Below are 57,671 nucleotides of genomic sequence, written 5' to 3'. Positions count from 1 at the left end.
GTCTTAAAACCGGCGACGCCATGCTGTTGCTCTTCGCTAAACTGGCCATGACGGTCTAAGGCTTCCTGTGTCCAGCCCAGATTAAAACCCCAAGATAAGGGCGTATTAAATGGATTAATCGGGTTATAGGAATTGACGGCCAGTAAATCCAGATGTTCCAGTTTGAGTTCACTATTACGATATTGTAATGCCCCATCCAGAAACAGCAGTTGTGTGCCGGTACGCAAACCACCCTGTGGATCGATTAAATCATGATAGGCATACCGATGCCCAAGCTGAACAAAGGATTCACCCTGAACCTGTCCGGCCTCAAAACTGATATTTCGTGCATGATGACTTTGTACTGGATCTGTTTTCGGACGCTCAGGTGCTTGACGCTGTTTCTCGATAGCCAGCTGACTTCTTAAGCCCAATAACTTGCGAAAACGTGGCTGGGCAAAGGACTCATCTACTTTCTGTCTGAGAAAATCCAGATATAGATGATCATAGGCCATTTCCAGCACTTTGGCCTGATCCTCTGCCGGATAAGTTTGCAACATTGAAGGCATGGTACCTGTTTCTGCATAAGCCAGCTGATGAGCCTTTTTTGCCAAAGCTTTGCCATGCTGTCTAGATTGAGCCAGCAACTGTGTTTCCAGGGCAGGACGATAAACTTTCTGTTTGATCAAGCCCTGCTGTTCTACCACTTTCAAGGTTTCGATCGGAATGGCAGTCGAATTAAACTGTTTTTGTAGATTCAACTCAGGACGCACCAGATCGAATAGCCCCAGCAGGCGATAAGCACAATTATCATTGATAAAATAATAAGGGAAACTCACCTTTTGCATTTCCCAAAGATGCTGCACCAGAAACCGGGTCTCTTGCGGCGTTAAATTTAATTCATATTCCCATAAATCCCGGCTTTCAAAGTCGCCATATTCTTTGACCTTGCGATAATACGGCATCAGGGAATATTCACCCGGATATTGTCCGGTCAGTCCTTTCCAGGCAAATGACCAGTTGTCATTGCCGTCGACGGTTGCGGCATAGTTGACGGCATAGGAAATCAGGTTGAGCTGCTGTTGATCTTTGGGATCTAGACGCAACAAGGTATGCCCGAACATCGAACTGGGATTGCCCATAAAATCTGTGGCATAAATCAGCGTGGCCTGATAGGGCTTGACCTCAGCAATCCATCGATCAAAATCCGGACAACTCACTTCAGGCAATTGCTGTTCGGAAATATCCAGCTGCTGCATTAACCAGCTGCTTCGGGCCGGAAACTTGCAACGGATGGACTGATTCGGTTCTGTACTGCCAAATAAGGCCTGAATATTATGCTGTATTTCTTTTTTGAGATCAGTCTTTCCCTGCTCTGCCAGAAAATAGCCTGAATAATCGACCTCGCTGTGGCCTTTAGAATTGGCATACATCAGACGCTGCCAGGTGGTGCTCTGATCTAGGCGTTTGCTTTTGGCCTGATCGAGATAATGCTGGATATCTGGATTAATTTCGTTTGCAAAACTTAAGGGACTGAAGGCCAGACCCAACATGAAGAACGCATATTTCATTCAGTTAACTTATTCTCGTCAATTTCTTTGAGTCATAAGAAAAACCCTGCCAGAGCAGCAGGGTTTTCAAAGTGCGGATCAGATGTAAGATTTCAATACTTCATCTTTGGCCATCACTGTTTGTAATGAACTCAGAACTTGAAGGGTATTCTGGTTTTGTTCGGAATAGATTTCAGAAAAATTCTGCTTGGAAATGTTAAAAAAATGGCCTTTGTCTTCAGATTTGATATTCAGAAGTTCAGCCAGAACATTCAGGCTTTCACCTTCACCCACTGCCATATCACGCGCCAGTGCTTCAGCATTTTCATTGGTAAAAGTCACCACTTGAGCGGTGACTGTTCCACCCTGGCTACAACCCAAAGTACCAAACGTGATCCCGAGCCATTGATTCGTGAAAAGAACGTTGGTGGTACCTGCTAAAAGTTTAGGAATAATACCAGTCTGACCGGCCCACACCTGACTTCCGATACCACAGCCGACATCTCGGTCAGCCATCGCCATACTTGAACCAGTCGCTAATACTGCCGCCAGCATAATTTTTTTCAACATACTTATTCTCCAGTTATTCTCATGCAATCTTTGTTATTACTCTCATTATGTAATTTGACTTACACACTCAGCAGAGTAGCGATAAGTCAGGTTTGGCGCAATCGAAAAAATGCATGCTTTACATAAACATAACCTGAATAATTCCATTACTCTTTCAGCGTCCAGTCGCCATGTAAATTGCGCTGCCCTAAAATCTTCAGTACCAAGACCAGACTCAGCAATAACAACAAATACCAGGACCCGAGTTTGCCCCAGCCCACCATATGCCATTGTTCAATCTGACTTGGATAGAGCCAGATCTGATAAAAGGTACTGATGTTCTCGGCAATCCAGATGATAAAGGCCAGCAGCAGCAAGATCGGTAACATTGGCAACTGAAAAGCGTGCTGATTCAACTGAAAACGAATTTTAGTTTTCCAGAACATCAGCACGCTCCAGACAAATAAAAGCATGCGATAGTCAGGAATAAAAAACTTGCTCATAAAGTTGATATAAGACAACACCGCCAGCAGCAACATATGGCGAAAGCCTGGCAACTTTTCAAATGAGACCTGATATAAACGCAAGGAACGCGCAAAAAAACTGCCGACCGCAGAATACATAAAACCGGCAAATAAAGGCACGGTCATAATTTTAAAGATTGCCGGTTGTGGATAATACCAGGAGGCAATCGCAGGATGGGTCAGAAAGATTTCCATCACCATGGCCATGAGATGAAACAGCGCAATCACTTTGGCTTCGGCCCAGGATTCCAGTTTGGTATAAAGCAGCAGCACCTGAATGAGCAGGGCAAAAAATAACAGATAGTCATAACGGTAAAAACCGTAAAACAGATCACTGCCCATGGCAGCAGTGAGTGCAAACGCCAGCAGGAGTAGAATCCCAAATAAGGCAGCCGAAGCTGCCTTATAGGTAAATTCAAACCCTGATTTGAATAGATCGATCAAGGTTTAAATCCTAAAGATATTTAGCACTATACTCATGTACGGTATCAATAAAGGCTTTTGGATTGGCTGGATCGACCCACTGGGTAATGCCGTGGCCGAGGTTTGCTACATAACCGGTTTTTTCACCATTGGCATAAGCATCATCCAGCATGGCTTTGGTCGCCTTAATAATAGTTTCCGATGAACCATATAAAGTCGCAGGATCCAGGTTACCCTGAAGCGCAGCACGACCCGCAACGGTTTGACGTGCTACATCCAGTGGTGTGGTCCAGTCCAGACCAAAGGCATCTGCGCCTGTAGCGATCATCGGTTCTAACCACTGACCGCCACCTTTGGTAAACAGAATTACTGGAATCTTGCGGCCATCTTTTTCACGGTGCAAGCCAGCAACAATCTTCTTCATATAGTTGAGCGAAAATTCGATATATTCACGATGCGCCAGTGCGCCGCCCCAACTATCAAAAATCTGTACCGCTTGTGCACCTGCATCAATCTGCGCATTCAAATAATCAATCACGGCATCGGCTAGACGCTCCAGCAAAGCATGCAGCACTTCAGGCTGTGCATACATCATATTTTTGGTGAAGCGGAAATCCTTGCTTGAACCGCCTTCTACCATATAAGTCGCCAAGGTCCACGGACTGCCAGAGAAACCGATCAGAGGAACCTGGCCACCCAAGGCCGAACGAATGGTCGACACTGCATTCATCACATAATCCAGATCCGATTTTGCATTAAAGGCCGGCAGATTTGCGACATCCTGCTCGGTACGGACGGTTTTATGAAATTTAGGCCCTTCACCCACTTCAAAATACAATCCTAAACCTAAAGCATCAGGCACTGTCAAAATGTCAGAGAACAAAATCGCGGCGTCCAGATCATAACGGCGTAAAGGCTGTAAGGTCACTTCACAGGCCAGTTCAGTATTTTTGCAAAGAGAAAGGAAATCTCCTGCCTGAGCACGCGTTGCGCGATATTCTGGTAAATAACGGCCCGCCTGACGCATCATCCATACCGGAGTGGCATCTACAGGTTCACGCAACAAGGCGCGCAGAAAACGATCATTTTTTAAGGTCGTCATTTACTTTCCTATCTATCTTTGATATTCGCCATATCATAACAAAAAGGTTGTATTTTTAATAACTTCTGCTGACTTTAAAAACCGATCAGCTTAAGCGACCAAATGTGATGTTTTACACAAAACAACTACTGCATCTCCACATTTTTTCTGTAATACTTATAGTGTTTTTTCACATTTTTAAAGAAATAATTTTAAGGTTGATTTACATGTTCGTTCGCACAATGCTCGCTGTGAGTTTAGGTTGCATTTTCGCAGGTACTGTTTTTGCTGCGTCTACTGCTGAACAACCATTGAACCCGCAAGTTGTTACCGATGTTTCAGTCCAGGATCCAATTGATCCACTCGCGACTGAAGCTTCAGCCGCCCAAGCACCGGCTGAAGCCAAAATTACGGCGCAAGAACAACAAGACTTAAATCAGGCCTCTGAAGCACTGAATGAGCTACAAGATACCGAAGACCAATCTGCTGATATTGGTGCAGCGCCAAATACCAAGGCCCCGACGAACTCTGCTGCGACCAAAGCTTCGTGGACTTTAGACGGCTTAAACAATGCCCAGTGGTATGAAAACATTGGTGCAGGTCAATTTCCGGTCTACGCACGTGCACATGTCATGCTCAACAATGCCCACGCTTCACCGGGTGCGATTGATGGTACCAGCGGCAAGAACACACTGAAAGCAATTGCCTCTTTCCAGCAAATGAATGGCATCAAGCCAAATGGCGTACTGACGCAGGAAACCTGGGACAAACTGGTGGCACGTCAGGGTTCCAAGCCGACCTTTGTAGAGTACACCATTACTGAAAAAGATCTGGCAGGACCATTTGCCAAATCGATTCCTTCAGATTATGCGCTACAGGCGAAAATGAAAGGTTTGTACTACACCAGCGCATCTGAAATGCTCAGTGAAAAGTTCCATATGGATGAAAACTTCCTGAAGAAGTTGAATCCAGGTGCTAATTTTAACAAAGTCGGCCAAAAGATTCTGGTGACCAATGTTCGTAATGAGCTACCAGAAGGTATTCACTTGATTGTTGCACATAAAGGTGCCAAACAACTGTACTTATTTAACAGTAAAAATCAAATGATCGGCTCATTCCCTGCCAGTATCGGCAATACCAGTACGCCTTCACCAACGGGCACTTATAAAATCACCGGCGTTGCACCAAATCCTTGGTATAGCTACTCGCCAAGTAACTTTGTTCAAGGTAAAAACACCAAACCACTGTCTCTACCACCAGGTCCAAACGGCCCGGTCGGTAATGTCTGGATTGGTCTCAACAAAAAATCATTTGGTATTCACGGCACACCGAATCCGTCCATGATTTCTAAATCCTATTCACACGGTTGTATCCGTCTGACCAACTGGGATGCCAATGATCTTGGCCGTAAAGTCAAATCTGGCGTAACTGTTCGTTTCTTAGAATAATGATCCGTAAAATGCTTTGAATAAAATGGCCCGCTTTTCAGTGGGCTTTTTTATGACTTGATTTTAAGCTGATATATCGTTGCAAAAATGCAATGATATGTCGCCTATTTGAGATTTTTTTGAGCTTAAAACAACAGTATGATGATCTCAAGTTGAAAATAAGATCGAGATGAAATCATGAAGGCTTTTCTACATCCTAGCGAAAATCGTGGTCATGTAAAAATGGGCTGGCTGGAGTCTAAGCACAGCTTCTCATTTGGTAACTGGTATGATCCCAAGTATATGGGGATCAGTGCCTTACGTGTTATTAATGATGATTTAATCGATGGGCATCAGGGTTTTGGAACCCATCCCCATGACAATATGGAAATCCTGACCTGCGTACTGAAAGGCACCATTACTCATCAGGACAGCATGGGCAATCATGGCGGTATTGCTGCGGGTGAATGGCAGCTCATGAGTGCCGGAACAGGTATTCGCCATAGTGAAATGAATCAGGGCGATGAGCGGGTACATTTACTGCAAATCTGGATTATTCCCAATGAACAGGATGCCAAACCGAATTATCAGCAAATTCGTCTGGATCCGCATGAGCAGCCTAACCATTGGCATTTAATTTGTGGACCGAATGGCAATGCGCCGATGCATATTCGTCAGAATGCTGAAGTCAAAACTGCGGTAATTCAGCAAGGTCAAAGTTTGCAAGTGCAGGCCACCCAGCAGATCAATTATATTCATGTAGTTTCTGGCACTGTGCAGATTGCAGAACATAGAGTTGAGGCGGGTGGTGCAATTGCTTTTCTGGATGACTCAGCGATTCAAGCCATCGATGATGCGCAAGTGATCTGGTTTGATTTACCAGAAGTGCCTCACTAAGTTTTAAGGCTCTCACCCATCATGGCTATTAATCACTTTGATGAATAGCCATTTTTTATGAATCGAGAATAAAAGCAGACAGAAGCTTTATCAGAAGATAATTTTTTAAAAACAGCTATAAAAATCACACCAATTCACATCAGTTTTTTACTTAAAATTCTGGCATTTCAGGCGAAGATGAAGCTGATTCATTTCTATTGAATGAACGCATCGCGAATGGCTGATCTGGTCATGGTCTTATATGGGATTCAACGTCTATCCAGCTTTGTATTGATTTTAAATAAACCAAAGAGCAACGCTTATGAACCAGATTTTAGAAATTCAGAATCACCAGCAACATGCTCTGCATTTTTTACTAGCGTTTTTAAAACAACAAAACTATCAGTTCACAGCCATTACCCCGTTGTCGCATCAACGGATTTTAGATCGTAAAAGAAACGAGAAAAATCAGGAAATAACCCTGCAGGATATATTTGGCTGGAATCTGGAATTTAGCAAAACCGATCTTGATCCGGTTCTTTTTTCCTTGCTGGCAAAACAGCAACTTCTACAGGTTCAGGATGAGCAATACACCAGTCTGGTCAGAGTCGCTTCACTGGAAGGTGAACTCTTTATTCACTCTTCCTTTCCGACCACACAACAGGATGCTGTTTTTTTTGGTCCCGATACTTATCGCTTTGTCTATCATCTCAAGCAATATCTAGCCACCGAACCTCGCCCTTTCAAACTGGCTGCTGAAATATGCTGTGGCACCTCTGCTGCTGCCATCAGTATCGCCAAATACTTTCCGGATCATGAGGAAATCTTTGTAGCAGATCTAAACCCCAAAGCCTTGCTCTATAGTCAGCTCAACATTGATTTTTCGGGTTTTGCTTCAATCTCTCCTGTACAGAGCAATTTATTTTCCAATCTTGAAGGTCAGTTTGACCTGATTTTTGCCAATCCACCTTATTTAATTGATCCTGAGCAACGGCAATATCGACACGGAGGTAATGAGCTCGATGGCAATGAATTATCTTTTAAAATTATAAAACAAGGCCTGCAAAGGCTAAATTCAGGCGGCCGTTTATTTTTATATACCGGCGCTACCATCACACGAAATGGCAATCGATTTTTACAGTATCTGCAAGACCTGATGCAGCAGCATCAAAATATTCACTGGTCTTATGAGGAAATTGATCCGGATATTTTTGGTGAAGAATTAGAGCAACCTGCTTATCAGCATGTGGAAAGAATTGCTCTGGCTCTGATTAAGATTGAAGTATGCGATTGAAGAATATCTGTTTATAAATTATCGACTTTTTAAATATCGAACCTCTTTAAGATCCGTTTATTTTAAATCATTCTGTAAAATTCATCAGCAATAAAAAACCCCAATCTTTCGATTGGGGTTTTTAAAATTTGGCGGAAGCGGTGAGATTCGAACTCACGGAGGACTCACACCCTCGTCGGTTTTCAAGACCGGTGCATTAAACCGCTCTGCCACGCTTCCATGGGCGCAATAATACGGCGCTTTTATGTAACTGACAAGTGAAAGTTACAGTGAATCTGATTAACTGCATATAGTTTCATCAAATCCCTACAATTTGGCGGCCAATTCGGCTCCTTCACGAATGGCACGCTTGGCATCCAGCTCGGCAGCCAGTTTAGCCCCACCAATAATATGATATTGTGCCAAGGTATTTTCCCCGGCAAGTGGCATCAAATCTTTTACCGACTCCTGTCCTGCACACACCACAATACTATCCACACGCAATAATTGAGCGTGGCCATCCACCTCAATCCATAAGCCTTCATCGGTAACAGATTTATATTGCACACCGCGCAACATGCGCACCGCGTGTTTTTTTAATTGGGCACGATGTACCCAGCCTGAAGTCTTGCCTAGGCCTGTGCCAAGCGGTGTCTTTTTACGTTGTAATAAATAAATTTCACGAATAGGTGCTTCAATTTCTGCACCTTGCATGCCGCCTTCACTGACATAATTTGGATTCGGGTCTACACCCCATTCACGTTTCCATTCATTCACTGGTTGCGGCTGTACCTGATGCGGCGGCTTTAACAAAAACTCGGACACATCAAAACCAATACCGCCTGCACCAATGACTGCAACACGATCTCCGACTGGCGCACCGCGTAGTACTTCTGCATAAGACAAGACTTGCGGTGCCTGACTGCCTTCGATCTTAAGCGCTCGCGGCACGACACCAGTCGCGACAATGACTTCATCAAAACCTTCACGTTCCAGCTGTTCACGGTTCACTTGGGTATTTAATCGCACATCAACGCCGGTTTTTTCCAATTGGACTTTAAAATAACGAATCGTTTCGTGAAACTCTTCTTTCCCCGGAATGACTTTAGCCAGATTAAACTGTCCACCCACTTCATGACTGGCCTCAAACAGCGTCACATCATGCCCGCGACTGGCTGCGACTGTGGCCGCAGACAGCCCTGCAACACCACCACCGACCACTGCAATACTTTTGGCTTTTTTGGTTTTGACATAGACCAGTTCGGTTTCATAGCCGGCACGTGGATTGACCAGACAGGTTGCGCGCTGGTTTTTAAAGGTATGATCCAGACAGGCCTGATTACAGGCAATACAGGTATTGATTTCATCAACACGATTGGTCGCGGTTTTATTGACCCAGAAGGCATCTGCCAAGAATGGACGTGCCATCTGCACCATGTCTGCCTGGCCGGAAGCCAGAATTTCTTCAGCAGTATCTGGCATATTGATCCGGTTCGATGCAATGACCGGCACCGCCACGTGCTTTTTCACTTCAGCGGTATAATCGACAAAAGCTGCACGCGGTACAGAAGTCACAATGGTGGGAATACGTGCTTCATGCCAGCCAATACCGGTATTGAGTAAAGTAATCCCCGCCTTTTCCAAAGCTTTAGCCACGGTAATCACATCTTGCATGGTATTGCCATCATGTACCAGATCCAGAAGCGACAAACGGAAACAGATAATAAATTTTTCGCCAATTTCCTCACGAATCGCTTTGACAATTTCTACGGCAAAACGCATCCGGTTTTCGATCGGGCCACCCCAACGGTCAGCACGCTGATTGACATGCCGGCTTAAAAACTGATTCAGCAAATAGCCTTCAGAACCCATGATTTCTACGCCATCATAGCCGGCTTTTTTTGCAATACTGGCCGTTCTGACATAATCCTGAATGGTATTCAGAATCTGTTTATCTGACATTTCACGTGGTTTAAAGGGAGAAATCGGCGACTTGATCGGGCTGGCCGAGACCACAAAAGGCTGATAGCCATAACGTCCGGCATGCAGAATCTGCAACAGAATTTTGGCACCATGCTTATGCACTGCATGCGTCACCAAACGATGCGGCGCAATGTCCCCCAAAGTATTCATGGTACCGCCCGCCGGTAACAACCAGCCTTGACGGTTGGGCGATATTCCACCCGTAATCAGCAGACCTGCGCCACCCTTTGCACGCTCACCAAAATACGCAGCCAGTTTGGGATAATTATAAAAACGATCTTCTAGGCCAGTATGCATCGACCCCATCACCACCCGGTTCTTAATGGTGGTAAAACCCAAATGCAGTGGCTTTAAAATGTTGGCATAGCGCGTCGTAGTCATAACAAATCCCTGATTATATTTGGCTGAGCAAGTCATTCCCTTACTTTAACTGATTTTCAGTGGCTTTTTATGACCCGGAGTTCAGCATTTTCAGGCACAAATATCAATCTTTAGAAGAGGATCACTTTCTATTTGGCGGATTAATCCTGCCATTGTCGCGCGCTAGATTTCCATAATGCAATCACGCCCAATACTGTACCAATCGGAAAACTCAGGAGCATCAGGATGGCCATAATTCTGGATAAAGTCCGTCCTGAACCATTGCCCTGTTTGACTTTGATGCTGGCCTGTATATTAAAAAATACCAGGCCGCCTAAAAGCAGCAGCACCATACCTAAACTCAGCGTAGAAATACTGGCTTGCTGATATTCCAGATATAAAAATACCAGTGTACTAAAACCAATCAGACCGGCATAAATCCCATGCAACAGTGCCAGCGTTTCATTCTTGGTTTTAGGATTTAAATTAGGTAAAGGTGGGATGCGAGTCGCCATGCTTTTATTCCTGTTTTATCTGATTTTTAACTTTATTCGGCTGAATATAGCGAATTTTTACTTTTTTAGCAGGATTCTGCTCAAAATCGTGCGATTTATGATTATTTAAGCCTATTGAATATAGATTTTAAAACGAGTTTTTCTTTTCTAAAGCAAACCTAAATAAATTAATGATACAATTGAGACAATATGTATTTTTTCAGGCCACCAATTCTGGCGTGCCTATTTCATATCATTAGGATGAACAATGTCTGATAATGCAACTATCTTGCAGAATGTCCCAGTAGGTAAAAAAGTTGGTATTGCCTTCTCTGGTGGTCTAGATACTTCTGCTGCTCTTTTGTGGATGAAACAAAAAGGCGCTGAACCTTATGCTTACACAGCGAACTTGGGTCAGCCAGACGAAGACGATTACGATGCGATTCCAAAAAAAGCTGAAGCTTATGGCGCAGTAAAAGCACGCTTAATCGACTGCCGTTTACAGCTTGCATTAGAAGGCATTGCTGCAATTCAATGTGGCGCGTTCCACATTTCAACTGGCGGTGTTCCTTACTTTAATACGACTCCTCTTGGTCGTGCTGTTACAGGTACCATGCTTGTCACTGCCATGAAAGAAGATGACGTCAATATTTGGGGTGACGGTTCTACTTACAAAGGTAACGACATTGAACGTTTTTACCGTTATGGTTTGTTGACCAACCCTGCGCTTAAAATTTACAAGCCTTGGCTAGACCAAACCTTTATCGATGAGCTTGGCGGCCGTGCAGAAATGTCGCAGTTCCTGATCGACAACGGTTTTGACTATAAAATGTCAAAAGAAAAAGCCTACTCAACAGATTCAAACATGTTGGGTGCGACCCATGAAGCCAAAGATCTTGAATACCTGAATGCGGGCATCAAAATCGTGGATCCAATCATGGGCGTTGCCTTCTGGAAAGATGACGTAGAAGTTAAAGCTGAAGAAGTATCGATTACTTTTGAAGAAGGTTTCCCTGTTGCGATCAACGGTCAACGTATCGAAGATCCAGTTGAATTCATTCTTGAAGCAAACCGTATCGGTGGCCGTCATGGTCTAGGTATGTCGGATCAAATCGAAAACCGTATTATCGAAGCAAAATCTCGCGGTATTTATGAAGCTCCGGGTATGGCGCTGCTTCATATTGCTTACGAGCGTCTTGTGACCGGTATTCATAACGAAGATACCATCGAACAATACCGCATCAACGGTTTACGTTTAGGCCGTTTGTTGTACCAAGGCCGTTGGTTCGATTCTCAAGCGCTGATGTTGCGTGAAACTTCACAGCGTTGGGTGGCTAAAGCCGTGACCGGTACTGTGACTTTAGAACTGCGTCGTGGTAATGATTACACCATCATGAACACTGAGTCGCCTAACCTGACCTATGAAGCTGAGCGCTTGACCATGGAGAAAGGTGATTCTATGTTCTCTCCAATGGATCGTATTGGTCAGTTGACCATGCGTAATCTGGACATTACCGATACCCGCGCAAAACTTGGCATCTATACAGAAACTGGTTTGCTTGCAGTGGGTACAGCATCTGCAGTGCCACAACTGAAAGACAAAAACTAAGTTTTGTTTTTGTTAAAAAACCGCTCTTGATGAGCGGTTTTTTTATGGATAGTTGTTCTTGATGTTTAAAGCATCGAGCCATTGGCGGTATCTGAGTTGACGGAACGAAGTGATTGATAATAAATCTGATTGCGCCCAAGCTGCTTGGCACGATACAATGCCTGATCTGCAATTCCCAATAATATATCTTTATCAGTATCTGTTTCACCACGATAGACGGTAATGCCTAAACTGATAGTGATATGTTTCGCAACCGAGGATTTTTCATGTGGAATTTCCAGACGGTCAATCGCCTTAAAAATATTTGAAGCCACCGCATAAGCACCATGTGCATCCGTTTCTGGCAAAAGTACAACAAATTCTTCCCCGCCATAACGCGCGACAAAGTCCATATGACGGATCGCATTCTTGATGGTTTTGGCAATAGTCGAAATGACATCATCACCTTTCTGATGCCCATAAAAATCATTGTAATTCTTAAAGAAATCTACATCGATAAACAGAATCGCCAATGCCGTTTCTTCACGGCGTGCACGTTCGAAATGGACCTCCAGCGTCTCATCAAAGGTACGTCGATTGGAAATCTTGGTCAGCTCATCATACTGACTCAAATGTAATAATTCGTTGGTATGAATACGCTGAATTTGCTCACTGATTCTGGCGCGAATGCTATAGAGAAAAATCACACGCTCACGGGCAAAAATCATATGGCTAATCACATAACCCAGCAAGCAACTCCCAATTAAAATCCGGCCAAAAACCATAGGACTAAATTCAACTGACAGACTAAACAATACAAGAATAGTAGTTGCCGCGGCGACCAGTCCGGTGACCAGCATCTGTACAGGCTTAATACCGGTCAGGATATAACCCAGAATATAAATAATGGTGACGATTGCCATCGACTGATGTTGTAACGCTGGGGTTTTAACCAACATCGTGATACAGGAAATCGACACCAGCATCCAGAATATCAGCAGCCTTGAAGCTTGCGGAAAAAAGCGCTTGATCTTGGGTAAACAGGAAAACATATAAAAGAGAATTAATGACATACCGCCATTCAGTAGCCCGAACATAGACAGCACAAAATCATGCACGAAATATTCTTTACTGATAATCCAGTAATCTGTGGGGATCATCACCACCAGAAAAATAAAATAAGCCAATACCCCACCCCAAACATATTTTTCGACATGTTTGCGGGCACGTTCCAGATTTTTTGTCCAGAATTCCTGTTCCAGATGTTGAGGGAAAACCGGGCCTACACGCTGACTTTGGCGTGTAATTAATTCTTCTATGTTTTCCTTGTCATCTTGTAATTTCGCTAAACTGTACTTGTATTCCATTGCAAGTATTTATGTAATTTTTTTAGTAATTTTAAAATAACATACTTTTTCAAATTAATTTATAGATATCCCTTATTTTGTAGCCCTTTCTCATTACCATTTTTGCTATAGATGGATTATCATTTGTTTTATTTGTTCGACTGAATTTGCCTTGAATACGATTACGATTCTCCAGCCAGATGATTGGCACGTTCACCTGCGTGATGGTTTAGCACTTCAACGTACTGTTCCCGATTTAGCCAGACAGTTTTCTCGCGCAATCTGTATGCCGAATCTGGTACCACCCGTTAAAACCGTTGAAGAGGCCAATGCCTATCGTGAACGCATCATGGCGCACGTACCTGAAGGGATAAATTTCGACCCGCGTATGGTGCTGTATTTCACAGACAACACCCCGGCAAGTGAAGTTAAAAAGATCAAAGAATCTGCGCATGTCAATGCCATCAAGCTCTATCCTGCGGGTGCAACCACCAATTCTGATAGTGGTGTCAGCGACATGAGCAAAGTGTATGGCGTAATTGAGCAGCTTGAAGAGCATCAGGTACCTTTATTGCTGCACGGTGAAGTGACACATAATCATGTCGATATTTTTGACCGTGAAAAGCGCTTCCTGGACGAAGTCCTCGCACCCTTGCTCAGACAGTTCCCTAAGCTGAAACTGGTGTTAGAACACATTACTACCAGCGAAGCAGCAAACTTTGTGCTTGAGCAAGACCGTAATGTCGCTGCAACCATTACGCCGCAACATTTATTGTTCAACCGCAATGACATGCTGGTGGGTGGCATCAAGCCGCATTTCTACTGCTTGCCAATATTAAAACGTCAAACCCATCAGCAAACCTTGCTGGAAGTGGCGACTAGTGGCAATCCTAAATTTTTCCTAGGCACGGACAGCGCACCACATTCAAAAAATGCAAAAGAAAATGCGTGTGGCTGTGCAGGGTGTTATAGTGCGCCGACTGCCATTGAGCTGTATGCTCAGGCATTTGATCAAGTGGGTAAAATTGAACGTCTGGAAGGTTTTGCCAGCCACTTTGGTGCAGACTTCTATGGCCTGCCACGTAATACCAGTACCATTACACTGGTTAAAGAAGATCAAGTAATCCCTGAAAGTTTAGACTATTTGGATGGTGAACAGATTATTCCGCTCTATGCGGGTAAAACCATTCAATGGAGAAAAGTGTGACAAATGAAACCCTCCCAATCATTGGTCAACGTTTTCGTGGATTCTTACCTGTAGTTGTCGATGTCGAGACGGCAGGTTTTAATGCACAGACTGATGCATTGCTGGAAATTGCGGCCATTCCGATTGTTTATAATGAGGATGGCCAATTTGTGCCGGGCCAAGCTTACCATGCACATATCAATCCTTTTGAAGGGGCCAACCTCGATCGCAGGTCACTGGAATTCATCGGCATTGATCCGTCAAATCCGATGCGGATTGCCATGGCTGAAGATGAAAAAACCGCATTAAAGCGTATTTTCAAATCGGTCAATGACGTGCGCCGTCAGCAAAACTGTACCCATGCGGTTTTGGTGGGTCACAATGCACATTTCGATTTAGGTTTTGTTCAGGCAGCAATTGCCCGTACCGGCACCAAAAACCAGAACCCGTTCCATAGTTTTTCTGTGTTTGACACGGTGACCTTGAGTGCGGTGATGTTTGGTCAAACCGTACTGGCGAAATCCTGTATTCAGGCCGGGATCGATTTTGATGGAAAAGAAGCTCACTCTGCGTTATATGACACACAGAAGACGGCTGAACTGTTTTGCTATATTTTAAACAAACTCGCGCCTCACCTGCTTGACACTCTGGTGGCGGATCAATAAGATACCGCCATCTTCTAAACGTCCCTATCGTCTAGAGGCCTAGGACATCGCCCTTTCACGGCGGTAACCGGGGTTCGAATCCCCGTAGGGACGCCATCTATTTTCCTCTCTTTTCATATTTTTATTTTTCAGCGACTTAAGCTGCTTAAATCTTACACATTTAAAGCCCAATTAATGCAAATAATTCTCATTACTATTGATTGTAGCAATCAAGTTAATGATAATCGCTTTCATTATCTTTCAAAGATTTAACCTTCTCATGCGTTTTGCCTACTCTTCACTTTCACTTGCTATATTGGCAGCTTTATCAACCTCTAGTTTCGCAGAAGAATCCAGTTATCAAGAATCTGTCCCCAATAAGGCAACGCTTAAGTTCAACACGATTATTGTCGAAGCTCAGCAAGGAAATGAAGTTGGGAAAACGATTTATAGCAAAGAAGATTTAGCAAAAACGCCGAATAGCTCAAAGAATATAACTGATTTTTTAAAGGTGAATCCGAATGTGCAGTTTAGCCAATCACAGTTAGCAGCAGGCTCACAAGGTGAACTTAAACCCTCTGAAATTTCTATCAATGGTGCTCAAACCTTCCAAAATAATTTTATTGTGAATGGCGTATCCAATAACCTATTAATTAACCCTGCTGATGGTCCAAGTAACTACAATACATTTAGCACTGGCTCTCAAGCGATGGCTGTCAATACAGACTTACTGTGTGATTTGGAAGTACTCGACAGCAATGTTTCTGCTGAATATGGTCAGTTTACCGGTGGCGTGGTCAATGCAAAGACCTGTGCACCACAAACTGAAATCGGAAAGATTCATGGTACTGTCACATATGATTACACAGAAAGTGACTGGGCTCGCTTTAATGCTGTTAGCCCATTAGAAGAAGAGCTCTTTGAAGAGCCGACTGAAGCCTATCAAAAGGAATATACCAAACAAGGTTTAAGTGCCAATATTTATGGCAAGCTTTCAGAGCAATGGGGGTTTAATAGTTATGCATCAAAACGTAAATCTATTATTCCTGTAATGAGTGGTTTTGATGACCCGAAAAAAATTGATCAAGAACGCAGTAATACCAACATTGGTTCAACCTTCTTCTATAACCCAAGCGAGACAGTGAAAGCTAAATTTGGATTTGATTATGCTTTACTTGACAGCTTGAATTATGCTGAAAGCCGTCGCAACTCAGCCAGTACGCTTGACACAGAAACGACAACAGTGTTTTCAGAGTTAGAACACCACATAGGATCTGTAATATTAACGCATAAACTCAACTTCCAAAGTGCTGATAATGTCCGAAACTCAGAAAACAACTATGGTTTTATTTGGCATTATGCTGAAGGCAGTAAAGATTGGACCGACTCAAAAACCGTATCTGAAGGTACGCTTTTTGGTCAGCTAGAACAAAATCAAACTGCGCTCAACTACGACTTAAAAGCAGCCTTTGATCCATTCAAAATTGGTATGACTCAGCATAAGATTACAGCGGGTACAGGATACACTCATGCAGAAGTGGATTGGAAACGTGCCTCTGATGTATATATGTCAAATGTTTCAGCTGTCAATATGAAAAATTTAGCTAACAATACCTGTTTAGCTGATGATGCTTTATGCGATGCGACACCCACGATTCAAGGTTGGACAGGACAATATGTCGCTGCAGGTTCATTGTATAAAGCTGGACAATTCTCTGCTCAACAAGACCGCTTCAATGCTTTCCTTGAAGACAACATTCAATGGAACGATCAATTATCGACCCGAGTAGGTGTCCGTGCCGACTACGACTCTTTAAGCGGTAATTTCAATATTGCTCCACGTAGTTCCGTGTCTTATAAGCCCTTTGCGAATGACAAACTGCAATTTTTAGCAGGCTGGAATCGTTACTATGGTCAGCAAACATTAGGCACCGAACTCAACGATGGTATTGGTGAGTTGATGTATAAATTCTCACGTGAGAATCCGCAGGCGGACTGGGTCACATCTGCAACGAACTCAGCAAATGCCACACGTCGCTCTGACCTAGACACACCATTTAGTGATGAAACTGTTTTGGGTATCAACACCCAATTACATTCTTGGGATTTAGGTCTTAAGTGGGTGAATCGCAAATACCAAGATGAAATTTCACGTACCCACACCGATATCCCAAAAGATGGTTTCAACTTCTCTTATGAATATAGCAATGATGGTCATGGTGAAGCCGACATCTACACACTCACATTAAAAAATCGTGAAGCTTTGAAATTCGCTAGTACACAGCATTTCATTGCTTTTGGTTTTGACTATAGCGATGTATTCCGCAGTTATACCGATTATACCGACAAATTCATAACCGCAGATCAAGATGAACTCGTGTCCTATAACGGTAAAATTATGCATTGGTCAGAGCGTCCTGCACAAAACTTCAACCAACCATGGACTGCCCGTGTAAATTGGGATATTGCTTTCGATCACGCACCAGTAAAACTCTCAAACTTCTTTAGCTATAAAGACAGTTACGACGATATGATCACAGTGACCAGTAAAGATGACAAAGTAGAATATGAAGGTAATCTTCTTGATACTTATATTGCTTCTGAAATTAAACCTAAATTTATCTGGGATATGCGTACAACTTATGATTGGAAACTTTCAAAAGATTTACATGCAATCTTTGGTTTAACTATTAACAATGTAACTAACCGCACCAACACGTATACCACCAAATCAACAATCGCAAGCAAACCAAGAGTTATGACTGAAATCGGCCGCCAGTTTATCGCCGATGTCACTTTCAAATTCTAAGTTTTATAGAGAGCACTCCGGTGCTCTTTTTAATTTGCTTAGGCTATAATTAATGCAATTTCGTACTTTGTCTATGTGCCATGTTAAAAAAGATCTTACTGGTTTTACTGATTTTAGCTCCTTCACTGCTTTATCTTTATATCGTGAACCGTGAAGAGAAAGTAGAAACACCTGTCGAGCAGACTGCTCCTGCGCATAACTCGACAGAATACCAAACACCCGATCATTAAAATCTGGCTGTTTTAAACTCCTGCCAGCCGCGGGAGTTTCATTTTCCGCCTAAATGACGAGCAAATAAGCCCAATCATTCGACTTATTTAAGCCCTCAATAAAATTAATGCATTACTCCTGTTTAATGTTTGAACTTTTAGCGCTTTTTTATATAAAAGCCTTTTGACAAAAACCAATTGAGTCCTTAATATACGCATCACCTCGCAACGTCCCTATCGTCTAGAGGCCTAGGACATCGCCCTTTCACGGCGGTAACCGGGGTTCGAATCCCCGTAGGGACGCCATCTATTGATCGCATACGATCAAGCCTTATTCAAAATTATTATTAATACATTGCAGATTTGTAGTTTTTCACTACAATAACTCGCTTCATTCTTCTGATTTTTTTCAACTCCTATGCACTCATCTCCGAATGATGCTACGCATCAGGGCAATTCTGCGCCTTTAAAACGCGCTATGAGTACTCGACATCTGGTCATGATTTCGCTTGGTGGCGCAATCGGAACAGGCCTATTTTTAGGGTCGGGTGAAGTCATTGCACAAACGGGGCCTGTAGGTGCCATTATTGCTTATCTCCTGGGCGGCATTATCGCTTACATGGTTATGCTCTGTCTGGGCGAACTTGCTGTTCATATGCCAGAATCTGGTTCATTTGGTGCTTATGCCAAACGTTATATTGGACCGGGTACAGGCTATACCATCACTTGGTTATACTGGCTGACCTGGTCTGTCACTCTGGGAACCGAATTTACTGCAGCCGCCTTGCTGATGCAGGAATGGTTCCCGGATATTTCCATGTGGTTATGGACCATTATTTTTGGTGTCTTTGTATTTAGCTTAAATATGATTTCGACCAAATGGTTTGCCGAATCCGAATTCTGGTTGGCACTGGTGAAAGTAGTCACTGTTGTTGCCTTTATTGTTTTGGGCTTACTGGCCATCTTTGGTGTTTTGGGCTATCAGGGCTACGAAGCTGCGCCTCTATTTACCAACCTGACGGCCCAGGGCTGGTTCCCTGAAGGTCTATTCCCGATTTTTGCGACCATGCTGATCGTGAACTTTGCCTTTTCGGGTACAGAGCTGATTGGTGTTGCGGCGGGTGAAACTGAAGATCCTGCGAAAAATGTCCCTAAAGCCATTAATACTGCAATTTTCCGCTTATTAATTTTCTTTGTGGGGACGATTATCGTGGTGACGGCCTTACTCCCGCATCAGGAAGCTGGCTTGGCAGCTGAAGGTGTCAGTAGCAGTCCATTCGTAACAGTATTCCAGCACATCGGTATTCCTTATGCTGAAGACATCATCCGCTTTGTGATTATCACTGCGTTACTTTCTGCTGCCAACTCGGGCTTATTTGCCGCTTCTCGTATGATGTGGTCATTGTCCTACAGCAAACAGTTACCTGCCGTATTCTCAAGACTCAATGCTCGCGGTGTACCGTATATTGCAGTCATGGTGACCATGCTCGGTGCATTGCCAGGCCTGCTGTCTGAACAGTTTGCGCCAGAAACCATCTTTACCAACCTACTGGGCATTGCGGCGTTTACCATGGTGGTGGTCTGGATGAGTATTTGTTTAAGTCAGTTCAACTTCCGCCGGCAGTGGTATAAACAGGGTCGCACGGTCAAAGAACTGGGCTTTGCAGCACCATTGTTTCCGATTGTGCCGATTTTAGGCTTCGTGTTCTGTTTTATTACCTGTGTCAGTATGGTCTTTGATCCATCAATGCGCATCAGCTTCTTTGGCTGTCTGCTGTTTATTGCAGCCTGCTATGCCAGTTATTATACGTTCTACCATAACAAGTCTTAAGCATCAGCTTTAAAAGAGCGACTTCGGTCGCTCTTTTTTGTCTATACTGATTGTATATTGAGCAGCTTCAATGGTGCGTCGATGAAAATTGTATTTATTCACGGCATGAACAAGCAACAGTATACGGCGCCTTCATTACGCCAACATTGGCTGCATCTTCTCAAAAGAGGCCTCAGAAATAACCCGCAACAGCAAGCCCGTTTTAGCTATTTAAAACGGCATATCCGTATCCCTTTTTATGGTGATTTACTCTCTCGACATCATTTGCATAATCTACTCAATGCCAGCACCTTAATGCCGCAGCAATGGCCGCATTTCCCTTTTCTACATCCGGCACAGCGGCAAGCCGTACCACCAACCAATCAATGCAGATATCAAGTTTGTGATGTGCCCCAGTTAAATCCAGATAAGACACTCAACTTTGATCAAAAGCTGAATTTTATTACAGCATTAAGCAAAGATATTGCCTTGCGGGATTTTGCGGTACTCATTAATTATTTCCCCAGTTTACACGCCAGTTTTTTGCATAAGTTCCTGCTGGAAACCTATCTTTATTTGGCCAATCCGACTTTTATGCAGGAAGTTCATCGGCGCATTCATCATCAACTGCATAGCAGCAAACCACAGATTCTGGTGGCACATTCGCTGGGCAGCGTGATCGCCTATAATTATTTGCTTCAACATCCAGAACTGAATATCCAGCGTTTTATTACCCTCGGATCACCACTGGCATTTCGTGTCATTCAGGCGCATCTTCCGCAACCAATGATAAGACCTGCTGCAATTTCAGGCGATTGGATAAATTTCTATTCACATGATGATTTTCTCACAGCATTCCCCCTCTCAGAAAGCCCTTTTAATTTTCAGCCAGCCATTATCAATCAGGAAATTCGCACGTTTGTGCAACGCCCACACGATATTGCGGGTTATTTACAGCACCCACAGGTATTAACCGCGATGCTGGAATTGCTCAAAAATCCGGCTTAATTCAGGTAATTTTCCAGTATACCCATCAGATTGTTTTAAAATTACGCACTCAATCCAGAAAATCAATTTTTTTATAGAAATGCGTTTGACACCCCCCTGTTTTCACCCTATTATACGCCCACCTCTGAAACGTCCCTATCGTCTAGAGGCCTAGGACATCGCCCTTTCACGGCGGTAACCGGGGTTCGAATCCCCGTAGGGACGCCAATTTTCAGAAGTACATTTTATTAAGTCCCTATCGTCTAGAGGCCTAGGACATCGCCCTTTCACGGCGGTAACCGGGGTTCGAATCCCCGTAGGGACGCCATTACTTCCAGCTAAAAGTAAGGGTTTTAAAATTGATCTTCTGTACTGTCCCTATCGTCTAGAGGCCTAGGACATCGCCCTTTCACGGCGGTAACCGGGGTTCGAATCCCCGTAGGGACGCCATATTCGAGATGGCAACATCTCAACAAAAAAGCCCGGGCATTGCGACTTGGGCTTTTTTGCATTCTGAATATTTAAATATAATTTTTTACCACTCATTAAAATATGCTCTTCGTTACATAGGCTGCCATGTAATTCATATTTTACAATTTGCATTCTTTTAACATTTCTATTCATATAAATATCCGTTCATTTTCATTTAAAGCAATACACCAATAAATTAGAACAAAAATTCAACATCTAGACGTCAAGTCGCACGTTAAGGTAACTGAAGAGATATCTGCAAGGATCAGATTATGTTCGTCAGCACAGAGTTAAGTTTGCCTTTATCGCCAAATAATAATCATAATTATCAATTTAAAAGCTTTAAGGATTGGGTCGACTTTTTTCAAGATACTGAAATCTCGACGAATACCAAAACCGAACAAGCTGAATCTTATTTGAGTGATCTGATTAAAAAACTGAATATAGAAGCACTTGAATGGCTGGATCAACCGGCACAAGTTGAACAGCATCTTTTAGAACAACATCATCAAATTTGTGCCAAGTTTCAGGCTTATCTGGGACGGCGTAAACAGCATCAGGCCCGGGAGTATTTCCCAACGGTTTCACATGCTTTCGAATTTCTATCCAAGGTTGCACCGGTTAAACTGGTCGATGGTTCCTGGTTATATTCCACCGTACATAACTGCAATCAACCCAAGCTGAAAGATTTGATCTATATCTATCTGGAAGAACTGGGTCTGGGACATCCACGTGCCAATCATGTCACCATGTATCAGCACCTGTTAAGTCACTATGAGCTGAACAGTTATGCCGAACAACTGGATGCCAGTTATTATGAGCAGGCCGCGGTACAGTTAGCACTGGCTTATGCGCCGGCCAAATACTTGCCTCTGGTGATTGGTTTTAATCTCGGCTATGAACAGTTGCCGCTGCATCTACTCATTACCAATTACGAATTGGCTGAACTCGGGATTGATCCCCATTATTTCAATGTGCATATTACGATTGATAATGCCCACAATGGCCATGCACAAAAATCCCTGCAAGCCTTTATCCAGCATTATGAGAATGCGGAAGATCCAGAGACCTATCTTGATTTGATCAAGCAAGGCTATCTGCTCAATGACATCGGTAAAAGTTCTTCCCAGATTGTAAGAGAGCTGGATATTGAGCGCATGGCCTTAAAAGTATTCCAGAACAAGGCACTGATTGGCCAATATATTCATAATCAAAAATGTCAGTTTAGTGGCAAAACCATCAATGACTGGTTATCTGATTCGGCACAAATTTTCAAGTTCCTGAACGTGCTGATTGAGAAAGGCTGGATTATTAAAGATGCTCCTGTTGAACAGAGCCGTTTCTGGAAAATGATTGATCATCCTGAAGGTAAAATGTTTGGTGTGTTTAATGCAACTGAAAAACAGATCATTAAAGACTGGATTCAGGGGGCAACTTTAGCAACTCGGCTGTCTTCACGTAGCGCAGCGCCGTCTCAGGCGAAAGTTGAACCTGCTTTAAGCCGTATGGATCAACAGCGTTTAAATCAGTTAAAAAATCGCTTTATGCGCTGTGAAGGTGCGGAACAGAAAATTGACTTGCTGATTCCCTATACTTCACCGCATATGCATCATACTGAAGTGGGTTTATGGGCAACCCGTCAACTGGGACAGTTATTATTTCCTTTCCAGACCCAGGCGATGCATTATTCTTAACTATGTGATGAATAAAAAACCGGGCATTCTAATTGCCCGGTTTTTTTATGCTTAGATGATAAATTTAAGCCGATTTACGTGAATTCAACTGCCCTTTAATTACGGCTTTAACATTGCCTTTGAGGTAGTTCAAAAAGACTTTTAACGGTGACAGTTTTGGATTCGGCTGTTTGCCTTTGGCAATTTCCTTAAACTGCGCGGCATACCAGATAATTTCCATAATCGCCATTTTGTCAACCAGCGGAATACCGGTTTTAATTTTCTCAACCGCATAACGTACATCTTGCCCTGCAATCAAACGATCACCCAGATCCGGCTCTACCGCAAAAGGTCGGGCGATGCCAACAAAATCACACGCACCACTGTCGAGTGCAGCATTCATGCCGTCGACGGTTCTAAAGCCACCGGTCACCATGATATTGCAATTGACTTCCTGACGGATCTTTTCGGCAAAATCGAGGAAATAGGCTTCACGGGCAATGGTTGAAGCTTTGCGTTTGTCTTCTTTTACACCAGCCATGGCAGGCGCTTCATAACTACCGCCGGATACTTCAATGATATCAATCCCGGCTGCATCCATCGCCTTAAAGACATAGATCACATCTTCTTCACTCATACCACCGCGCTGAAAGTCAGCGGAATTCAGTTTGACTGAAATAATGAAATTTTCTGAGCTTGCAGCACGGACAGCCTGATAGGTTTCCAGCAGAAAACGGGTACGGTTTTCAATACTGCCACCCCATTGATCCTGACGCTTATTGGTCAGCGGTGACAGAAACTGGCTAATCAGATAACCATGTGCCCCATGCAACTGGACGCCTTCAAAACCGGCCTTTTCACAAATTTGCGCTGAAGTGGCAAAACGCTGGATAATCTCCAGAATTTCAGTTTCAGTCAGCGCACGTGGTGTGCCGAAGCTGACGGCCAATGCCGGACTAAAAGGTACGGCCGACGGCGCAACTGTTTCTTTATTTAAGCCTTTGGGACACTGACGACCCGGATGTGATAACTGCACCAACTGTACCATACCCTGCTGCTTGCCCACTTCCGCCCAGACTTTAAGCTGCTCCAGATCACGCTCGGTTTCTACCACCACCACGCCCGGCTCATTTTTGGCACGAAAGTCCACCATGACATTGCCAGTAATGGCACAGCCCAGTCCACCTTTGGCCCAGGCTTCATACAACTTGAAATGTGCCTGATTGGGCTGGCCGGCATCATTGGCCAGCGCCTCACTCATAGCGCCTTTAATAATACGGTTTTTGAAATTGGTATGACGAATTTGAATGGAATCGGCCAATTGGGTCATGATCTGTCCTGATATTACTTTTATTTTGTATTCGTTTATAACGCAAGTCAGGATAATTGACAATTCAACTTGTCAAATTTACACAATTTTCATCTGCTTATTTTTACGATGATTAAAAAGTTTCGTGATTTATTGTCTTGGATCAAAAGCATCACGCACTGCTTCGCCAATATACATCAGCAAACTCAGCACAATGGCCAGACTAAAGAAAGCTGATAAAGCCAGCCACGGCGCATTTAAATTATTTTTGGCTTGCAGCAACAGCTCTCCTAAAGAGGCTGTTTCCGGTGGTAGCCCATAGCCTAAAAAATCCAGAGCCGTCAGTGCGGTAATATTGGCAGTCAGCATAAAGGGAAGTTGTGACAGACTTGAACCGATGACATTCGGCAATATATGCCTGAACATGATTCGCCCATCTCCTGCACCCATACTTCGTGCCGCCCAGACGTATTCCAGATTGCGTGCACGCAGAAATTCAGCCCGTACCATGCTCACCAGAGTGGTCCAGCCAAACAACAGCATGATCAGAAATAGCCAGTAAATATTGGGACTAAACAGACTGACCAGCACCATGACCATAAACAGCATCGGCAAACTGCTCCAGACTTCAAGCAGGCGTTGCCCGATCAGGTCGATCCAGCCGCCATAATAGCCCTGCACAGCCCCCAGCAAAACTCCAATCGCCGCCGACAATAAAGTCAGTGCAAAACCAAATAAGAGTGAAACCCTCAAGCCATACAGAATCCGCGCCAGCACATCACGACCCTGATCATCTGTTCCGAGCCAGTTTTGTGTACTTGGTGGCGAAGGCACCGGAACAGCCAGTTCCAGATTCGGGCTTTGATATGAAAATGGAATGATTGGCCAGATCGCCCAGCCTTTTTCTGCAATTAACTGTTGAACGGCAGGATCTTTATACTCGGCTTCGGTTTCAAATACACCGCCAAACGCCGTTTCCGGATAAGATTTTAAGATAGGCAAATACACTGCATGATCATATTTCACCAGCAAGGGCTTATCATTGGCAATCAGTTCTGCGCCCAAGGACATGATAAAAATAAGGCCAAACATAATAAAACAGCCAAATCCCAGCTTGTGCTGCTTAAAGCGTTGCCAGCCTAATTGCATCAAGGACGACATTAGGAGGATCCCCGACGTGAACTGAAATGAATCCGTGGGTCGATCAGTTGATACAGCAAATCGCTTAATAATCGCAATATCAGACCAAGCAAAGTAAAGATAAACAGAGTACCGAAAATCACCGGATAGTCGCGCTGGATGATCGCCTCAAAACCCAAAACACCTAAACCATCGAGATTAAATATAATCTCAATAAACAGGTTGCCGACGAAAAACACCCCAATTAATACTTCTGGCAAACCTGCGATCAACACTAACATCGCATTTCGAAACACATGCCGATATAGCACTGCATTTTCATTTAGACCTTTGGCCCGCGCAGCCAGAACATATTGCTTACTCAGCTCTTCCACAAAAGAAAATTTCACCAGATAAGTCAAACTGGCAAATCCACCCAGCACCATGGCCAACAATGGCAATGCCATATGCCAGAAATAATCCTGAATTTTCCCGAAAAATGAGAGTTCGGCAAAATTTTCAGAGCTGAGTCCCTGTAAGGGAAACCATTGCAGAAAAGATCCACCGGCAAAAAATACAATCAGTAAAATCGCAAAAATAAAGGCTGGAATGGCATAGCCCACCGCCAGCATTAAAGAGGTGATCTGATCAAAAACACTGCCATGTTTTCTGGCTTTGCCGATGCCTAAAGGGATAGACACCAGATAGATGATTAAGGTACTCCACAGACCTAAAGACAGCGATACCGGTAGTTTTTCCCAGATCAGATCAGTCACAGCCTTGTCTTTAAAAAAACTAGTGCCCAGATCAAACTGGGCATAGCGCCTTAACATGTCCCAAAAGCGGATATGGGCAGGCTGATCAAAACCATATTGAATATTGATCTGCTCGATCATCTCAGGGGTGAGGCCTTGCTGCCCCTGATACTGTAATCCGGTATGTGTCAAGCCATTGACCTGTTGTGCCTGATAAATCGCTTGTTCCACCGGCCCACCCGGTGCCAGCTGGATCACCATAAAGTTAATCAGCAAAATGATCAGCAAGGTTGGAATCATCAGCAACAGACGCTTGAGTATATAAGTGCTCATGGCACTCCCTGATAGGCTTGGAGCTTAATGTTGTTTGAAATAATTGGCCACACGTTGAGCCTTTGCCGCATCGACCCACCAGTAGTCAATGCCCGCGGAGAGCTTAGGTTTAAGCTTGGGCTGCTGATACATGTTCCAGTAAGCATACCAGTATTCACCCGTACCATAAGTCGGAATATGATAATAACCTGCCCGCAGCAAACGGTCTAAAGCTCGGGTACTGTCAATCACCTGCTCCCGGTTCTGCGCCTGAATTACTTGCTTAATCACCGCATCAATAGCAGGATTCTGAATACCGGCATAATTATAGTTACCGACCTGCTTGGCAGCCTGACTGCTCCAGAACTGTTTTTGTTCCTGCCCCGGTGTCAGGGACTGTGGCATGCTGTCGACAATCATATCAAACTGGTAATTTCGTAGCCGTTCATAATACTGCGCGGTTTCGACCATACGAATATTCGCCTGAATCCCCAAACGTTTTAAATGACGTAAATAAGGCATCAGATGACGCTGCTGTTCCACCTGATGCAGCAAAAATTCAATCTTGACCGCTTGACCGGAAGCATTGACCAACTGCCCCTGTTGATAACGATAACCGGCTTTTAACAGCAATTGACGGGCTTTTAATAAATTCTGCCGGTTAAACCCTGAGGCATCGGATTGAGGATATTGCCAGTCCTGAAGTACAGCCTGACGCTGAACCGGATGAAGCTTCTGCAAATGAGGCTTTAAAATTTGCAGCTCTTGGGCACTCGGCCGTCCACGAGAAGCCAGCTCGCTATTGGAAAAAAAGCTGTTCAGACGTTGATATTCACCATAGAACATGGCTTTATTCAGCCATTCAAAATCGTAAGCGAAACTTAAGGCCTGACGGAAGCGAATATCGGCAAAGGGCTGACGCCGCGTATTAAAGACCAGACTCTGGGTCGGGACCGGATTTTGATGCCGAAAACGATAACGTTTGACTTGTCCTTGCCGAACCGCAGGAAATTGATAATCCCTGATCCAGCGATTGACCTGTTTTTCCTCATGCAAAGTAAATTGGCCCGATTTAAAGGCTTCGAACTTGATTTCCGGACTACGATAATAACGATACTGGATCCGGTCAAAATTATAACGACCGCGATTCACCAATAGATCTTTTCCCCAGTATTGAGGATTGCGCTGATACGAAATACTGCGGCCGGGATCTATGCGTTCAATCACATAGGGCCCTGAACCCAGAATCGGTTTCAGCGTCAGGTCTTTAAAATCACGCCCTTGCCATTGCCGTTTAGAATAAATGGGCATCTGCGCGACAATCATGGCCATTTCCGGATTATGCCCGGATTTAAAATGCATTTTGATTTTTAAAGCTGACAGTACTTCCAGCTTATTTAAATCTGCCAGATACATTTGCAAGCCAAAATTGGACTGGGTCTGATAAAGCTCAAAGCTATATTTGACATCTTCCGCAGTTACGGGCTGACCATTGCTAAAGCGCGCTTTCGGATTTAAATGGAAAATGATAAAGGTAGTTTTCTTGGGGTCAAAACTGACTTTTTCCGCCAGCAAGGGATAATACACCCCGGGCTCATCCAGTGATTTCGACAGCAAACTGTCAAAAATATAGTTGATCCCTTCAGTGACATTGCCTTTGCCATTCATGCTATTTAAATTATCAAAGCTGCCATCGGCCGCCAAAATCAGTGCACCACCTTTGGGGGCTTGCGAATTGGCATAAGGTAAGGATTGCAGATGGCTATATTTCGGTGGGCTATGTAGCGCAATATAAGGTGTGGTGATCAGGGCTGCCCAACTGGTATTCATTACCAGCGGGACAACCATGCTTAAAACAAATAAACTAAAAAATCTCACGATGAATGAATTAGTTTGGCACTTTAATCACATCCCCAATACGTAATTGTGTATTCGGTTTGAGATCATTCATTTCCGCCAGTTGATTGCTGTTCATGCCGTAACGTGAGGCCAGACCGATCAAGGTATCGCCGCGTTTGACTTTATAATCAGTCACCAGTTTTGGAATCTGGATGGTTTGACTGACACGCAATCCGGCACGTGGACTGAGATTATTTAACTCGGCCAGTTCAGTGACCGTAATTCCTAAACGGCTGGCAATCGCATTCAGGGATTCGCCTGACTTGACGCTATAAGATTCAGTTGCTCTAGAAGACACAGGCCTAGCTGCCACTTTCACGTCTTCTGCTTTTTTATCCGTCGGAATATCACCCACAATTTTTAAACGCTGACCAATACGGACGTTGCCATTGGCATTCAGGCCATTTAAATCGGCCAGATACTTGACCTGAAGATGATACTGACGCGCAATAGAACTTAAAGTTTCCCCGGATTTCACCACATGCGAATCGGATTTCACATGTTTCGATACCGTTTCCGCCACAGACTCACGCACGGGTTCAGCTGCCTCACCCGTCAGCTTTAAACGCTGACCGACGCGCAGGCCGGCATGACGAGAAATAGCATTTAGACTCGCCACCTGATCCATCGACAGATTGTATTTTGCGGCAATGCCGGTCAAGGTATCGCCCGATTGAACTGTATAAGTTTCAGGCACCTGACTGCCGGCCGGAATCTTGATGGTCTGGCCTATACGTAAACCACTATTGGCAGCAAAACCATTTAAAGCTGCCAGCTCAGACACACTGAGCTTGCTTTGACTGGCAATGCTATACAGGGTTTCACCACGTTTGACCTGATAATTTTCAGTGGCTGTCTGATCAACTTTAACATTTTCAAATGTCTGTTCAGTCTTTTGGGTCGATGCGGTCAGTGCTTCAACTTCCTGAAGTGGCACATTGATTTTCTGTCCCACCATCAAACTGCTACCCGCAGTTAAACCTGAGGTGAATGACGCCAGTTCAGCATTTGACAGTCCATAACGATCGGCAATCAGTTTCAGATATTCACCGCGCTTGACTGTATAGGATTTGGTTTGAACTTTGGCAGCTTCAGCTTTTTTAGCATCTTCTACTTTGGCTTTAGATGCAGCCGTTTCTTTCAGCGACAGCTTCTGACCGACAAATAAACCACTGTTGGTACTTAAACCATTAAAATCAGCCAGCTGTTTGAGACTTAAACCAAACTGGCTTGCCACACTGGTTAGAGAATCATTGGCCTGAACCACATAAGATTCCGGCTTTTCTTTGGCTTTGGTTTGTTCCTGCACCGGCTTGGCATCATACAGATAAATCGTGGTGCCTACATATAGCGTAGAGTTTGGATCGATCTGGTTCCATTTCGCTACATCACGCCAGTTCACCCCATTTTTTGCTGCAATCAGTGCCAGATTATCCCCCGGTAAAACCTTATAGGTACTACGCTTGCCCTTAGGCGCGACCACCACCACTTCAGAATCAGTCTTGACGTAATTTTTACCCTGGTTCAACTGGGCTTCGATCGAAGTCGCTGTGGTATTGTCAGCAACTTCTTTCGGATAAGAGAAGCCTTTGGTAAGTTCCTTGCCTTGCTGCTCAGCCACAGACAGGCTGGTTTGAATAGCCGTCAGCTTGATTTTACCATCATAAGGATCGACAATTTCTGTGCCTGCCGGCGCCAGTGCTTTCAGCTCTTCAACTACCTGAGCCTGTTCTGCCGGTGTTGCAACAGGCTGCAGAACTTCATCCACAGTTTTGTTAGTTTCCTGCGCGGTAACGACCTGCTGAACTTGCTGACGCTCGGCTGCAGAAATCGGTGGTTCGACCTGAATCTGTTTCGCTGGCGCTGCCGGTGTCACTGCGACCGGAATACGTGGCGCACTTGGAATCGGCAAATCACTTTGGGCAGCAAAACTGGCCAAGGCAGATGAGCCTCTAGGCGTTGAAATCTTTTTCGTGGTCTGTGCCACTGTATTTGCCGTTGTCACCACAGGTGCAGTCGTTGCAGGCCGAGTACTGGCAAGAACGGGTGGAGTCTGTTTTGCCGGCGTAGTCGCTTTCGCATTTAATACGGGAGGCGCAGCTTTGGTCGGCACCACTGTGGTGGTGCTTTTCGGCAGGTTGCTGGCACTACTCGCAGATAATCCGCCGGAACCAGATAGTTTTTTCAGCTTTTCATCGACTGAAGGACTGAGGTCAGCAGGAATCAAAATACGACGCGGACTGGTAGGGTCAATATGATCACCACGATGCCCCGGGTTCAATTGATACAGCTCCGCACGGCTCAAACCGGTGATGGCTGCAATTTCATTTAAATTGGCCACGCCTACAGGCACTTCACGGAAATGCGGACGGTTGGCAATTGGTGGCAGGCTCACCCCATACTGACCTGGAGTTTTAATAATTTGTGCAACTGCCAGGAAACGTGGCACATAGCTCATGGTTTCTTGTGGCAATTTGAGTGACCAATAGTCGGTCGGCAGACCTGCTGCTTTATTGCGGTTAATCGCCTGCTGAATACGTCCCGGGCCGGCATTATAAGACGCCAGCGCCAGCTCCCAAGAACCAAACTGGTTATATAAACTGCCTAAAAACTCATAGGCTGCACGAGTCGATTCCACCACATCACGACGACCGTCGTATAAAGGGGTCTGTTTTAAACCATAAATACGGCCTGTGCTTGGAATAAACTGCCATAAACCTGCCGCTGCTGCACTACTGGTCGCTGCCGGGTCATAGGAACTTTCAATAATCGGTAATAGCGCCAGCTCGGTCGGCATACCACGGCGTTCTGCTTCTTTTACCGTGTAATATAAATAACGTGAGGCACGCGCACTTAAACGGTCCAGATAAGGCTGACGTGAAATAAACCAGCCGCGCTGGGCATCAATCCGCGGATTCCAGACACTTAAGTCCATCTTGAAACCTACGGTCATGCGTTTCCAGACATCACCATGTTTCAGAATCTGTAAACGGTCGCCTTCGACTGCACGCATATCCGTTGCAGAGAGTAAATCTTCGAGTCCATCCAGACTGCTGGCATCCAGATATTGTGATCCAACCTGCTTGCTTGATGCTGTTTGGGTCGCACTTTGTGTAGATGAACAGCCCGTCAGTCCTAGAGAAGCAAGTGCAGTTCCCAGTACAGAATATTTTAAAAATGTAGGTAATGTCGGCTGCCACAAAATTGCGGTTGGTTTATACATAAAGAAATCCAAACAACTCGTATATAAATTTATTTTTTAGATATGCCATTGTAGTGAAGCATGTCGAAGACTCAAGCCAATAATTTACCGCGATTTCACGTTAAATGTTACAAGAAATTAAAAAATCCCGGACATATAGATTGATCGACTGCATTTGCGCTATACAATAAGCCTTCCAGCTTGTTCTATTTTGATCGGATTTAATCTATGTCACACACTATCACACTTTATGTTGATGGCGCCTGTCGCGGCAACCCGGGTTTAGGCGGTTGGGGTGCGTACATTGTTAATGGCCAACAAGAACACAAAATTTGTGGCGGTGAAGACCATACCACCAATAACCGCATGGAACTGACGGCTGCCATCGAAGGCATTCTGTTCTGTGACAAACAGGATAAGCTGGTGATCTATACCGATTCCAATTATGTCAAACAAGGCATTACCGAATGGATTCACGGCTGGAAAAAGAAAAACTGGAAAGACGTCAAAAACCCTGACCTGTGGCAAAAACTGGATGCAGTCTGTCAGGGACGAGAGATTGAGTGGCACTGGATCAAGGGTCACGCCGGGCATGCCGGCAATGAAATGGCCGATCAGCTGGCCAATCAGGGCGCCGATGAAACCCTGAAAAAATCCAAGCAAAGCCCTTCAATATCTGAAGATAAAAAAAAATCTGAACCCGACTGGCTGCTAGATGATCCTTTTGGTCTGGATCTGGCCGAGAGCGAAGAAGAGCTGGACGATATGCAGGAAGAAGAAATCATTGAATTGAATGAAGTTGCCGACACCGAGCAAAGTGATCCAGCGCTTCAAGAGGTGGATGCAACCGTTGCCAATAGTTCGCAACTACATCCCCAGATTGTGATTACCCCCGCAACCTTACAATTGCATGGCCCGCGACAATTGATTCTGGATACCGAAACCACCGGTTTTTATTATCAGGATGGTGACCGGATTATTGAAGTTGGCGCGCTGGAAATGATCAACCGCAAACTGACCGGCAGCTCGATTCATATCTATATCAATCCGAAAACACCGGTCGGCGACTCGGTCAATGTCCACGGCATTACCGATGAGTTCCTGCAAGACAAACCGTTATTTGAGGAAATCTCTCAAGTATTGTTTGACTATTTGCACGGTGCCGAAATTATCGCGCATAACGCCAGCTTCGATATGAACTTCCTGGATATGGAATTCAAACGGGCAGGTTTTAAAGCCCTGTCCGAAGTTTGTGAAGTAACCGATACCCTGGCAATGGCCAAGTCCAAGCATCCGGGGCAGAAAAACTCGCTGGATGCCTTAGTGCGCCGCTACGAGATTCCAAAGCGTGACCGTACGTTCCACGGTGCCTTGCTCGATGCGGAAATCCTGTCTGATGTTTATCTGGCGATGACCGGTGGACAGGTATCTTTTGATATCGATGCTTTGTCTCATTCTGACGATCAGAACAACCGTTCAGGCATGGCCAGAGTTGAAATTGAACTGCCGGTGATTCTCCCCTCAGAACAAGAATTGCAGGAACATGAGAAATGGATCAAACAATTCGAAGAAAAACATGGAACTGCTTGCCTTTTCTCGAAATAAAATCTACATTTCCGAGCATGCTTTAGGTTAAAAACTACAGTTCTTCAGTTATAGTAAATACAAAGAGGTTCCGCAGCTTTAAGCGGAGCTCATATATAGATAATACTTCAGGAAAGGTGCAGATCCATGTCTTACCAAACCTCTATACATTTTGATCCAACAGCCTTACTGATAATAAAAAATGAGGTTGATAACTCGATCAAGTTAGTCGAATCAGCAGTAAGCACCTTGGTAGAAGATCAGACTTTACCTTTTGGCATTGATGATGCATTAAATCAGTTCGAACAATGTGCCCAGGTTCTGGCACTCATCGACATGTCCAGCCTGGCAAAAGTCGCTCATTATTCAGCAGAACTGATGCGCAAGATTATGGGGAACCCGGCACAGGTCAATACGCAGGACGTCATTGCCCTGAGTGAAGGCACCACCATGCTGAAACGCTATATCGAATTTATCTGCCTGCGTGAAGTAAAAATTCCACAGTTCCTGCTCGACACCCTGAACCGTCTGGAAATTGCGCTGGGTAAACCGCTCACCAGTGAAGGTCAGCATATTGAATCCCTGCTCGATCTGATCACGCCTGACTTTCAGTTACCACAAGCACCCGGTCTGGAAAAATCCAAATATGTTCAGCGCCTGTACAAGCTGTCCCTGAACAAGCTGCTTAAGCAGGAAGAAAGTGAACTGGATCTGCAGGCGATTAAACTGGTGGGGGCTTATCTGGCTGGGCTCGCTCAATCGCACACCAGCAAACAGTACTGGAATCTGGTTTTCATTGCATTCAGCAATATTGATCACTTGCTGATTAATGAGCCACGTCTGCGCACTCTGGTGAGTATCGAGCGCAACATGGCACAATATTTTGGCTCGCCGGACAGCTTCAAGGCTTCACTTGCAGACCTGGCCAATGTCCTGAGTCTGTGTATTAGCCAGGAAGATGATACTGCACAACATATCCGCAGTCAGCTCAATATTGGTGAAGACCTGCTGACCGATATGCAGTTACAGGTCTTTAGTCGCCACCTGTATGGTCCAGACTTTGAAACCATGCATACCATTAGCGAACTGGTGACCACAGAAATGGCGCAGATTCGTAATGACATCGAGTTTAACTATCAGAACATGAGTCCTGAAAAAACTCAGGAATTGCAGGCACAGCTCAATAATCTGGCCAACATCTTCAAAGTATTGAACCTGAATGAAGCCTATCATGACCTGAACCGTCAAGCTACTTCACTGAGCCAGACTGAAATCCTGAAAGATCCGGGTTTTGCCCAGCAGTTGATGAATGTGATCCTGTCTGCCATGAACTCGATTGGGGTACTGGAACGTCATCACACCTCGAGCCGTTTGCAGCTGCGCGTCAACAACATGAATATTTCTCTGGACCGCCTGGATGAAGCACATGCGGCTTTACTCACTGAAACCAAGGCCCTGATCGAGCTTTCCAGCCAGATTCTGAGCAACTATCTGCAAGATCAGGACTTGGCTGCACTCGAACCTGTGCCAGTACAATTCTGTGAAATTGGCGGGGCGATGCTGTTCCTGAATGCAGAACATGTTCGTACTGCATTCACCACCACTGCAGCATTCATCAAGAACCGTATTGATCTATCAATGGCATTAACGCCGGAAGAGATTCATCGTGCTCTGGATACTCTGGCAAGTGCCGACATGATGATTGATAACTTAAAGAACAAACAGCCTGTTTTACAGGCTATGTTTAAGGTAGCATTGGACAGTAGTGAAAAACTCAAAATAGTTGCCTAATGTCCAAATTATCACTTGCTTATATTTTTCAGCAGCAGCAACTGCTGGTCGATCAACATTTTCAGCTTCCACAGGTTGAAGCCCTCGCAAGTGATTTGTTACTCCACACGGGTGATCAAGTGATTGCCCGTGACCTGCTTCCCGATGAGCCGATTCCTACAGGCTTGCAACTGGTACCCATCCGCCAGTTATTACAGTTCTGGAATACCCAGCAATTCGAACAGGCCAGCCGTGCGGTACAGCTTTTAGAATGGCGCCGGAATCACAAATTTTGTAGTCATTGCGGTACGGCCACCGAAGCACATCCGCTTGAACATGCGATGCTCTGTCCATCCTGCAATTATCGTCAGTATCCACGGGTTCAGCCTTGTGTCATTACTGTCATTACCCGGGGTGAAGACGAAATTTTGCTGGCCAAAAACGCGCGTAATACCAAAAGCCAGATGTATGGCCTGATTGCCGGTTTTGTTGAAGTTGGCGAAACGCTGGAAGAGGCAGTACGTCGTGAAACGCTGGAAGAAGTCGGTTTAGAGCTCAAGAATATTCAGTATCTGGCTAGCCAGCCCTGGCCGTTTCCAAGCAATCTGATGATTGCCTTCAAGGCTGAATATGCCGCGGGTGAAATCGAATTACAGCAAGAAGAAATTAGCGATGCGCGATTCTTTAAATTCGATCAGCTGCCTGAAATTCCGTTCAAGGGCAGTATTGCCCATGCCATGATTATGCATGTGACTCAAGGTACGGCTGTCGCAGACGATACCAAGACCTGGCTCTAGCTCTTATTGAGCTCAAGTTTGGCTGAACCAATAAAAAAAGAATCCAAGGGAGATAATCTCCTGGATTCTTTTTTATGCCTTACTACTGGGTTAAATCCCGCTATCAGTCTCGAGATCTAAATGCATCCTCGAGTGCCCAAAGCACCTGCGCTTTGGTCTGGAAATAGCGACTGAACAAACTAGATAATGAACCTACGATTGTAATATGGCCAAGTTTCGGAATATGAATCAAATGGCTATGATTGCCCTTTTCTCGCAATACCCGATCTAGATCCTGACTATTAAAATGGCCAACGATGTTGTCCTTTTCGGCAATAAACAGATAATGTCGGGTTGGGCTATTTTTAACAAAATAATAAGGCATGACCTGCTGATATGGCACCGTCTGATCAAAAGCATCAGCACAAATCGGATCATTTTTATAATCAAAATGATAAGGCCCCGCCAGACCAATAATCGCACGGATTAGACTGTGGTCAATGCTGGCAGATTGCGGATGATACAGTGCAGACATGACATTGAATGCCCCAGCCGAATGTCCCATCAAAACCAGGTTTTCAGCACAGATATCTAACCGGCCGGCAGACTGCTGCAAGTGGTTCAATAATAAATGCAGATCATCAATATAGGCTGGGAAAATATGTTGTGGTGCCAGATGATAATTCATCACCACCACATCATAGCCTTCTTTGGCAAAGGCCTCACCAATGAACTGATAATCCTTTTTATCGCCATGCAACCACGCGCCGCCATGTACAAAAACAATCAGGGGGCGATGGGGCAAAGGCTGCTGGCTACGGAACAGATCAAAGCGTTGCCGTGATTTTAGACCATAAGCCAGCTGAGTTTCGATCGTGTAACCCTGTTTAGGCGTTAAACGATTCAACGCATAACTGCCAAAATCATAGAGTCTAAATGCTTTATAGCGTTGCTGGACTTCCAGAATCTGATTCGACAATTGGTTTTTAAAATGACCGACCTTATGGAGCATCGGTTGGTTCAACCGTATCAGGATCTATCGCAACCGGCGTCTGTTCGATACCGGGCTGTGCATAAGCAGGTGCTGCAAAGTTCTGACTGCTCAGATTTGAAGACTGTTCAACATTATCAATCAGGGTCACAATTTTGGTGACATTGCCCACTTGCTGCAATACCTGATTCAGGTCAGCAATTTCTGCGCTGTTCAAACGTCCCATCACATACAGCACGCCATCTTCAGTATGCACATGTACTTTACTGTCCGCAACCACAGTGGCTTTCATGATCAGGCCACGGGTATTCGCTGTGACCGCAGTATCCTGCATGATGGTGCTATAGCTGATCTGGTTGCCTACAGTAATAAAATTATGTACCGCTTTGACATCGCTCATGGATTTGACATTGTCTTCTGCCAGCTGCTTGAGATGTGCATCGGGCACCTGACCGGTCAGCAAGACATTGCCATGAAAACTTTCAATATTGACCCGGGCCTGTTTGAAGCGCGAATCTAGTTTATAAAGATTAATTTTTGCAGTACGGACAATCGAGGAATCAATAAACACCTGCCCCAAGGTACGCGCCCCACTCTCAGTTCCTACAGGAGCCGTACCTGTGCCGCTAGAAATAAAACTGGCACAACCTGATAAACTTGCGACACACAGCATTGTTATTGCAATACGCTTAACCACTCAGCAAGACTCCTTCATTTTATTACGTCTTTTTCAATCTAATAATCTGTCTTTAAGCTCAGATCATGGCAACTCTGCTTGAACTTTACAATGATCTTGAGGCAAATATAAGCATCTTTAGACCTTATTTTATTCACAGATTAATAAACTCTTGATCAAAAGTAAAAGCATTTTCAATCCATTCCAGATCATAAGGGTATTGCGAAAAGTCATGCTGTAGGGTTTTTGCAAATTGCTGTTTAAAATCAAAACAAATCACGTCAAAACGATAGTAATAGTGTGCAAATTGTGGATTTTTCTGAATAAAGCACATTGCCGTCTTGAGCATCTTGCCCTGTTTTGCTTTCGACACCGACTCGATCGCTTGCGCATATCCGGTGTGTGCACGAGCTTTGACTTCAACAAAGATCAGCTCCTGTTCACGTACCAGAATCAGATCCAGTTCACCATAACGGCTGTGATAATTGGCTGTAAGCAATTGAAATCCCTGCTGCTGCATCAGTTGGGCGGCTTGCTGTTCTGCCCATGTACCTAATTGCTGTCGCATTATTCTCTTTCCCTGTTAGAGCAGCTTTACACCTGTGCCACTGTACTGAAAACATTGCGGAGTACGCTGGACACCGTGTTCAGTGATCTGAATCCGGCCGGTTCTGCCCTGAAATTCAATCGTTTGCAGCCGCGGCTGAGATAAATACTGCTGGGTGATGTGCCAGGCATCGCCGCCAAAAGCAATCAGGCGCTGATAAGACAGATTAACCGGTTCCTTGGCATAAGCTTGCAGCACATCCGGCCAATCCGCTAAGTAAAGCACTGGAACATCACAAAACTTGATCCCTTGTGGCAGCTTGTGCTGTTCGCTCATGGCATTGGCTACGGTATACATCCGTGAACGATTTAATTCAGGCATGACAGCCATCCATTCTGCATTGCCCAGAAACAATAATCCCTGCTTGGGCATTAAAAATCGTGGTGGTTTATCTACGATTTTAAATTTCAGATCACTCTGGCTCAGCAAGGACATCAACAACAGTTCATGCTCCGCTTCACTGCCCGGCTGGCGTAAAATCAGCAGTTGCCGAATCCCGTCTTTGAATAAAAGTGCTTTTAAGGCAGCGGCATCATCTTTCTTGGATAGACTGAACTGCCAGACATTGGGAGAGACATCAGCCACTTCATTCAGGCTGAGGGTACGTACTTTGGGTTTGCTGTTCAGCAGTTGTTCCACGTCGCTACGTGCCAATGGCCCCACCACCATTCTGGTCTTTTTATTGACATGCTGTTTAAGTAGCTGGGAGATATTTTTCTGATTGGCATTGACCCATTTCAGCGGAATCTTGTGTCCTGAAGCGGTATAGGCACTGAGAAAACCCTGTTTGATACTCGATGCAGCTCGCGCCAAAGGCCCGGATTCGGGTAGAATGATCAACACTTCTGCTTGAACGCTGCTGATGCAGCTGACTAAACACAAGCCTAATATTTTATTTTTCATCTTCCATTTTTTATTATTCAATTTATTCCACATGGAGAAACCTATGAGTGCTCAGTTATTTGTTGTTGCGACTCCAATCGGGCACTTAGATGATATTAGTTATCGTGCAATTCAGGTGTTGAAGTCGGTGAGTCTGATTGCTGCTGAGGATACACGAACTTCGGCACAGTTGCTTAAACACTTTAATATTCAAACACCTTTGACTGCATGTCATGAACATAATGAAAGCAACAAAATTGAGCAGCTGATCCAGCGTCTACTGAACGGCGAAGATATGGCCCTGATCAGTGATGCTGGCACGCCCCTGATTAGCGATCCTGGTTTTAAATTTGTTCGGGCTGCTCAAGCGCATAATATCCGTGTTATTCCTGTGCCCGGTGCTTGTGCTGCGATTGCGGCCTTAAGTGCGGTCGGCTTGCCAAGTGACCGTTTCAGTTTTGAAGGCTTTCTGCCATCCAGACAAAGTCAGCGCCTGCTGAATCTGGAAAAACTCAAAGATGAAACCCAGACCCTGATTTTCTATGAAGCACCGCACCGGATTCTGGAATGCGTTAAAGATATGGCGAGCATATTTGGAGCAGACCGTCCTGTTGGCTTCGCGCGTGAAATTACCAAGACTTTTGAAACCATCAAGAAAATGACTTTAGGTGAACTGGTCGAATTCATTGCTAATGATCATAATCAGCAAAAAGGTGAAATTGTTCTGGTGATTGGCGGAGCAACCGAAGAAAAAGATCTGGATCAGGAAAAGCTGGATAAATTATTGAATCGCTTATTACAGGATCTGTCAGTCAAAGCAGCTTCACAACTGGCAGCAGATTTAAGCGGTATCAAAAAGAAAGTGGCTTATCAACGTGCTTTAGAACTGACATCAGCCAACGATTAATATTCTAGCTATCTATCACTTTTATTTTTGCAAAAAAAACACCACAACTGATGTGGTGTTTTTTTATAAAGCCAAGTCAAGGAATGACTTATTCTTTAGCTACTGACTCATCTGCCGGTACTTCAACGATACGGCCGCCACTTGCGAGAAAAGCCGCAATTTCGTCTTCAAGTGCCTGACGCTTCTTTAACTTTGCAGTCACTGTCAAAGTTTCAGCTTCTGCAAGATCGTTATCATTGACGACCTCTGTACTCTCTGTTGCGCCTTTTTCAGCTGCTTTTGCTTCATCATCGTCAACGATTGAATCTTCAACGTCGTCGTCATAATCATTCATGTCTGTCATTTGCATCTCCCCCAAAATGAGCGCTCGCTTTGTATTTAAAGCCAGGTGTCGAATTAAGTGAAATTTAGCAATCTATGTGGCATTCGCCTAGTACCAAATATTAAAAAATCGTATTTTTTTTAAACAAAATCGTTACTCTTTATGGATGTTTGTTTAAAAAATTTACATTTCAACGTTAAGCTGCATAGCGTGTGTCTTTAAGTAAACTCAGACCATTGGCCTGTGCCATAAATGCATCTTTTAACATTGGCTGATTTTCTACCTGTTTCAGACCGAAATTACGTGCCCAAACCATCGGGAAAAATGAAGTCGTTTCCATCCAGCCAATCGCAGACATGCTGTGCATCATGGCATCGTTTTGTCCTTTACGGCGGTGCTCATAACGCTTCAGGCTTTGCTCATGTGCCCAAACACCACGTGACTGATCATGCAGCAATACATCACAGAGCACGGCAGCATCCAGACAGCCAATATTCACCCCTTGACCTGCCAGCGGATGAATCACATGGGCAGCATCACCAATCAAAGCCAGACCATCTTGAACATAGTGTTGGGCGGCACGTGCTTTTAATGGAAAAGTCGCACGTGGTGTCGCTTGTACGACCTCACCGAGCATATGATGACTTTCACGGGTCAATAGCTGTGTAAAGTCAGCATCTGACAACCCTGCATATTCTTCAGCATAATCATCCGGCAAAGTCCAGACGATGGATTGCCAATGTCCCTGCTCTTCTTTTTTTAAGCTGGCCATCGGTAAAAAAGCCAGAGGGCCAGTTTCCAGAAAAATCTGGCGCGCCATATGCTGATGGGGCTGTACAGTTTGAATCGCACAGCTGATCCCGGCCTGTTTATAGTCCAGTACATCAATATCGATGAAAGCTTGCTCACGGACAAAGGAGTTGGCACCATCTGCACCAATCACCAGCTTGGTTTTAAGCTGTGTGCCATCGGCCAGATGAATGATCCAGACACCGACTCCGCGTTCTACCCGGCTGACTTTAACTTCGGTACGGTAATCCTGTACAGCGTCAAGCATCTTTTGCTGAATAGCCAGATTCAGGATACTCGGTTCCACCATCGAACCTAAGGCCTGTTCTACTGAGGGTATTTTTTCTGAAGGCTGGCCGAAATTAATATCACCATAGCCATTTTTATTCCAGACCTGCATACCGGTATAAGGCTGCTGACGTGCCAGTTTTTCCCATACACCGACTATTTTTAATAGGTGAATGGTTGCCTGACTCAGCGCCAAAACACGTGGATTCGCTACACCTAATGCCTTATCTGCATCTAAAATTGGGGCAGCGTCTAAAACTGTAGGCTGCACACCACCTTGCGCCAGCAGAAGTGCAGTCAGTCCACCGACCAGTCCACCGCCAATAATGACCACATCCAAGATTTCGTTATTTTGATTTAAGCTCATGCTTTTAATCCCATGGCATAATTCGCAACCAAAGGTTTAATGCCTGGAATATTTTCAAAGCAGATTAAGCCTGTGTTACGCATCAGTTTGAGGAATGGATTCTGGTTACTAAAACCGCGTACCACTGAATCACAGAATTTAATGACCCGCTGCTGATCTTTCAGGCGTGATTTTTCGTAGTCCTGTAGCATGGCTGCATTGCCTAAATCAGCACCCTGCTCAAGTTGCTCTGCCAAATAGCGATTAAGCACATAAGCATCGCGCATACACAGGTTAAAGCCCTGTCCGGCTACAGGATGGATGGTATGTGCAGCATTGCCCATCAATACCACACGGCCAACGGCCTGTTTTTCTGCCAGGACTTGAGAGAGTGGGAAGCTAAAACGGCGACCGGTTTTCTGGAATTTTCCGGCACGATCGCCATAGGTCTCTTGCAAGGCATCAAGAAAATGCTGATCATTTTCATCGCCCAACCATTCACCTTCTGTGCCTTTTTTTACCGGCCAGACCACGGAACGGCGATATTCACCTGGCAATGGCAATAACGCCAAAGGGCCTAAATGACTGAAACGCTCAAAACCGACATGACCATGGGGCTTCGAGGTTTGTACTGTGGTCACAATCGCGACCTGATTATAATCGTGTTCTGAAGTACCAATGCCCAATGCTTTACGGCAGAAAGAATCACGACCGTCTGCGGCAATGACCAGTTTAGATTGTAAAGTCAGCTCAGATTCACCACGCTGCGCCTGAATATAAGCACAATCGGCATCTTGGGTCAGCGATGTGACTTGTACACCATCAATCAGTTCAATCAGTGGCTGTTTTTTCACTTGGGTCAGCAGCACACGGCCGAGCCAGGCATTTTCAATCACCTGACCGAAACTTTCGACTTTTTCCTGTTCTGCTTTTAGGCGTGCCTTACCAAAGCTGCCTTGTTCGGTAATATTGACTTCCAGAATTGGTGTGGCATGTTGCTGTAGTGCATCCCAAAGGCCGAGTTCCTGATAGATCTGTACACTACGGCGCGACAAGGCACTGTTACGCGCATCAAAACTGGAATGATACGGGGCAAGATGTTCATCATCATAATCTGGATATTTGATGGCTTCCAAAAGTTTGACTGCAATATTGGTTTTCGCCAACATCAGTGCGAGGCTTAAGCCCACCATACCACCACCGACAATGATGACTTCTTGTTGCATGCTGTAATCCTTTCAATGTCGTATCCAAGTCAATAGATACTTATAATCATGATGGATTTTATATTAGCTCAAAAAAATTCTTTTTTATAATGAAATAGCGTGTCTCGCCTCTGATGTTTATTGTTTCCGGGTGGCCAACCAGCACAGAATTGCTCCAGCCGTAACCATTGCCACACCCTGCCAAAAACCAAAAGACAAAGACGTACTCAGCAATAATGCTGCAAATAAAGCAGATAACACCGGAGTAAAATAGGAAGCACCCGCCATTAATGTCATGTTTCCAGAAATAATTCCAATATTCCAGGCACCATATCCCAAACCTAAAGCTCCGGCTGCCATAATCAAAGTGACGGTATTATCATAAGTAAAATTAAGCGCTGCTCCATTCATCAGGAAATATTTGATCCAGAGCACAACCGCAGCAAGGGCAAAGAATATCGTGACCAAGTTTTTACCTTGAGAAGTTTTTACGGTCACGGAACAATATGCAGCCCACAAAACCGCTGCAGCAAAAGCTAAACCATAACTAAGAGGATTAGCTTTCAAATTGCTCCATATTTGTAAGAGATCAAAGCCGGTATCTCCGCCTAAAACCCAACAAATTCCAACCAAGGCCAATAGGCAACCAGGAAGAATTAAGAGATTGGCTTTAACCTTGTTAAAAATGATTGCAAATAATAAGGTAAAAGTCGGCCATAGATAATTAATCATCCCTACTTCAATGGCTTGCCGACTATTTTGAGCATAACCAATAGAAAGGGCAAAACATAATTCATAAGCAACAAATAAAAGACTTCCCCACCATAAATAAGGCTTTGGAATAGTAGAAAGCTTGGGTAGACCGATGGTAAAAAATAAAATAATGGATGCCACACTGTAAATCAGGGCAGCACCTGCGACCGCTCCAAAACTCTCACTGACACTACGAATTAAGCCAACATTCGTACTCCAGAAGATGACCGCAGAAAGACCAATTAAAGTCGCGACATTTCGATTAAATACCGGTAGAGCGTTTAAGAGCATGGGCTATTTACTCAGAATCAAAGATATTCAGATATATGCTTTTGTAGTTTTAAAGATTAATTTTTCGACTCATTCAGATCATGCAATGAATCAGAATGATAGTAAATAATGCAGACTTAAATTTTAGATAAGAACTGTAACTTTCAGCTAAATTTATAGTTTTGTATGACTAAAATTGGCACAACATTTATTTTTTTAAATCGTCGCTTAGCTTTTAAGGAGAACTAAGATCTACAGCTTGGAGGTAAAAAAATCATTTGTTTATGGACGTTTTTTCCTCATAACTCCGCTATTTTATGGCTATCCAAACACCCAAAATGCCGTCTCTGTCAGCCAGTCATCTAGCTCAAATCACCATAATAAAAACGGAGCCTCAGCTCCGTTTTATTGATAACTATTCCATCCACTCAAGCCGAATTTTAATTATTTAAAATCAACCTTGTAGGGATGTAAGCCATATAGATTAATCGTTGGCGTATTAACGCACCACTCGGCTATGCGGCTCAGTGTGATGCACTGTTTTTCCTAATTTCGTACCGGTATAGATCAGGTACAATGCCGACAAACCAACCAGTACATAAACAATTCGAGAAAGCGCAGTCATATCACCAAAGATTGCAGCAACCAAATTAAAGTCGAATGCACCAATTAAACCCCAATTGATGCCACCAATAATTGTTAAAGCGTAAGCAATCCAGTCAATCGTATTTAGTCTCATAAGTCTTCTCCTGCTGTTCTTTAAGTTTATTTAAGGATCAGAGAAAGTATGAGAAGCAAAGCGCATTTAATATGTAGCTTTGATGCTAAAAACCGATTTTCTGTGTTGAATTCCTGTCAATTTTTAAGCTGCAAATTTTAACTGGGTGAGTTTTATTTGACCTGTTCGTGATAAATGTAATTGAAATCTTTTTTACTATCGTTGCGCAATCTCTCAAAAGATCTGGCTTCAAATCTATTAGAGCAGTCATAAAAAAAGCCGATCTAAGGATCGGCTTTTCATGTCTCTAAAATTAAGCAGCCTGTGCTTTCGCCATTAATGCTTCAATGTCTTCTACCGTTTTCACGACTTTCGCGGTTAACACCAACGGGCCATTTGCAGTGGCCACGACATCATCTTCAATCCGGATGCCAATGCCACGCCATTTTGCATCCACAGTTTCATCATCAGGTGCAATATATACACCCGGCTCAACGGTGACCACCATGCCTTCTTCATACGGACGCCATTCACCATCGACCTTATACGCGCCAACATCATGCACATCCATACCAAGCCAGTGACCCGTGCCATGCATGTAGAACTGGCGGAAAGCTTCTTTTTCTATAATGTCGTCGATATCACCTTGCATCAAGCCAAGATCAAGCAGACCTTGCACCAGGATGCGCACAGCAACATTGTGCGGTTCTTTATAGGAGTTGCCAATTTGCACGGCATTGATCGCAGCGATTTGGGCATCCAGTACCACGTTATACAAGGCTTTCTGTTCCGGACTGAATTTACCATTCACTGGAAAGGTACGGGTAATATCTGAAGCATAAAGCTGATATTCAGCCGCGGCATCAATCAACACCAAATCACCATCTTTCAGCGCTTTATCATTTTCTACGTAGTGCAGGATGCAGGCATTTTCACCGCCACCGACAATACTGTTATAGGCCGGAACACCGCCATTCTTGCCGAAAATATAATTCAGCTCGGCTTCGAGTGCATATTCCATCATGCCCGGACGTACTGCTCGCATCGCTTGAGTATGTGCATCTGCCGAAATATCTGAAGCAATTTGCATCAGTTCAATTTCATTGTCATCTTTATGCAGACGCATTTCGTCAATAATACGATCCAGCTGAATCACTTGAGCAGGTGCAGACGTACCACGCCGGCTTTCACCACTTGCAGTCGCAATCCATTTCGCTACACGTGCATCAAAATCCGCGTTGTGGCCAATGCGATAAAATAACTGGTCTTTATTTTGTAATTTTTCCAGAATTCCTTCATCTAGCAGATCAATCGGATAGGCTTCATCTGCATCATAATCCTGCATCGCCCCATCAATCCCTGCACGATAGCCATTCCAGATTTCCATTTCCCGGTTACGTTCCCGGCAGAATAAACTATAGCTATAGCCTTCTTCTTCAGTGTCAAAAGTTTCAATCACAGCCACAGCTTCAGGTTCTGAAAATCCAGTTAAATAGAAGAAACTACTGTCTGCACGGTATTTATAATCTGCATCACGGTTACGCATCGCCACCGGACTGGTCGCGATAATCGCAATACTGCGTAAACCAATTTCCCCTGCGAGAATACTGCGACGTTCCTGAAAATCAGCTTGTGTTAATTTCTTCATTACACCTTACTTCTTGTCAATTCATGCTTTTATTGAAATATTCTCTTGAAAACAGAACATATATTCTAATGAAACAGCAAAATATATGCCTGATTTCAAGCAGTGTGATGACATAGCTAACTATTTAGTTAGCTTGGACGTTTAGGCGAGAAAATTTCGACCACGCTTTGCGCCTCTGTAGCAGAAACCTGAGGCTGCACTTTTTGTGTCAATTGCTGCAAGAGTGGCGTTTCCTCAACCTCTACTTTTTTACGTCCCAAAGACAGGCTCACTGGAATCAGGCGCACAAATTCATACAATTCCTGATAGCTTTCTTCACCTTCGGCATCATCGTCTGATTCTTCAAACTCAACCGCGGCTACATCTTGTAAATGTTCAATCAGTTCTACTTCGTCCTGACGAATATGACCAGAAGCCAGACCAAAACCTAACACCACGCCTGCGCACCAGTCCGCCAATGCCTGCACACGTTCTGAGAGCACATGCTCATCATCTGGAAGCAAAGGTAAATAATCCAGTTCATCTTCAGACAATGCATGGAAAACATCTTCAGCTTCGCCAGTCAACAGTTCTAATGCTTCGGCATCCAGTTCAGGCACATCCAGTGTTTCTAAAATCTGTAACCATTCTTCACTGCTCGGTGCCTGGGTGACACAAACAATCCCGGTCAGCAAACCATGCAGTTCACTCGGGCTAGAAATTTCCTCAATTGAAGAAAAATTGCGGTGCCATTCGGTCCAACCTGAAATATCGTCTTGCATTCGTTTATCCAATCTCTATACTGCTTATATATTACCTCTGTTTGCAACACTGTGCGACCTCGATATGTTAGAAGAATTACAGCGTCTACAAGTGCAGATTGGCGTGTTAAAAACGCGACTCGCACGGCTTGAAAGTGAGAATTCCAGTTTGCGCGAAGAGCAAGACTCTTCCATGGTGCAACATCAACAGCAAATTGAACAAAAGAACAGCGTGATTGCGCAAAAACAACAAGAAAATGAACACCTGACCGAACAGCTGACAGATTCTCGTGCCCAGTTTCAACTGCTCAATAATGATGCAACTGCACTGGCAGACCGTTATGGCCGTCTGGAAAAAAGCTGTACCGATCTGAAAAACCGTTTTCAGGAAATTCTGGCTGAACGAAATGAACTGCGGGTTTTGAAGGAAAAGATGCTGATCGAGCAGCGTCATGCCCAACAGGAAATTCAGCGCCTCAATCAGGAATCTGAGCGTTTAACCCAGAAAAATGAAAATGCCAAAGCCAAAGTTGAGGCGATTATTCAACGTCTGGCAATTCTCGGTACTGCGCAGGATCATCATGCACAAGAAATCCAACAACTGGCCCATCCGACTGAAGTGACTGAGGAAGCCTCATCATGAGTGAACAAATTGCAATTGATCTCAGAGTATTGGGGCATAGTTTCCGTCTGGCCTCTACTCCTGACAAGCAGGAAGAATTAGAGCGCGCGGCACAGTTATTGAATGATAAATACGATGAATTTCGTCGTAAAGCACCACGCATGGAACCCAGCAAGCTGATTATCATGGTGGCACTTGAGCTGATGCAGGAAGTCTTGAACATGAACAGATCACTGCAACAATATGCGCATTGCGAGCGTTTGTTACAAACCATTTTAGAAGAAGTTGAGGAACTAACAGAATAATCTCATATTCTGTTTAAACTTCGGCCATTTGGCTGAACTGTTTACAGTTCATGAACAGCATAGAGTTGCCACACCGACATTATCGTTTATAATTAACTTATCTCTGAGGTGTTCGCCAGCGGGTCTATATCCCTGCCGATACTTATATCTCCGGATGCGTTCTGCATATTTAGAGTGTATGCCTGCCTTCGTGCAGGAAACCCAGCAAGTATGCGTCGCGTCCACCTTGAACTCATCGGGTTCAGGGTAACGACATGCAGCGGCATCTTCGGAGTACTTTAGTTTTTTGCTTAAAATATACTTATAATTCTCTTAAAATCCTTTCTAAATTTTCTCTCAGTTCTATATTTCAGTATTTATCTCGGTCATTTTTCAAAGTTCATTTTATTCATGCCATTATCTGGTAGGCCTATAAAATGCTTAACAAGAAAATCGCTTTAACTTTCTTTTTAAATACATATTGAATTTTCAAGTTATTTGATCTCGATCTAAAATAAACATGGCCCAGATTGCGGCAGGAATCCAGCCTAAAATTGAAATCTGCAGCATGAGACATATTGTTGCTTCAACCGGTTTGTGAATGGTCATAAATAATGACCAGGGGAAAATAAAGGCAATCATCAACTTCATTTTAAATACCCTCTTGTGTTCGTGTTTGCAATTTTAATATCCAGTTTTTACTGGACTCTGTGTTCGCTCTTTTTAGAGTTATCAAAAAAATATGCATGCTGTATCATTCTAAAAAACATCTCAAAAGCCTAATTCAGTTAGCTTAAATGCAGCTTAAAAATTATTTTAAATCAGCTTAGCGAACTTATATTTTCAGTTATCGTCTTGACGTTTTTATGAAAAAGACCTTGCTTTCACTCGCGCTGCCCAGCAGCTTTTCACTCGACTGAAACCCCTCATCTTTGGGCTGTTTAGGTGAAAACTGATTGCTACTTGGCAGCCGTATTCAAGGGTGATACCCGCCAAATCACGTCACCGACATCATCAGCCACTAAAATGGCGCCTGCAGAATCTACGGTTACACCAACAGGGCGCCCAAATGCTTTGCCCTGCTCGCTTAAAAATCCGGTTAAGACATCTTGAGGCTGACCGAAAGGCTGGCCATTTTGAAAGGGAACAAAAATCACTTTATAGCCACTATGCGGTTTGCGGTTCCATGAGCCATGCTGGCCAATTAGTGCACCATTTCGATAATGAGGCATTAGATCTGCTGTATAAAAACTTAAGCCCAATGATGCTGTATGATTACCCAAAGCATAGTCTGGTGGAATTGCCCGTGCCACCCGTGCAGGGTTTTGCGGCTTGACCCGTGTATCTACATGTTGGCCATAATAACTATAGGGCCAGCCATAAAAAGCACCGTCTTTAACCGAGGTGAGATAATCTGGAACCAGATCATTGCCGAGCTCATCACGCTCATTGACTACCGTCCAGAGTTTGCCACTCTGTGGTTGCCAGTCCATACCATTCGGATTACGAAGTCCGGTCGCAAAAGGTCGTGCTTGAGCATTAGCCAGGTCAAATTCCATGATCAGTGCCCGGCCTTCTTCTTGATCCAAGCCATTTTCAGCCACGTTACTGTTGGAACCTACCGTAATATAAAGTTTGCTGCCCGTAGGATTGGCAATGACATTTTTGGTCCAGTGATGGTTTAAACGACCCGCCGGTAAATCCAATACTTTGGTGCCGGTTGCAGTAATTTGAGTAGCACCTGCTTGATAAGGAAAGCGCATCAGGGCATCAGTATTGGCCACATACAACATATTGCCGACCAGTACCATGCCAAATGGAGAGTTGAGATTCTGTAAAAATACAGTTTTTTGTTCAGCGACTCCATCACCATTACTGTCACGAAGCAGACTAATGCGGTTAGCACTCGGATGCGATGAGCCGGCTCGCTGCATTACCCATTTCATGATTTTGCCTTTAATTCCTTTGCTATCATCAGGCTTGGGTGGTGCATCGGTTTCGGCCACCAGCACATCACCATTTGGCAATACATAGAGCCAGCGCGGATGCTGCAACCCTTTGGCAAATGCCTGAACTTTTAAACCTGTAGCGGGAGTGGGCATTTTACCCTCAGGCCAACCTTTGGCAGGTGCAATATTGACTGTAGGCAGCAAGCTGGATTTTGGTTTGGGTAACTGTGGCTGGGAACCATAACTATCAGCAATTGGCGACTTGGATGGCATAGTACAAGCCGTCATCGCCAGCAGAAGTGCCAAGCCTGCACTAGGCAAAAAAAAGTGAACCGGCTGAATAGGCATTTTTATCTCTTGTTATTTTTTATCGTCATCGACTTACTTTAAAAAACAATTGGAGATGCTACTAGCGGCTTGATGTTTTTTCTGGTTATGAATTGGTTATCAATTTTGAAGTAGATTTGTTTTTTTGTCGTAGCAGCATGATGCACAAGAGCTAAAAGAATTCTGATCAGCCATTCGATTCAGGGATTGTTGTAGTTCATCCAAGCAAAGCTCTGTTTTAAGGTTTCAGATACTGTTCAAAATAAAAGCCCATCTTTTGATGAGCTTCTACGTGCAAATCAGACCTGAATGATCCTAAACCTAGAGAATCTATGAGTAAGAGAGTCAGATATTCGTCTGAAATACTTCAAAAAACAATTAAGGGAACTCATCCAAACAGCTGGGTAATATTACACAGCCATATGAACTGCAACGGCTCATTGAATTTTCGCATTTCAACCACGAAATGCCGCTTCAATCGCGGAGATGTCAATTTTCTTCATGGTCATCATTGCATCAAAGGCGCGTTTGGCGGCGGCACGGTCAGAACTGGTCACTGCCTGAATAAGCACAATTGGCGTAATCTGCCAGGAAATGCCCCACTTGTCTTTACACCAGCCACACTCGCTTTCCTGATCTTCAGTTGCCACCTGAAATGAGAATGCTTCGTTATGCTGGAATGCCGGGCCACCATTTAGTCCAATGCAGCTAATACCCAGCACCCTAAAGTCAACGGTGATGACATCGCCTTCTTTTCCAGAAGGATAGTCTCCGGGTGCAAGGTTGATCGCGCCAATTGAGGAGTCAGGAAATGTCTCGGCATAAAATCGTGCAGCAGCTTCAGCCTCGTTATCATACCAGAGGCAGATGGTGTTCTTCGCAATATTCATCATGTTTAATCTCCATTGATTTAGGTCTTACGCGCTCTGCCTAGGCACAATGTGTTACATCTATCGGGTTAATCAGAGATCTGATCCCTTCTTTATAATTCACTCAAAAACACAAAAAATCGATTTTAGATTTGTACCTTTATTAATCAAAATCTATTTCATGATCATTAAAAGAATTACTTGAAAACTCATGCTTCAAAGAAAACAAAAAAAAATATGACGTTTTAAGCAGCCAATAATTCAATGCCTTTGATTGACCAATTTTAATCAAGTTTCTAGAGATGAGATTCATTATGAAATTTGCTGAACTTAACCAGGTTGCTACCTCGTCATATGAGAATCAAGATCACAATTATTTTTTACTTTTCCAGAATTCCCACTTAGACTAGAGCACACTTTTGTTAGATCCGCTTTTTGCCCTATGACCATTCAAGAATTAAGAAGATACCTGCGTAAAACACGTCGTCATCTTTCTAAATTTGAGCAAAGGCAAGCTGCACAAAAAGTTTTAAATCGCCTTATACGCAGCCCGCAATTTATTCATGCCAAGCACATCGGCATTTATCTGCATGCTTTTGGTGAGATTCATACCCACACCATTATTGAACACTGCTTTAAACTGGGCAAACAGGTCTATCTGCCTGCGATTTGCGACATGAATCAACAGCTGGTCTGGATCCGAATCAGCCAGCATCAATATCGCAACAAGCGCTTTGCCTATCATCGGCTGGGAATGCGGGAGCCCATGACGACACGTGGTACTCATGTTTCTAAGCTGGATTTATTGATCATGCCGCTGCTGGCCTGTGATCATTCAGGGACACGAATCGGGATGGGTGGCGGTTTTTATGATCGAACCCTGGCTTCTGCGCCCGGGCTTCCATTCCGTCTGGGACTGGCGCATGACTTTCAACTGCTTAGCCAGTCCTTAAAACGGGAAAAATGGGATCAACCCTTGGATGCTCTTATTACCCCGACAGTTTTTTTAGCTTTCAAACGCTAATTTTTCAATTTCCCTGTTGTGAACTACTTTAAAATCACATAATTAGTCATTTTTCATACAATTTAATCTTAACGCCCCTTGTATTTTTTAAATTACCCATCACTATTAAAACATGGCAACACCGTTGTCACTCATTAGGAGTGCTCATGTCTGAAATTATTATGAATCAAGAAACCTTAGAGCCTCAGGTTCCAAGTGTACTACCCCTTTTGGCGCTGCGTGATGTGGTGGTTTATCCGCATATGCAAATTGCGCTGTTTGTCGGTCGTGAAAAATCGATCAATGCAGTTGATGTGGCTCGTAACAGTGACAATCTAGTATTTGTAGTTGCGCAAAAAGATTCGCTTACAGAAGAAATTGATCACGACAATTTATATCAATACGGTACTGTCGCGAAGATTGTGCAAGTTGTGAATCACGAAAATGATGAAAACTGTATCAAAGTCCTGATTGAAGGCCTGCACCGTGCCAAACTGAAAACCATCATTGACGAAAATGAGTATCTGACAGCAGAACATGAACTCAGCCCAATGACCGTTACGGTGGATGAAGACACTCAAGCCGTGCGCTTGCAAGAATTACGTGCGCTTTTTGCTCAATATGCAGAAGCGAAGCTACGTAATGCGCGTGAACTGATCACCGCAGCCAACAAAATTGAAGACCTGTTACAGTTATTGTTCTTCGTGGCGACCCGTGTTCCATTGAATATTGATGTCAAACAAAAATTCCTGGAACATGATGAATTCGAAGCGCATTTAACTGAGCTGATGACTTATCTATTGCAACAATCTGAAGAACAGCAGATTGAGCAAACCCTGCATGACTCTGTTAAACGTCAGATGGAAAAGAACCAGCGCGAATACTTCCTGAATGAAAAAATGAAAGTCATTCAGCGCGAGCTTTCTGATATGAACGGCGGCGCGGAAGATGATGTCGCTGAAATTGAAAAACGTCTTGCTGAAGCTGATTTGCCTGAGCATGTACGTAAAAAAGCAGAAGCTGAATTCCGTAAATTAAAAGCGATGCAGCCTGCTTCAAGTGAAGCTGCTGTGGTACGCAACTATCTGGAAGTGATTCTGGATACACCGTGGAATAAAGCCAGCAAAGTCAGCATTAACCTGAACAAAGCACAGGAAATTCTGGATGCAGACCACTATGGTCTGGACGATGTCAAAGATCGTATTGTGGAATATCTTGCGGTTCAGTCACGTGTGAAAAAATTGCGTGGCCCGATTCTATGCTTGGTTGGTCCTCCAGGTGTTGGTAAAACTTCACTCGGTGAATCGATTGCCAAGGCGACTGGGCGTGAGTTCGTGCGTATGGCGCTGGGCGGCGTGCGTGACGAAGCTGAAATTCGCGGTCACCGTCGTACCTATATCGGTGCGATGCCAGGTAAAATTGTGCAGTCGTTGACTAAAGTAGGTGTAAAAAACCCGTTGTTCCTGCTCGATGAAATCGACAAGATGGCGCAAGACTACCGTGGCGATCCGGCTTCTGCAATGCTTGAAGTGCTTGATCCATCACAGAACAATAAGTTTAGCGATCACTATCTGGATCTAGATCTGGATCTGTCTGAAGTAATGTTTATCTGTACTGCGAACAGCATGAACATTCCTGAGGCCCTGCTAGACCGTATGGAAGTGATTCGTCTTCCGGGTTATACCGAAGAAGAGAAAGTCAATATTGCAGACCGCTACCTTGTTCCTAAAGCCATCAAGAACAATGGTCTACGTGCCAAAGAATTGACCGTGCATGAAGAAGCGATTCGTGACATCGTGCGCCGCTATACACGTGAAGCCGGTGTACGTAACCTTGAACGTGAAGTGTCAAAAATTGCACGTAAAGTGGTGAAAGAAGCGGTGAGCAAAAAAGCCAAAAACCTTCAAATTGAAGTGACAGCAGGCAATCTTCCAGATTACTTGGGCGCACATAAATTTGACTACGGTATGGCGGAAGAAGAAGCGCAAATTGGCCGTGTAAATGGTCTGGCTTGGACTTCTGTTGGTGGTGAATTACTGACCATTGAAGTTGCAGCAGTTCCAGGTAAAGGCAAGTTCATTACCACCGGTTCTCTTGGCGATGTCATGAAAGAATCGATTACCGCTGCGATGACTGTAGTGCGTACCCGTGCGGATGAACTCGGCATCGAAGCCTCGCGCTTTGAAGAAACCGACGTGCATGTGCATTTACCTGAAGGCGCAACACCGAAAGATGGTCCATCAGCAGGTTTGGCTTTGACTACAGCATTGGTATCTGCTTTCACAGGTATCCCGATTCGTCCGGATATCGCGATGACAGGTGAAACCAGTCTGGGCGGTCGTGCACTGCGTATCGGTGGCTTGAAAGAGAAACTGCTTGCAGCCCATCGTGGTGGCATCAAGTTGGTGTTCATTCCACAGGAAAACGTACGTGACCTTGCGGAAATTCCAGAAAATGTGAAAGAAGGTCTAGAGATCAAAGCAGTGAAATCGATTGACGAGATTTTACCGCTGGCACTGACCTCTCTGCCAAAAGCTCTGGTTAAAGCACCGATTGTGAAAACCAAAGAAGAAGCGAAAGCAGCGCGTCATTAAGATGAGCTGATTTGCCAAAACCCTGCTCCGGCAGGGTTTTTTATTGTGTAAAGAAATTGATTAAGGTTGCAAGGCCATCTCTACCAGCCCATCAATCACATAGGTCATCTTTTTCAGATCCAGTTTATCCAAGGTGTCCAGCTCAGTATTATAATAAGGGTTACGATAATGCGCCGTATCGGTAATTAACATGGTCGAATAATTGAATTTGGCATAATTCAGATAACCAGAAAAATTCATATCCTGAGCAAAAGTTGGACTGATAAAACGTTGACATTCCAGACGGTTAAGACTTTGCATGGCAGTACAATAATCTCCGGTCATGCCAGTCGAGGCCAAATGACCAATGGCAGCAATAAAGTTCCCATGATCTGGATAAATCCATTTCAACCCCACCGGATAAGTCTGCACCAGATTTTCATCAAAATAGCCAATTGAATCCAGAATCACCACACCTTTCAGCTTCTGCTTTTTTTTCTTGAGCGACTTGGCATGAATATAGCTGCCCATATGTTCTGTCTTGAAAAAAGGCGGCTCTTCCAAGGTATAAAAAGCAAATTCGATCTCATGTTTGAGCTTGGATTTTTGCAAGGCCAATAATCTTGCGGTTTCCAGTAAACCTGCCACTCCCGAGGCATTATTGTCAGCACCATATCGATCACTAAAGACATCATAATGCGTGCCCATGACCATTTTGGTTTTGGCCTGAGCATTTAAATGGCAAATGACATTTCGATAGCTTAGGCTATTAACTACATAGACCTGAAACTGACAGGGAATGCCAAAACGCTGCATCTGTCCTTTAATCCATGCAGACACTCGATTCAGTTCTTTAACATTCTTGTAATTTCGAAATTCATCGACACTCATGATCTGGCTGAAAAACAATTCCAGATGAGAAATTTGAGCGCGTGTGTTGGTATTGGCGGTACTGAGACTTGAGCCGATTAGACCGGTGACCAACAGCAGCAAAGTACAACATCCTTTTATGATGACCTTAGTCCGCATTTATTATTATCCATTCCTTTATCAAGCGGAGACTTGAACTCAGGACATTAAAGCAGCACTAAATCCTTCATTTCAATTTCAATTTGTTTCCTGACTCAACTTCGTGTTGTTTGATCGTTATAATGAAGTATCCAATTATTGATCTGTCTGTATGAAAATCCGTATCCTGACCATTGGTCAAAAAATGCCAGCATGGGTGCTGACTGGTTTTGAAGATTATTTCAAACGTATTCAGCCCTTTGTACAGACCCAGATTATTGAACTGCCCATGGCCAAGCGCGGCAAAAACGATTCTGAAGCGGATATCCTGAAATATCGAAATATTGAGGGTGACAGCATTTTAAATGCACTCAAGCAGAACGAAATCCTGATTGCGCTAGAAGTGGGTGGACGTGAGTTCAGTACCGAAAAACTGGCTGAAACCATGAAAGGCTGGATGCTGGAAGGCAATGATGTGGTACTGGCGATTGGCGGGCCAGATGGTCATTCGGAAGCAGTACGTAAAGCTGCTGCATGGCATTGGTCCCTGTCTAAGCTCACACTTCCCCATCCCATGGTTCGGGTGATGCTGATTGAACAACTGTACCGTGCAATGACCATTAACCATAACCATCCCTACCATCGTGCAGGTTAATGACGTTGCTGAAGCGTTCTGTTTATGCAACGTTTTGTTGAATAATTCCTCCTGCTTTTTTCGCTATTTTTAATGCATTATTGAGACATCTTCTAGATGTGGTTTGACTTATGAACTTACAAACGTTGCCCGGCTTATTTATTTCTCATGGCTCTCCTATGCTGGCGCTGAATCCTGAGCAAGTGGGTCCTGCCTTGCATCGTTTAAGCGAAAACCTGCCACGCCCGGAAGCGATTATTATCATGTCAGCGCACTGGGAAAGTGAGGCACTGGAAGTCAGTAGCGGTATTCGACCAGAGACCTGGCATGATTTCCGTGGTTTTCCGCCAGAGCTGTATCAATTACGCTATCCTGCACCAGGAAATCCTGAACTGGCCGAGCAGATCTTGGGTTTGCTGGCCAATGCCGGTTTTGCTGCACATGCCAATAGTACTCGTCCACGTGATCATGGCGTATGGATGCCGCTGCTGCATATGTATCCGGATGCGGATATTCCAGTGGTTGAAATTTCCTTGCCCATGTCGATGAGTGCCGATGAAATCTATAAAATTGGTCAAAGTCTGGCACCGCTACGTGAGCAGCAAATCCTGCTGATTGGTTCAGGCAGTATCACGCATAACCTACGTGAACTGTCTTGGGATGGAACGGCGGCTGATGTACCGGTATGGGCATCAGATTTCCGCAATTTTGTCGTCCATAAACTGGCCCATAGCGATTATGATGCGATACTGGACTGGTCCAATATTCCACACATGGCGCGTAATCATCCAACACTGGAGCATTTTGCCCCGATCTTCTTTGCGATGGGGACCGGAAGCCGCTTTAGTCTGGTGCATAGCAGTTTTAGCATGGGTTCTCTGGGCATGGATGTCTACCGCTTCGATTAATCTTGATTGAAAACTCAAAATTTTAACTTTTAAATTTGGATACATTTTGCAACCAAAATCTGCGATATGTATCCATATCTTTTAGAAATGCATCCGTTATCATTTCAATTCTTTGTTCTTTATTATAAATCTATGAAATTAAAATTTATTGTACTGGCATTATTACCTTTAACTTTTGCAGCCTGTCAGTCGGGTGATATTCAGCAGGCTGGAGATCGTACAGTGGCTACCCTACAACAAAAAAGTGCAAATCAGCTGGCGAATTCAAACATGAGGTGCGACAGTTTGAAAAGTCTTATGATAATCAACAAGCTGAGCAAATTTCTCTAATGGTGTAAGCCAATCTAACGCTTTTCTAGGACGAGTATTCAGTGACATGGCAAC

The 57,671-nt window shown here is 44.2% G+C and carries 48 protein-coding genes, 6 tRNA genes, 1 other RNA gene and 1 pseudogene (1 of these 56 running past the window's edge); 27 read left to right on the top strand and 29 right to left on the bottom strand.

Annotated elements, in window-relative coordinates; all coding sequences use genetic code 11:
- From FTT75_RS04345 to hemE, 4 genes are all read right to left on the bottom strand, one after another.
- On the bottom strand, positions 1-1,550 hold the 5' portion of the coding sequence (locus FTT75_RS04345) for a DUF4105 domain-containing protein (RefSeq protein ID WP_180185944.1). The gene continues 337 nt to the left of window position 1, outside the view; only the first 1,550 of its 1,887 coding nucleotides appear in the window; its start codon is at positions 1,548-1,550; its stop codon lies beyond the left edge, outside the window.
- A 78-nt stretch (positions 1,551-1,628) separates the two neighbouring features.
- The gene (locus tag FTT75_RS04340) at positions 1,629-2,099 is read right to left on the bottom strand and encodes a DUF3015 family protein (protein ID WP_005096400.1); all 471 of its coding nucleotides are present in this window, start codon (positions 2,097-2,099) and stop codon (positions 1,629-1,631) included.
- Between the two features lie 146 nt (positions 2,100-2,245).
- Positions 2,246-3,046 (bottom strand): DUF817 family protein, encoded by an 801-nt coding sequence (locus FTT75_RS04335; RefSeq protein ID WP_005096399.1) that lies wholly within the window; start codon positions 3,044-3,046, stop codon positions 2,246-2,248.
- Between the two features lie 10 nt (positions 3,047-3,056).
- Entirely contained in the window at positions 3,057-4,127 is a 1,071-nt protein-coding gene (gene hemE / locus FTT75_RS04330) for a uroporphyrinogen decarboxylase (RefSeq protein WP_074383035.1), read from the bottom strand.
- A gap of 206 nt (positions 4,128-4,333) precedes the next feature.
- Between hemE and FTT75_RS04325 the strand changes: the two genes are divergently transcribed.
- The 3 genes from FTT75_RS04325 (at position 4,334) to FTT75_RS04315 (ending at position 7,703) form a co-directional block, all read left to right on the top strand.
- A complete protein-coding gene (locus tag FTT75_RS04325) occupies positions 4,334-5,554 on the top strand; it encodes a L,D-transpeptidase family protein (RefSeq protein ID WP_005171817.1) in 1,221 nt (406 codons plus the stop codon).
- A 177-nt stretch (positions 5,555-5,731) separates the two neighbouring features.
- The gene (locus tag FTT75_RS04320; protein ID WP_005096396.1) at positions 5,732-6,430 is read left to right on the top strand and encodes a pirin-like bicupin family protein; all 699 of its coding nucleotides are present in this window, start codon (positions 5,732-5,734) and stop codon (positions 6,428-6,430) included.
- Positions 6,431-6,731: 301 nt separating this feature from the next.
- Positions 6,732-7,703, top strand: a complete 972-nt coding sequence (locus FTT75_RS04315; RefSeq protein ID WP_180185943.1) for a class I SAM-dependent methyltransferase — start codon at positions 6,732-6,734, stop codon at positions 7,701-7,703.
- Positions 7,704-7,832: 129 nt separating this feature from the next.
- Here FTT75_RS04315 and FTT75_RS04310 read toward each other — a convergent pair.
- The 3 genes from FTT75_RS04310 to FTT75_RS04300 all read right to left on the bottom strand — a co-directional run bounded on the left by FTT75_RS04310 (position 7,833) and on the right by FTT75_RS04300 (position 10,540).
- Positions 7,833-7,922 (bottom strand) — tRNA-Ser (locus FTT75_RS04310).
- Between the two features lie 87 nt (positions 7,923-8,009).
- Entirely contained in the window at positions 8,010-10,046 is a 2,037-nt protein-coding gene (locus FTT75_RS04305) for an NADPH-dependent 2,4-dienoyl-CoA reductase (RefSeq protein ID WP_180076051.1), read from the bottom strand.
- A 140-nt stretch (positions 10,047-10,186) separates the two neighbouring features.
- Complete coding sequence (locus tag FTT75_RS04300; RefSeq protein WP_074383039.1) at positions 10,187-10,540, bottom strand: hypothetical protein; 354 nt, start codon at positions 10,538-10,540, stop codon at positions 10,187-10,189.
- A gap of 247 nt (positions 10,541-10,787) precedes the next feature.
- Between FTT75_RS04300 and argG the strand changes: the two genes are divergently transcribed.
- Positions 10,788-12,128, top strand: coding sequence for an argininosuccinate synthase (argG, locus tag FTT75_RS04295; protein ID WP_100328771.1), 1,341 nt, complete (start codon positions 10,788-10,790; stop codon positions 12,126-12,128).
- 65 nt (positions 12,129-12,193) lie between these two features.
- Here the strand turns inward: argG and FTT75_RS04290 are convergent, their stop codons facing one another.
- Positions 12,194-13,474 carry a diguanylate cyclase gene (locus FTT75_RS04290; protein ID WP_180185942.1) on the bottom strand — a complete coding sequence of 427 codons (1,281 nt, stop codon included), beginning with the start codon at positions 13,472-13,474 and terminating at the stop codon, positions 12,194-12,196.
- Between the two features lie 151 nt (positions 13,475-13,625).
- Between FTT75_RS04290 and pyrC the strand changes: the two genes are divergently transcribed.
- From pyrC to FTT75_RS04230, 12 genes are all read left to right on the top strand, one after another.
- A complete protein-coding gene (gene pyrC, locus FTT75_RS04285) occupies positions 13,626-14,660 on the top strand; it encodes a dihydroorotase (RefSeq protein ID WP_034608601.1) in 1,035 nt (344 codons plus the stop codon).
- Positions 14,645-15,304 carry a ribonuclease T gene (gene rnt / locus FTT75_RS04280; RefSeq protein WP_034608604.1) on the top strand — a complete coding sequence of 220 codons (660 nt, stop codon included), beginning with the start codon at positions 14,645-14,647 and terminating at the stop codon, positions 15,302-15,304. The genes pyrC and rnt overlap by 16 nt, the downstream gene beginning before the upstream one ends.
- A 20-nt stretch (positions 15,305-15,324) precedes the next feature.
- Positions 15,325-15,400 (top strand) — tRNA-Glu (locus FTT75_RS04275).
- A gap of 163 nt (positions 15,401-15,563) precedes the next feature.
- A complete protein-coding gene (locus tag FTT75_RS04270) occupies positions 15,564-18,092 on the top strand; it encodes a TonB-dependent siderophore receptor (RefSeq protein ID WP_180076049.1) in 2,529 nt (842 codons plus the stop codon).
- An 80-nt stretch (positions 18,093-18,172) separates the two neighbouring features.
- Entirely contained in the window at positions 18,173-18,322 is a 150-nt protein-coding gene (locus tag FTT75_RS04265) for a hypothetical protein (protein WP_167381251.1), read from the top strand.
- Between the two features lie 209 nt (positions 18,323-18,531).
- Positions 18,532-18,607, top strand: a tRNA-Glu gene (locus FTT75_RS04260).
- Between the two features lie 112 nt (positions 18,608-18,719).
- Positions 18,720-20,132: an amino acid permease gene (locus FTT75_RS04255; RefSeq protein WP_005096383.1), complete on the top strand. Its 1,413-nt coding sequence runs from the start codon at positions 18,720-18,722 to the stop codon at positions 20,130-20,132.
- Between the two features lie 81 nt (positions 20,133-20,213).
- Positions 20,214-21,119 (top strand): alpha/beta hydrolase, encoded by a 906-nt coding sequence (locus FTT75_RS04250; protein ID WP_100328775.1) that lies wholly within the window; start codon positions 20,214-20,216, stop codon positions 21,117-21,119.
- 131 nt (positions 21,120-21,250) lie between these two features.
- Positions 21,251-21,326, top strand: a tRNA-Glu gene (locus FTT75_RS04245).
- Between the two features lie 24 nt (positions 21,327-21,350).
- Positions 21,351-21,426, top strand: a tRNA-Glu gene (locus FTT75_RS04240).
- A gap of 46 nt (positions 21,427-21,472) precedes the next feature.
- A tRNA-Glu gene (locus FTT75_RS04235) sits at positions 21,473-21,548 on the top strand.
- Positions 21,549-21,841: 293 nt separating this feature from the next.
- On the top strand, positions 21,842-23,263 hold the full coding sequence (locus tag FTT75_RS04230) for an iron-containing redox enzyme family protein (protein ID WP_100328776.1): 1,422 nt from the start codon (positions 21,842-21,844) through the stop codon (positions 23,261-23,263).
- Positions 23,264-23,327: 64 nt separating this feature from the next.
- Here FTT75_RS04230 and FTT75_RS04225 read toward each other — a convergent pair whose 3' ends face one another.
- The 5 genes from FTT75_RS04225 to FTT75_RS04205 all read right to left on the bottom strand — a co-directional run bounded on the left by FTT75_RS04225 (position 23,328) and on the right by FTT75_RS04205 (position 31,859).
- Positions 23,328-24,572, bottom strand: a complete 1,245-nt coding sequence (locus tag FTT75_RS04225; RefSeq protein WP_100328777.1) for an NADH:flavin oxidoreductase/NADH oxidase family protein — start codon at positions 24,570-24,572, stop codon at positions 23,328-23,330.
- A 129-nt stretch (positions 24,573-24,701) separates the two neighbouring features.
- The gene (locus FTT75_RS04220) at positions 24,702-25,712 is read right to left on the bottom strand and encodes an ABC transporter permease (RefSeq protein ID WP_180185941.1); all 1,011 of its coding nucleotides are present in this window, start codon (positions 25,710-25,712) and stop codon (positions 24,702-24,704) included.
- A complete protein-coding gene (locus tag FTT75_RS04215; protein ID WP_005096376.1) occupies positions 25,712-26,758 on the bottom strand; it encodes an ABC transporter permease subunit in 1,047 nt (348 codons plus the stop codon). Before FTT75_RS04215 ends, FTT75_RS04220 begins: the two co-directional genes overlap by 1 nt.
- A 24-nt stretch (positions 26,759-26,782) precedes the next feature.
- Entirely contained in the window at positions 26,783-28,585 is a 1,803-nt protein-coding gene (locus FTT75_RS04210; RefSeq protein ID WP_180185940.1) for an extracellular solute-binding protein, read from the bottom strand.
- A gap of 40 nt (positions 28,586-28,625) precedes the next feature.
- Positions 28,626-31,859: a LysM peptidoglycan-binding domain-containing protein gene (locus FTT75_RS04205; RefSeq protein WP_180185939.1), complete on the bottom strand. Its 3,234-nt coding sequence runs from the start codon at positions 31,857-31,859 to the stop codon at positions 28,626-28,628.
- A gap of 207 nt (positions 31,860-32,066) precedes the next feature.
- On the opposite strand from FTT75_RS04205, the gene dnaQ reads away from it, so the two are divergent.
- From dnaQ to nudC, 3 genes are all read left to right on the top strand, one after another.
- Entirely contained in the window at positions 32,067-33,443 is a 1,377-nt protein-coding gene (dnaQ, locus tag FTT75_RS04200) for a DNA polymerase III subunit epsilon (RefSeq protein WP_180185938.1), read from the top strand.
- A 126-nt stretch (positions 33,444-33,569) separates the two neighbouring features.
- Positions 33,570-35,213, top strand: a complete 1,644-nt coding sequence (locus FTT75_RS04195; protein WP_180185937.1) for a chemotaxis protein — start codon at positions 33,570-33,572, stop codon at positions 35,211-35,213.
- A complete protein-coding gene (gene nudC, locus FTT75_RS04190) occupies positions 35,213-35,989 on the top strand; it encodes an NAD(+) diphosphatase (RefSeq protein ID WP_100357231.1) in 777 nt (258 codons plus the stop codon). The genes FTT75_RS04195 and nudC overlap by 1 nt, the downstream gene beginning before the upstream one ends.
- A gap of 103 nt (positions 35,990-36,092) precedes the next feature.
- Here nudC and FTT75_RS04185 read toward each other — a convergent pair whose 3' ends face one another.
- The 4 genes from FTT75_RS04185 to FTT75_RS04170 form a co-directional block, all read right to left on the bottom strand.
- Positions 36,093-36,980 carry an alpha/beta hydrolase gene (locus tag FTT75_RS04185; RefSeq protein ID WP_180185936.1) on the bottom strand — a complete coding sequence of 296 codons (888 nt, stop codon included), beginning with the start codon at positions 36,978-36,980 and terminating at the stop codon, positions 36,093-36,095.
- On the bottom strand, positions 36,970-37,656 hold the full coding sequence (locus tag FTT75_RS04180; RefSeq protein ID WP_005096366.1) for a BON domain-containing protein: 687 nt from the start codon (positions 37,654-37,656) through the stop codon (positions 36,970-36,972). Before FTT75_RS04180 ends, FTT75_RS04185 begins: the two co-directional genes overlap by 11 nt.
- Before the next feature lie 133 nt (positions 37,657-37,789).
- The gene (locus FTT75_RS04175; RefSeq protein WP_005096365.1) at positions 37,790-38,203 is read right to left on the bottom strand and encodes a YraN family protein; all 414 of its coding nucleotides are present in this window, start codon (positions 38,201-38,203) and stop codon (positions 37,790-37,792) included.
- 15 nt (positions 38,204-38,218) lie between these two features.
- Positions 38,219-39,178, bottom strand: coding sequence for a penicillin-binding protein activator (locus FTT75_RS04170; protein WP_005096363.1), 960 nt, complete (start codon positions 39,176-39,178; stop codon positions 38,219-38,221).
- Between the two features lie 10 nt (positions 39,179-39,188).
- Here FTT75_RS04170 and rsmI point away from each other — a divergent pair, with 10 nt between their 5' ends.
- The gene (gene rsmI, locus FTT75_RS04165; RefSeq protein WP_100355256.1) at positions 39,189-40,031 is read left to right on the top strand and encodes a 16S rRNA (cytidine(1402)-2'-O)-methyltransferase; all 843 of its coding nucleotides are present in this window, start codon (positions 39,189-39,191) and stop codon (positions 40,029-40,031) included.
- A gap of 88 nt (positions 40,032-40,119) precedes the next feature.
- Here rsmI and FTT75_RS04160 read toward each other — a convergent pair whose 3' ends face one another.
- The 7 genes from FTT75_RS04160 to FTT75_RS04130 all read right to left on the bottom strand — a co-directional run bounded on the left by FTT75_RS04160 (position 40,120) and on the right by FTT75_RS04130 (position 47,131).
- On the bottom strand, positions 40,120-40,374 hold the full coding sequence (locus FTT75_RS04160; RefSeq protein ID WP_005171865.1) for a hypothetical protein: 255 nt from the start codon (positions 40,372-40,374) through the stop codon (positions 40,120-40,122).
- A gap of 175 nt (positions 40,375-40,549) precedes the next feature.
- The gene (locus tag FTT75_RS04155; RefSeq protein WP_180076042.1) at positions 40,550-41,797 is read right to left on the bottom strand and encodes an FAD-dependent monooxygenase; all 1,248 of its coding nucleotides are present in this window, start codon (positions 41,795-41,797) and stop codon (positions 40,550-40,552) included.
- Entirely contained in the window at positions 41,794-43,002 is a 1,209-nt protein-coding gene (gene ubiH, locus FTT75_RS04150; RefSeq protein WP_180185935.1) for a 2-octaprenyl-6-methoxyphenyl hydroxylase, read from the bottom strand. The genes FTT75_RS04155 and ubiH overlap by 4 nt, the downstream gene beginning before the upstream one ends.
- 117 nt (positions 43,003-43,119) lie before the next feature.
- On the bottom strand, positions 43,120-44,025 hold the full coding sequence (gene yddG, locus FTT75_RS04145) for an aromatic amino acid DMT transporter YddG (protein ID WP_180185934.1): 906 nt from the start codon (positions 44,023-44,025) through the stop codon (positions 43,120-43,122).
- Between the two features lie 478 nt (positions 44,026-44,503).
- Positions 44,504-44,743, bottom strand: a complete 240-nt coding sequence (locus FTT75_RS04140; protein ID WP_005096354.1) for a DUF378 domain-containing protein — start codon at positions 44,741-44,743, stop codon at positions 44,504-44,506.
- A gap of 292 nt (positions 44,744-45,035) precedes the next feature.
- The gene (gene pepP / locus FTT75_RS04135; protein WP_005096353.1) at positions 45,036-46,370 is read right to left on the bottom strand and encodes a Xaa-Pro aminopeptidase; all 1,335 of its coding nucleotides are present in this window, start codon (positions 46,368-46,370) and stop codon (positions 45,036-45,038) included.
- 128 nt (positions 46,371-46,498) lie between these two features.
- Positions 46,499-47,131 carry a UPF0149 family protein gene (locus tag FTT75_RS04130; protein ID WP_159138035.1) on the bottom strand — a complete coding sequence of 211 codons (633 nt, stop codon included), beginning with the start codon at positions 47,129-47,131 and terminating at the stop codon, positions 46,499-46,501.
- A 64-nt stretch (positions 47,132-47,195) separates the two neighbouring features.
- Between FTT75_RS04130 and FTT75_RS04125 the strand changes: the two genes are divergently transcribed.
- The 3 genes from FTT75_RS04125 (at position 47,196) to ssrS (ending at position 48,315) form a co-directional block, all read left to right on the top strand.
- Positions 47,196-47,753 (top strand): hypothetical protein, encoded by a 558-nt coding sequence (locus FTT75_RS04125; protein ID WP_100328787.1) that lies wholly within the window; start codon positions 47,196-47,198, stop codon positions 47,751-47,753.
- Positions 47,750-48,037 (top strand): cell division protein ZapA, encoded by a 288-nt coding sequence (locus tag FTT75_RS04120; RefSeq protein ID WP_004279505.1) that lies wholly within the window; start codon positions 47,750-47,752, stop codon positions 48,035-48,037. The genes FTT75_RS04125 and FTT75_RS04120 overlap by 4 nt, the downstream gene beginning before the upstream one ends.
- Before the next feature lie 97 nt (positions 48,038-48,134).
- A non-coding RNA gene (ssrS, locus tag FTT75_RS04115) (6S RNA) lies at positions 48,135-48,315 on the top strand.
- A gap of 190 nt (positions 48,316-48,505) precedes the next feature.
- Here the strand turns inward: ssrS and FTT75_RS04110 are convergent.
- The 3 genes from FTT75_RS04110 to FTT75_RS04100 all read right to left on the bottom strand — a co-directional run bounded on the left by FTT75_RS04110 (position 48,506) and on the right by FTT75_RS04100 (position 51,182).
- A complete protein-coding gene (locus FTT75_RS04110) occupies positions 48,506-48,667 on the bottom strand; it encodes a YqaE/Pmp3 family membrane protein (RefSeq protein WP_005096350.1) in 162 nt (53 codons plus the stop codon).
- 308 nt (positions 48,668-48,975) lie between these two features.
- Positions 48,976-50,253, bottom strand: a complete 1,278-nt coding sequence (locus FTT75_RS04105; RefSeq protein WP_244881215.1) for a sorbosone dehydrogenase family protein — start codon at positions 50,251-50,253, stop codon at positions 48,976-48,978.
- A gap of 494 nt (positions 50,254-50,747) precedes the next feature.
- The gene (locus tag FTT75_RS04100) at positions 50,748-51,182 is read right to left on the bottom strand and encodes a VOC family protein (RefSeq protein ID WP_180185968.1); all 435 of its coding nucleotides are present in this window, start codon (positions 51,180-51,182) and stop codon (positions 50,748-50,750) included.
- Between the two features lie 421 nt (positions 51,183-51,603).
- Between FTT75_RS04100 and FTT75_RS04095 the strand changes: the two genes are divergently transcribed.
- Together FTT75_RS04095 and lon are read left to right on the top strand one after the other, a co-directional pair.
- On the top strand, positions 51,604-52,185 hold the full coding sequence (locus FTT75_RS04095) for a 5-formyltetrahydrofolate cyclo-ligase (RefSeq protein ID WP_100328790.1): 582 nt from the start codon (positions 51,604-51,606) through the stop codon (positions 52,183-52,185).
- 146 nt (positions 52,186-52,331) lie between these two features.
- Positions 52,332-54,758, top strand: coding sequence for an endopeptidase La (gene lon, locus FTT75_RS04090; protein ID WP_180185932.1), 2,427 nt, complete (start codon positions 52,332-52,334; stop codon positions 54,756-54,758).
- Positions 54,759-54,818: 60 nt separating this feature from the next.
- Here lon and FTT75_RS04085 read toward each other — a convergent pair whose 3' ends face one another.
- Positions 54,819-55,766, bottom strand: a complete 948-nt coding sequence (locus FTT75_RS04085; RefSeq protein ID WP_159516446.1) for a M28 family peptidase — start codon at positions 55,764-55,766, stop codon at positions 54,819-54,821.
- 151 nt (positions 55,767-55,917) lie between these two features.
- On the opposite strand from FTT75_RS04085, the gene rlmH reads away from it, so the two are divergent.
- Together rlmH and FTT75_RS04075 are read left to right on the top strand one after the other, a co-directional pair.
- The gene (rlmH, locus tag FTT75_RS04080) at positions 55,918-56,400 is read left to right on the top strand and encodes a 23S rRNA (pseudouridine(1915)-N(3))-methyltransferase RlmH (protein WP_005096341.1); all 483 of its coding nucleotides are present in this window, start codon (positions 55,918-55,920) and stop codon (positions 56,398-56,400) included.
- 110 nt (positions 56,401-56,510) lie between these two features.
- A complete protein-coding gene (locus FTT75_RS04075) occupies positions 56,511-57,287 on the top strand; it encodes a class III extradiol ring-cleavage dioxygenase (RefSeq protein ID WP_005096339.1) in 777 nt (258 codons plus the stop codon).
- Positions 57,288-57,551: 264 nt separating this feature from the next.
- Here FTT75_RS04075 and FTT75_RS04070 read toward each other — a convergent pair.
- Positions 57,552-57,671: pseudogene (locus tag FTT75_RS04070) on the bottom strand (IS30 family transposase); the annotation flags it as partial.

This window comes from Acinetobacter sp. YH01008 (assembly GCF_013420435.1).
Classification (GTDB): Bacteria; Pseudomonadota; Gammaproteobacteria; order Pseudomonadales; family Moraxellaceae; genus Acinetobacter; species Acinetobacter pseudolwoffii.
This window is presented reverse-complemented; position numbering and strand designations above follow the sequence as displayed.

Bases quoted from the DNA above. Each gene is read 5' to 3' on its own strand.
- FTT75_RS04110 (WP_005096350.1), bottom strand. From the start codon at position 48,667: ATGAAGTTGATGATTGCCTTTATTTTCCCCTGGTCATTATTTATGACC.
- FTT75_RS04255 (WP_005096383.1), top strand. From the start codon at position 18,720: ATGCACTCATCTCCGAATGATGCTACGCATCAGGGCAATTCTGCGCCT.
- pepP (WP_005096353.1), bottom strand. From the start codon at position 46,370: ATGAAGAAATTAACACAAGCTGATTTTCAGGAACGTCGCAGTATTCTC.
- FTT75_RS04230 (WP_100328776.1), top strand. From the start codon at position 21,842: ATGTTCGTCAGCACAGAGTTAAGTTTGCCTTTATCGCCAAATAATAAT.
- FTT75_RS04195 (WP_180185937.1), top strand. From the start codon at position 33,570: ATGTCTTACCAAACCTCTATACATTTTGATCCAACAGCCTTACTGATA.
- lon (WP_180185932.1), top strand. From the start codon at position 52,332: ATGTCTGAAATTATTATGAATCAAGAAACCTTAGAGCCTCAGGTTCCA.
- FTT75_RS04105 (WP_244881215.1), bottom strand. From the start codon at position 50,253: ATGACGGCTTGTACTATGCCATCCAAGTCGCCAATTGCTGATAGTTAT.
- FTT75_RS04205 (WP_180185939.1), bottom strand. From the start codon at position 31,859: ATGTATAAACCAACCGCAATTTTGTGGCAGCCGACATTACCTACATTT.
- FTT75_RS04120 (WP_004279505.1), top strand. From the start codon at position 47,750: ATGAGTGAACAAATTGCAATTGATCTCAGAGTATTGGGGCATAGTTTC.
- FTT75_RS04315 (WP_180185943.1), top strand. From the start codon at position 6,732: ATGAACCAGATTTTAGAAATTCAGAATCACCAGCAACATGCTCTGCAT.
- FTT75_RS04265 (WP_167381251.1), top strand. From the start codon at position 18,173: ATGTTAAAAAAGATCTTACTGGTTTTACTGATTTTAGCTCCTTCACTG.
- FTT75_RS04170 (WP_005096363.1), bottom strand. From the start codon at position 39,178: ATGTGGAATAAATTGAATAATAAAAAATGGAAGATGAAAAATAAAATA.
- hemE (WP_074383035.1), bottom strand. From the start codon at position 4,127: ATGACGACCTTAAAAAATGATCGTTTTCTGCGCGCCTTGTTGCGTGAA.
- yddG (WP_180185934.1), bottom strand. From the start codon at position 44,025: ATGCTCTTAAACGCTCTACCGGTATTTAATCGAAATGTCGCGACTTTA.
- FTT75_RS04340 (WP_005096400.1), bottom strand. From the start codon at position 2,099: ATGTTGAAAAAAATTATGCTGGCGGCAGTATTAGCGACTGGTTCAAGT.
- rlmH (WP_005096341.1), top strand. From the start codon at position 55,918: ATGAAAATCCGTATCCTGACCATTGGTCAAAAAATGCCAGCATGGGTG.
- FTT75_RS04305 (WP_180076051.1), bottom strand. From the start codon at position 10,046: ATGACTACGACGCGCTATGCCAACATTTTAAAGCCACTGCATTTGGGT.
- FTT75_RS04175 (WP_005096365.1), bottom strand. From the start codon at position 38,203: ATGCGACAGCAATTAGGTACATGGGCAGAACAGCAAGCCGCCCAACTG.
- FTT75_RS04130 (WP_159138035.1), bottom strand. From the start codon at position 47,131: ATGCAAGACGATATTTCAGGTTGGACCGAATGGCACCGCAATTTTTCT.
- ubiH (WP_180185935.1), bottom strand. From the start codon at position 43,002: ATGCAACAAGAAGTCATCATTGTCGGTGGTGGTATGGTGGGCTTAAGC.
- rnt (WP_034608604.1), top strand. From the start codon at position 14,645: ATGGAGAAAAGTGTGACAAATGAAACCCTCCCAATCATTGGTCAACGT.
- FTT75_RS04250 (WP_100328775.1), top strand. From the start codon at position 20,214: ATGAAAATTGTATTTATTCACGGCATGAACAAGCAACAGTATACGGCG.
- FTT75_RS04155 (WP_180076042.1), bottom strand. From the start codon at position 41,797: ATGAGCTTAAATCAAAATAACGAAATCTTGGATGTGGTCATTATTGGC.
- argG (WP_100328771.1), top strand. From the start codon at position 10,788: ATGTCTGATAATGCAACTATCTTGCAGAATGTCCCAGTAGGTAAAAAA.
- FTT75_RS04210 (WP_180185940.1), bottom strand. From the start codon at position 28,585: ATGGTTGTCCCGCTGGTAATGAATACCAGTTGGGCAGCCCTGATCACC.
- FTT75_RS04215 (WP_005096376.1), bottom strand. From the start codon at position 26,758: ATGAGCACTTATATACTCAAGCGTCTGTTGCTGATGATTCCAACCTTG.
- FTT75_RS04320 (WP_005096396.1), top strand. From the start codon at position 5,732: ATGAAGGCTTTTCTACATCCTAGCGAAAATCGTGGTCATGTAAAAATG.
- FTT75_RS04075 (WP_005096339.1), top strand. From the start codon at position 56,511: ATGAACTTACAAACGTTGCCCGGCTTATTTATTTCTCATGGCTCTCCT.
- dnaQ (WP_180185938.1), top strand. From the start codon at position 32,067: ATGTCACACACTATCACACTTTATGTTGATGGCGCCTGTCGCGGCAAC.
- FTT75_RS04085 (WP_159516446.1), bottom strand. From the start codon at position 55,766: ATGCGGACTAAGGTCATCATAAAAGGATGTTGTACTTTGCTGCTGTTG.
- FTT75_RS04125 (WP_100328787.1), top strand. From the start codon at position 47,196: ATGTTAGAAGAATTACAGCGTCTACAAGTGCAGATTGGCGTGTTAAAA.
- FTT75_RS04220 (WP_180185941.1), bottom strand. From the start codon at position 25,712: ATGTCGTCCTTGATGCAATTAGGCTGGCAACGCTTTAAGCAGCACAAG.
- FTT75_RS04290 (WP_180185942.1), bottom strand. From the start codon at position 13,474: ATGGAATACAAGTACAGTTTAGCGAAATTACAAGATGACAAGGAAAAC.
- FTT75_RS04140 (WP_005096354.1), bottom strand. From the start codon at position 44,743: ATGAGACTAAATACGATTGACTGGATTGCTTACGCTTTAACAATTATT.
- FTT75_RS04160 (WP_005171865.1), bottom strand. From the start codon at position 40,374: ATGACAGACATGAATGATTATGACGACGACGTTGAAGATTCAATCGTT.
- FTT75_RS04225 (WP_100328777.1), bottom strand. From the start codon at position 24,572: ATGACCCAATTGGCCGATTCCATTCAAATTCGTCATACCAATTTCAAA.
- FTT75_RS04325 (WP_005171817.1), top strand. From the start codon at position 4,334: ATGTTCGTTCGCACAATGCTCGCTGTGAGTTTAGGTTGCATTTTCGCA.
- FTT75_RS04185 (WP_180185936.1), bottom strand. From the start codon at position 36,980: ATGCTCCATAAGGTCGGTCATTTTAAAAACCAATTGTCGAATCAGATT.
- FTT75_RS04100 (WP_180185968.1), bottom strand. From the start codon at position 51,182: ATGAATATTGCGAAGAACACCATCTGCCTCTGGTATGATAACGAGGCT.
- FTT75_RS04095 (WP_100328790.1), top strand. From the start codon at position 51,604: ATGACCATTCAAGAATTAAGAAGATACCTGCGTAAAACACGTCGTCAT.
- FTT75_RS04300 (WP_074383039.1), bottom strand. From the start codon at position 10,540: ATGGCGACTCGCATCCCACCTTTACCTAATTTAAATCCTAAAACCAAG.
- rsmI (WP_100355256.1), top strand. From the start codon at position 39,189: ATGAGTGCTCAGTTATTTGTTGTTGCGACTCCAATCGGGCACTTAGAT.
- FTT75_RS04270 (WP_180076049.1), top strand. From the start codon at position 15,564: ATGCGTTTTGCCTACTCTTCACTTTCACTTGCTATATTGGCAGCTTTA.
- nudC (WP_100357231.1), top strand. From the start codon at position 35,213: ATGTCCAAATTATCACTTGCTTATATTTTTCAGCAGCAGCAACTGCTG.